At 41.4% G+C, this 57,671-nt stretch carries 51 protein-coding genes and 1 tRNA gene (1 of these 52 running past the window's edge); 25 read left to right on the plus strand and 27 right to left on the minus strand.

Annotated features, from left to right (window positions below; translation table 11 throughout):
- Window positions 1–235 precede the first annotated feature (235 nt).
- On the plus strand, window positions 236–2,953 hold the full coding sequence (locus tag BMX50_RS17630; protein ID WP_091211873.1) for a valine--tRNA ligase: 2,718 nt from the start codon (window positions 236–238) through the stop codon (window positions 2,951–2,953).
- A 98-nt stretch (window positions 2,954–3,051) separates the two neighbouring features.
- A complete protein-coding gene (locus BMX50_RS17635) occupies window positions 3,052–4,863 on the plus strand; it encodes an ATP-binding protein (RefSeq protein WP_091211874.1) in 1,812 nt (603 codons plus the stop codon).
- 193 nt (window positions 4,864–5,056) lie between these two features.
- Here BMX50_RS17635 and BMX50_RS17640 read toward each other — a convergent pair whose 3' ends face one another.
- Together BMX50_RS17640 and BMX50_RS17645 are read right to left on the minus strand one after the other, a co-directional pair.
- Window positions 5,057–6,868 carry a glycoside hydrolase family 2 protein gene (locus BMX50_RS17640; protein WP_091211875.1) on the minus strand — a complete coding sequence of 604 codons (1,812 nt, stop codon included), beginning with the start codon at window positions 6,866–6,868 and terminating at the stop codon, window positions 5,057–5,059.
- A 184-nt stretch (window positions 6,869–7,052) separates the two neighbouring features.
- On the minus strand, window positions 7,053–7,505 hold the full coding sequence (locus BMX50_RS17645; protein WP_091211876.1) for a type I restriction enzyme HsdR N-terminal domain-containing protein: 453 nt from the start codon (window positions 7,503–7,505) through the stop codon (window positions 7,053–7,055).
- Window positions 7,506–7,640: 135 nt separating this feature from the next.
- On the opposite strand from BMX50_RS17645, the gene holA reads away from it, so the two are divergent.
- Complete coding sequence (holA, locus tag BMX50_RS17650; RefSeq protein WP_091211877.1) at window positions 7,641–8,663, plus strand: DNA polymerase III subunit delta; 1,023 nt, start codon at window positions 7,641–7,643, stop codon at window positions 8,661–8,663.
- Window positions 8,664–8,685: 22 nt separating this feature from the next.
- Complete coding sequence (locus BMX50_RS17655) at window positions 8,686–9,060, plus strand: hypothetical protein (protein ID WP_091211878.1); 375 nt, start codon at window positions 8,686–8,688, stop codon at window positions 9,058–9,060.
- A gap of 10 nt (window positions 9,061–9,070) precedes the next feature.
- Here BMX50_RS17655 and BMX50_RS17660 read toward each other — a convergent pair whose 3' ends face one another.
- Window positions 9,071–9,715, minus strand: a complete 645-nt coding sequence (locus BMX50_RS17660) for a hypothetical protein (protein WP_091211879.1) — start codon at window positions 9,713–9,715, stop codon at window positions 9,071–9,073.
- A gap of 339 nt (window positions 9,716–10,054) precedes the next feature.
- On the opposite strand from BMX50_RS17660, the gene cysC reads away from it, so the two are divergent.
- The 6 genes from cysC to BMX50_RS17690 all read left to right on the plus strand — a co-directional run bounded on the left by cysC (window position 10,055) and on the right by BMX50_RS17690 (window position 15,025).
- Complete coding sequence (gene cysC / locus BMX50_RS17665) at window positions 10,055–10,615, plus strand: adenylyl-sulfate kinase (protein ID WP_091211880.1); 561 nt, start codon at window positions 10,055–10,057, stop codon at window positions 10,613–10,615.
- 24 nt (window positions 10,616–10,639) lie between these two features.
- Window positions 10,640–11,470 (plus strand): sulfotransferase, encoded by an 831-nt coding sequence (locus tag BMX50_RS17670; protein ID WP_091211881.1) that lies wholly within the window; start codon window positions 10,640–10,642, stop codon window positions 11,468–11,470.
- Between the two features lie 209 nt (window positions 11,471–11,679).
- Complete coding sequence (locus BMX50_RS17675; RefSeq protein ID WP_091211882.1) at window positions 11,680–12,267, plus strand: hypothetical protein; 588 nt, start codon at window positions 11,680–11,682, stop codon at window positions 12,265–12,267.
- A gap of 139 nt (window positions 12,268–12,406) precedes the next feature.
- Window positions 12,407–12,814, plus strand: a complete 408-nt coding sequence (locus tag BMX50_RS17680; RefSeq protein ID WP_090528071.1) for an EVE domain-containing protein — start codon at window positions 12,407–12,409, stop codon at window positions 12,812–12,814.
- Window positions 12,811–13,947, plus strand: coding sequence for a carbohydrate-binding family 9-like protein (locus BMX50_RS17685; RefSeq protein WP_091211883.1), 1,137 nt, complete (start codon window positions 12,811–12,813; stop codon window positions 13,945–13,947). The genes BMX50_RS17680 and BMX50_RS17685 overlap by 4 nt, the downstream gene beginning before the upstream one ends.
- A complete protein-coding gene (locus BMX50_RS17690) occupies window positions 13,940–15,025 on the plus strand; it encodes a family 10 glycosylhydrolase (RefSeq protein ID WP_091211884.1) in 1,086 nt (361 codons plus the stop codon). The genes BMX50_RS17685 and BMX50_RS17690 overlap by 8 nt, the downstream gene beginning before the upstream one ends.
- A 288-nt stretch (window positions 15,026–15,313) precedes the next feature.
- On the opposite strand, the gene BMX50_RS17695 is transcribed toward BMX50_RS17690, so the two are convergent.
- The 10 genes from BMX50_RS17695 to BMX50_RS17740 all read right to left on the minus strand — a co-directional run bounded on the left by BMX50_RS17695 (window position 15,314) and on the right by BMX50_RS17740 (window position 22,157).
- A complete protein-coding gene (locus tag BMX50_RS17695) occupies window positions 15,314–15,763 on the minus strand; it encodes a MarR family winged helix-turn-helix transcriptional regulator (RefSeq protein WP_090528061.1) in 450 nt (149 codons plus the stop codon).
- Between the two features lie 57 nt (window positions 15,764–15,820).
- Window positions 15,821–15,997, minus strand: a complete 177-nt coding sequence (locus BMX50_RS17700; RefSeq protein WP_208864741.1) for a C1orf53 family protein — start codon at window positions 15,995–15,997, stop codon at window positions 15,821–15,823.
- Window positions 15,997–16,935, minus strand: a complete 939-nt coding sequence (locus BMX50_RS17705) for an MBL fold metallo-hydrolase (protein WP_091211886.1) — start codon at window positions 16,933–16,935, stop codon at window positions 15,997–15,999. Before BMX50_RS17705 ends, BMX50_RS17700 begins: the two co-directional genes overlap by 1 nt.
- Window positions 16,935–17,531, minus strand: a complete 597-nt coding sequence (gene coaE / locus BMX50_RS17710; protein ID WP_091211887.1) for a dephospho-CoA kinase — start codon at window positions 17,529–17,531, stop codon at window positions 16,935–16,937. The genes BMX50_RS17705 and coaE overlap by 1 nt, the downstream gene beginning before the upstream one ends.
- Window positions 17,531–18,481 (minus strand): CdaR family protein, encoded by a 951-nt coding sequence (locus BMX50_RS17715; protein WP_091211888.1) that lies wholly within the window; start codon window positions 18,479–18,481, stop codon window positions 17,531–17,533. The genes coaE and BMX50_RS17715 overlap by 1 nt, the downstream gene beginning before the upstream one ends.
- Window positions 18,482–18,667: 186 nt before the next feature.
- A complete protein-coding gene (gene yajC / locus BMX50_RS17720) occupies window positions 18,668–19,009 on the minus strand; it encodes a preprotein translocase subunit YajC (RefSeq protein WP_091211889.1) in 342 nt (113 codons plus the stop codon).
- A gap of 16 nt (window positions 19,010–19,025) precedes the next feature.
- The gene (locus tag BMX50_RS17725) at window positions 19,026–19,457 is read right to left on the minus strand and encodes a DUF1573 domain-containing protein (protein ID WP_091211890.1); all 432 of its coding nucleotides are present in this window, start codon (window positions 19,455–19,457) and stop codon (window positions 19,026–19,028) included.
- 13 nt (window positions 19,458–19,470) lie between these two features.
- On the minus strand, window positions 19,471–20,418 hold the full coding sequence (locus tag BMX50_RS17730; RefSeq protein WP_091211891.1) for a transcription antitermination protein NusB: 948 nt from the start codon (window positions 20,416–20,418) through the stop codon (window positions 19,471–19,473).
- Window positions 20,419–20,475: 57 nt separating this feature from the next.
- Window positions 20,476–21,561 carry a Glu/Leu/Phe/Val family dehydrogenase gene (locus tag BMX50_RS17735; RefSeq protein WP_091211892.1) on the minus strand — a complete coding sequence of 362 codons (1,086 nt, stop codon included), beginning with the start codon at window positions 21,559–21,561 and terminating at the stop codon, window positions 20,476–20,478.
- Window positions 21,562–21,818: 257 nt separating this feature from the next.
- Window positions 21,819–22,157 (minus strand): NTF2 fold immunity protein, encoded by a 339-nt coding sequence (locus tag BMX50_RS17740; protein WP_091211893.1) that lies wholly within the window; start codon window positions 22,155–22,157, stop codon window positions 21,819–21,821.
- A 421-nt stretch (window positions 22,158–22,578) separates the two neighbouring features.
- Between BMX50_RS17740 and BMX50_RS17745 the strand changes: the two genes are divergently transcribed.
- Window positions 22,579–24,366, plus strand: coding sequence for an ABC transporter ATP-binding protein (locus BMX50_RS17745; protein ID WP_091211894.1), 1,788 nt, complete (start codon window positions 22,579–22,581; stop codon window positions 24,364–24,366).
- Window positions 24,367–24,733: 367 nt separating this feature from the next.
- Window positions 24,734–25,066 (plus strand): DUF3276 family protein, encoded by a 333-nt coding sequence (locus tag BMX50_RS17750; RefSeq protein ID WP_090528014.1) that lies wholly within the window; start codon window positions 24,734–24,736, stop codon window positions 25,064–25,066.
- A gap of 90 nt (window positions 25,067–25,156) precedes the next feature.
- Here the strand turns inward: BMX50_RS17750 and mgtE are convergent, their stop codons facing one another.
- Window positions 25,157–26,527, minus strand: coding sequence for a magnesium transporter (gene mgtE, locus BMX50_RS17755; RefSeq protein ID WP_091211895.1), 1,371 nt, complete (start codon window positions 26,525–26,527; stop codon window positions 25,157–25,159).
- Between the two features lie 230 nt (window positions 26,528–26,757).
- Between mgtE and ychF the strand changes: the two genes are divergently transcribed.
- Entirely contained in the window at window positions 26,758–27,861 is a 1,104-nt protein-coding gene (gene ychF, locus BMX50_RS17760) for a redox-regulated ATPase YchF (protein WP_091211896.1), read from the plus strand.
- Window positions 27,862–28,075: 214 nt separating this feature from the next.
- On the opposite strand, the gene BMX50_RS17765 is transcribed toward ychF, so the two are convergent.
- Both BMX50_RS17765 and BMX50_RS17770 read right to left on the minus strand, forming a co-directional pair.
- The gene (locus tag BMX50_RS17765) at window positions 28,076–28,882 is read right to left on the minus strand and encodes a helix-turn-helix domain-containing protein (protein WP_091211897.1); all 807 of its coding nucleotides are present in this window, start codon (window positions 28,880–28,882) and stop codon (window positions 28,076–28,078) included.
- 99 nt (window positions 28,883–28,981) lie between these two features.
- On the minus strand, window positions 28,982–29,866 hold the full coding sequence (locus BMX50_RS17770) for an oxidoreductase (protein ID WP_091211898.1): 885 nt from the start codon (window positions 29,864–29,866) through the stop codon (window positions 28,982–28,984).
- Between the two features lie 174 nt (window positions 29,867–30,040).
- Between BMX50_RS17770 and BMX50_RS17775 the strand changes: the two genes are divergently transcribed.
- On the plus strand, window positions 30,041–30,331 hold the full coding sequence (locus BMX50_RS17775) for a hypothetical protein (protein ID WP_091211899.1): 291 nt from the start codon (window positions 30,041–30,043) through the stop codon (window positions 30,329–30,331).
- Window positions 30,332–30,436: 105 nt separating this feature from the next.
- Here BMX50_RS17775 and BMX50_RS17780 read toward each other — a convergent pair whose 3' ends face one another.
- A complete protein-coding gene (locus tag BMX50_RS17780) occupies window positions 30,437–31,252 on the minus strand; it encodes an SDR family oxidoreductase (protein ID WP_091211900.1) in 816 nt (271 codons plus the stop codon).
- Window positions 31,253–31,328: 76 nt separating this feature from the next.
- Between BMX50_RS17780 and BMX50_RS17785 the strand changes: the two genes are divergently transcribed.
- Together BMX50_RS17785 and BMX50_RS17790 are read left to right on the plus strand one after the other, a co-directional pair.
- Window positions 31,329–31,691, plus strand: a complete 363-nt coding sequence (locus BMX50_RS17785; protein ID WP_091211901.1) for a winged helix-turn-helix transcriptional regulator — start codon at window positions 31,329–31,331, stop codon at window positions 31,689–31,691.
- A gap of 77 nt (window positions 31,692–31,768) precedes the next feature.
- Window positions 31,769–33,157, plus strand: a complete 1,389-nt coding sequence (locus tag BMX50_RS17790) for a sulfatase family protein (protein WP_091211902.1) — start codon at window positions 31,769–31,771, stop codon at window positions 33,155–33,157.
- 122 nt (window positions 33,158–33,279) lie between these two features.
- Here the strand turns inward: BMX50_RS17790 and BMX50_RS17795 are convergent, their stop codons facing one another.
- Together BMX50_RS17795 and BMX50_RS17800 are read right to left on the minus strand one after the other, a co-directional pair.
- On the minus strand, window positions 33,280–34,227 hold the full coding sequence (locus BMX50_RS17795) for a polysaccharide deacetylase family protein (RefSeq protein ID WP_091211903.1): 948 nt from the start codon (window positions 34,225–34,227) through the stop codon (window positions 33,280–33,282).
- A gap of 4 nt (window positions 34,228–34,231) precedes the next feature.
- Window positions 34,232–34,627 carry a DoxX family protein gene (locus BMX50_RS17800; RefSeq protein ID WP_091211904.1) on the minus strand — a complete coding sequence of 132 codons (396 nt, stop codon included), beginning with the start codon at window positions 34,625–34,627 and terminating at the stop codon, window positions 34,232–34,234.
- 87 nt (window positions 34,628–34,714) lie between these two features.
- Between BMX50_RS17800 and BMX50_RS17805 the strand changes: the two genes are divergently transcribed.
- Window positions 34,715–35,557, plus strand: coding sequence for a helix-turn-helix domain-containing protein (locus BMX50_RS17805; RefSeq protein WP_091211905.1), 843 nt, complete (start codon window positions 34,715–34,717; stop codon window positions 35,555–35,557).
- 14 nt (window positions 35,558–35,571) lie between these two features.
- Entirely contained in the window at window positions 35,572–36,159 is a 588-nt protein-coding gene (locus tag BMX50_RS17810; protein WP_091211906.1) for a hypothetical protein, read from the plus strand.
- A gap of 66 nt (window positions 36,160–36,225) precedes the next feature.
- Here the strand turns inward: BMX50_RS17810 and BMX50_RS17815 are convergent.
- The 7 genes from BMX50_RS17815 to BMX50_RS17845 form a co-directional block, all read right to left on the minus strand.
- Window positions 36,226–36,297: transfer RNA gene (locus tag BMX50_RS17815), tRNA-Arg, on the minus strand.
- Window positions 36,298–36,609: 312 nt separating this feature from the next.
- Window positions 36,610–37,317, minus strand: coding sequence for an aquaporin Z (gene aqpZ, locus BMX50_RS17820; protein WP_091211907.1), 708 nt, complete (start codon window positions 37,315–37,317; stop codon window positions 36,610–36,612).
- A gap of 142 nt (window positions 37,318–37,459) precedes the next feature.
- On the minus strand, window positions 37,460–38,197 hold the full coding sequence (locus BMX50_RS17825) for a sensor histidine kinase (RefSeq protein ID WP_091211908.1): 738 nt from the start codon (window positions 38,195–38,197) through the stop codon (window positions 37,460–37,462).
- Between the two features lie 177 nt (window positions 38,198–38,374).
- The gene (locus tag BMX50_RS17830; protein WP_091211909.1) at window positions 38,375–39,109 is read right to left on the minus strand and encodes a LytR/AlgR family response regulator transcription factor; all 735 of its coding nucleotides are present in this window, start codon (window positions 39,107–39,109) and stop codon (window positions 38,375–38,377) included.
- A 224-nt stretch (window positions 39,110–39,333) separates the two neighbouring features.
- Window positions 39,334–41,481, minus strand: coding sequence for an ATP-binding protein (locus BMX50_RS17835; RefSeq protein WP_091211910.1), 2,148 nt, complete (start codon window positions 41,479–41,481; stop codon window positions 39,334–39,336).
- Window positions 41,471–42,550, minus strand: coding sequence for a PAS domain-containing sensor histidine kinase (locus BMX50_RS17840; protein ID WP_091211911.1), 1,080 nt, complete (start codon window positions 42,548–42,550; stop codon window positions 41,471–41,473). The genes BMX50_RS17835 and BMX50_RS17840 overlap by 11 nt, the downstream gene beginning before the upstream one ends.
- A gap of 434 nt (window positions 42,551–42,984) precedes the next feature.
- On the minus strand, window positions 42,985–44,061 hold the full coding sequence (locus tag BMX50_RS17845; protein WP_091211912.1) for a sensor histidine kinase: 1,077 nt from the start codon (window positions 44,059–44,061) through the stop codon (window positions 42,985–42,987).
- Between the two features lie 641 nt (window positions 44,062–44,702).
- On the opposite strand from BMX50_RS17845, the gene BMX50_RS17850 reads away from it, so the two are divergent.
- The 6 genes from BMX50_RS17850 (at window position 44,703) to BMX50_RS17880 (ending at window position 55,040) form a co-directional block, all read left to right on the plus strand.
- Entirely contained in the window at window positions 44,703–46,232 is a 1,530-nt protein-coding gene (locus BMX50_RS17850) for a glycoside hydrolase family 28 protein (protein ID WP_091211913.1), read from the plus strand.
- A gap of 280 nt (window positions 46,233–46,512) precedes the next feature.
- Entirely contained in the window at window positions 46,513–47,382 is an 870-nt protein-coding gene (locus tag BMX50_RS17855) for an inositol oxygenase family protein (RefSeq protein ID WP_091211914.1), read from the plus strand.
- A 253-nt stretch (window positions 47,383–47,635) separates the two neighbouring features.
- Window positions 47,636–48,232, plus strand: a complete 597-nt coding sequence (locus tag BMX50_RS17860) for an RNA polymerase sigma factor (protein WP_091211915.1) — start codon at window positions 47,636–47,638, stop codon at window positions 48,230–48,232.
- Window positions 48,233–48,881: 649 nt separating this feature from the next.
- Window positions 48,882–49,889: a FecR family protein gene (locus tag BMX50_RS17870; protein ID WP_091211917.1), complete on the plus strand. Its 1,008-nt coding sequence runs from the start codon at window positions 48,882–48,884 to the stop codon at window positions 49,887–49,889.
- A gap of 325 nt (window positions 49,890–50,214) precedes the next feature.
- Entirely contained in the window at window positions 50,215–53,427 is a 3,213-nt protein-coding gene (locus tag BMX50_RS17875; protein ID WP_167667992.1) for a SusC/RagA family TonB-linked outer membrane protein, read from the plus strand.
- Window positions 53,428–53,447: 20 nt separating this feature from the next.
- A complete protein-coding gene (locus tag BMX50_RS17880; RefSeq protein WP_091211919.1) occupies window positions 53,448–55,040 on the plus strand; it encodes a RagB/SusD family nutrient uptake outer membrane protein in 1,593 nt (530 codons plus the stop codon).
- A gap of 75 nt (window positions 55,041–55,115) precedes the next feature.
- On the opposite strand, the gene BMX50_RS17885 is transcribed toward BMX50_RS17880, so the two are convergent.
- Window positions 55,116–56,003 (minus strand): AraC family transcriptional regulator, encoded by an 888-nt coding sequence (locus tag BMX50_RS17885; RefSeq protein WP_091211920.1) that lies wholly within the window; start codon window positions 56,001–56,003, stop codon window positions 55,116–55,118.
- A gap of 129 nt (window positions 56,004–56,132) precedes the next feature.
- Between BMX50_RS17885 and ppsA the strand changes: the two genes are divergently transcribed.
- Window positions 56,133–57,671: the 5' portion of a phosphoenolpyruvate synthase gene (gene ppsA / locus BMX50_RS17890; RefSeq protein WP_091211921.1), read on the plus strand. 915 nt of this gene lie beyond the right edge of the window; the window shows 1,539 of its 2,454 coding nt (coding positions 1–1,539); it begins with the start codon at window positions 56,133–56,135; its stop codon lies off the right edge, out of view.

Raw genomic sequence — 57,671 nt, forward strand, 5'->3', positions numbered from 1 at the left:
ACAGTTTTTTGATTCGTAACCATAAAGAACCGGATTTTATCCGGTTCTGAACTGTGGTGTTCCTTAACTTAATGACATTGGCCGGTATCCGCTACCATCCCTAATGCGGCCGGCGCTCAAAACCACCGTTTCAAGGCTAACCTCTAATCTCTAACCTCCGATCTCTATAAATCCCCCACAAAAAAATCCCTCAACCTTTGGCTATGAACCGCTAAGTATCGTATTTTTGCGCGTTATGAGTATTGCTAAAACATATATCCCAAAGGAAACCGAAGAAAAATGGTACAGTTACTGGTTGCAGCACGGCTTTTTTAAGTCGGTGCCTGATGAGCGCGAGCCTTATACTATAGTCATTCCGCCGCCAAACGTTACCGGGGTTTTGCACATGGGGCACATGCTTAACAATACCATACAGGATGTGCTGATTCGCCGTGCCCGTATGAAAGGCAAAAACGCCTGCTGGGTTCCCGGTACCGACCACGCCAGTATTGCTACCGAAGCCAAGGTTGTTGCTATGCTTAAGGAGCGCGGCATCAGCAAAAAAGACCTTACCCGCGAAGAGTTTTTAACCTACGCCTGGGAATGGAAAGAAAAATACGGCGGCATTATCCTGGAGCAACTAAAAAAATTAGGCGCTTCATGCGATTGGGACCGCACCAAATTTACCATGGATGAGAATTTATCCGAAGCGGTAATTGATACGTTTATCCATCTGTATAAAAAAGGCTTGATCTATCGCGGTATCCGCATGATCAACTGGGATCCGCAGGGCAAAACGGCGGTAAGCGACGAAGAAGTTATTCGTAAGGAAGTTAACCAGAAGCTTTATTATATTAAGTATAAAGTTGATGGTGATATAGATCCGCAAAATTACATTGTTGTTGCGACTACGCGCCCAGAAACTATAATGGCTGATTCTGCTATTTGTGTAAACCCTAATGATAGCCGATACACCCATTTACACGGAAAACGAGTTTATATCCCTCTCATCGGAAAGAAAATCTCAATCATAACAGATGACTATGTAACCATGGATTTTGGTACCGGCTGTTTGAAAGTCACACCTGCACATGATTTGAATGATTATGAACTTGGTTTGAAATATGGATTGCCCGTAATAGATATTTTAAATGAAGATGGTACATTAAATGAAAGAGCTGAAATCTTGATTGGAGAGGATCGTTTTGCCGCTCGTAAGAAAATAGCGGTTCTGCTTGAAGAAAGTGGTGCGTTAGAAAAGGTAGAAGATTACAAATCTCAGGTAGGCTTTTCGGAACGAACTAATGCTGTAATAGAGCCAAAACTATCAATGCAATGGTTTTGCAAAATGGCAGAAATGGCTAAACCTGCTTTGGATTACGTACTGAACGGCGAGATCAAACTAATTCCCGATAAATTTATCAATACCTACCGCCATTGGATGGAGAATGTAAGGGATTGGAACATCAGCCGCCAGTTATGGTGGGGACAGCAGATTCCTGCATGGTATGTAGATGGCGATTATGTAAAAGTAGACTCTGATGATGCCGTTGCATTGCAATTAGATGCAATTGAAAAATATCATGTTTGTAAAACTAAAGAAGAGGCGATTGAGCATTTTGCCAAATTGTTCCAAGAAAGAGGTTTTGATGAGAAAAGTTCATATAGAATAGCAAAAGAACAAATACGCCAGGACGAAGACGTGGTTGATACCTGGTTTTCATCATGGTTATGGCCAATTTCGGTATTTGATGGCTTTAAGGACCCTAACAATGCCGATATCAACTATTACTACCCAACTAACGACCTGGTTACTGCACCGGAGATCTTGTTTTTCTGGGTAGCGCGGATGATCATGGCCGGTCATGAGTTCAGGGGCGAAGTGCCGTTCAGGAACGTATATCTTACCGGTATCGTGAGGGACAAGCAAGGCCGCAAGATGTCGAAATCGTTGGGTAATTCGCCCGATCCGTTAGATTTGATCGAGAACTACGGTGCCGATGGTGTACGTGTAGGTATGTTACTATGCTCGCCTGCAGGTAACGATTTGATGTTTGACGAAAGTTATTGCAAACAAGGTGCTGGTTTTGCCAATAAAATATGGAATGCCTTTAAGCTGGTAAAAGGCTGGGAGGTTGATGAAAACCTTGATAACCCTAATGCCGTAGCCATTGAGTGGTTTGGCAACAAGTTTAACCAGGCACTAACCGAAATTGAAGCCAACTTTGCGCAATACCGCTTATCAGAGGCTTTAATGGATACTTATAAACTGGTATGGGACGATTTTTGCGCATGGTATCTTGAAATGATCAAGCCGGCTTATCAGCACCCTATTGATAAGGCTACTTATACTGCTACTATTCAATTCTTTGAAAATATTTTAAAGGTATTGCACCCTTTTATGCCTTTCCTTACCGAAGAATTATGGCATGATGAGCTATTTGGCGAACGTACTGAATCAGACTGCTGTATTGTAGCACAATTGCCCGCTATTGGGGAAATAAATTCACGCTTACTGGCTGAGATTGAGATTGTAAAAGACGTTGTTACTTCTATCAGGAATACCCGCAAAACAAAACAAATTTCAGACAAAGAGCCGCTGGAATTATTTGCCAAATCAAATTCGGGAATTAATTACGGAGAGTACGAAGCTATCATTGCGAGGCTTGCCAATATCAGTAAGTTTGAAACCGTGGCCGATAAAGTTGAGGGGGCTATAAATTTCTTAGCTTCAACCGACGAATTTTATATTCCTTTCAGCGAAGAAATTGACCCGGTTGCCGAGTGCGCCCGATTGAAAAAAGAGCAGGAATATTTGTTAGGTTTCCTGAAATCGGTTAATGCAAAATTGGGTAACGAAAGGTTTATGGCCAATGCAAAACCCGAAATTATTGAGGTTGAGCAAAAGAAAAAGGCCGATGCCGAAGCCAAATTAACCATCATTGACGAAAACTTAGCGGCTTTGGCTTGCTAATTGCAGAACTTACCGGCTTTGCGTAACAAGCTACCCTACAGTATTTTGATTGCTGTAAGGTAGCTTGTCAATTGCAGGACCAAAGTTAAGTTCTGAATATGAGTAAAAAAGTAAGTTTTTTTAACTTATCGATCTATAAGATTTTATCGAAGGAGCAATCGTTCCTTGATCAGGCCCGGATCCGTTTATTGTATTATGGGTTCTTCCTTATTTTTGTGGCCCTCGGTGCGCTTTATTTGAGCGTTTATTTCCAAAACCAAAAGATGCTTGCCTATACCGCCCTGTTTTTAATGGGGGCGGTAATTGTATTGTTTAAGTATTTAACCTGGCGGCCCGACTGGCGCGGTACGGCACATGCCCTACTTATTGTGGGTACCCTTGTTAATTCAAGCCTGGTTTATGTCTCTATGCAAACGGTAAACATCATTACCGTGCAGGTAATTATCATTGTTATTGCATTTAGTTATTATATGCTTGGGCAGCAATGGGGGCTTATCTACTCGTTGCTAAATACCATTCCGGTGCTGGTGTTTATGATTATTGAATATAACAGCGGGTACGTTATCGGTATCAAACCTAATAAAATTGACCAGTCTACCATTATCATTAGTCTGTTTGCCAATTTTATATTGCTCATTTTTATCCATAGCCACTTTTATACTGCTTTCTTAAAAAATATTAAACATTTAAAGGATAGCAGCAGGGAGCAGGCCCGGCTTTATAATCAAATGGAAACGGCTATTGAAAAGGCAGAAAAATCGGCCCGGATTAAATCCGAATTTTTGTCAACAATGTCGCATGAAATCCGTACGCCGCTAAATGCGGTTATAGGGATGAGTAATTTACTGATGATGAGCAGTCCGCGGCCCGATCAGCGGGAAAACCTCGAAGTACTTAAATTTTCGGCAAATAACCTGTTGGCCATTGTAAATGATGTGCTTGATTTCAGCAAAATAGAATCGGGAAAGGTGGTGTTTGAAAACATCCGCTTTAACCTTGTTGAGCTGATGAACAACATCTGCGGCGGGCAAATACTGAAGGCCGAAGAAAAAGGCCTGCTGTTTAAGCTGGATGTTGATAGCTCATTAAAAAATAAAGTGCTTTTTGGCGACCCGACCCGCATAACCCAAATCATTTTTAACCTGGTAAGTAATGCCATAAAATTTACCCCACAGGGAAATATATGGGTAAGGGTTACCTGCGTGGAAGACAGGCACAATACCGTTACCGTGAACTTTTCGGTAAGGGACACCGGGATCGGTATCGAAAAGGAAAACCTCGAAAATATATTTGAGCCATTTACGCAGGAGTCATTAGCCACCACCCGCGAATATGGTGGCACCGGGCTTGGTTTGGCCATAGTTAAGCGCTTGCTCGAACTGCAGGACCTGCAAATTACGGTTAACAGTACAATGGGCTATGGGTCTGAATTTTCATTTTATATGGAGTTTCCGGTATCAACAGAGGTTGTGACAGAAGTAGTTGCCGCTCCGGAGACTAAACAACCGGCAGAAAGTCCGCTGGCCTGTTTACGCGTGCTTATTGCAGAGGATAATATGGTTAACGTAATGTTGATGAAGAAGCTGCTGAGCAAGTGGAATATAAACCCAACCATAGCCGAAAATGGCGAGCGGGCAGTTGAGTTTATGCAATACGGCAATTTTGACATCATATTGATGGACCTTCAGATGCCGGTGATGAACGGCTTCGATGCATCTAAAGAGATTCGTAAAATGGCCGATCCTAAAAAATCAGGCATACCTATTATAGCGCTTACGGCTTCGGCTCTTTTTGATATCAAAGAACAGGTGTACGAGGCGGGTATGAACGATTATGTATCCAAACCATTTAAGCCGGATGACCTGCTTGAAAAGCTTAACAATTATGCTTTGAGGAAAAGGGTGGTATAGAATTAAAACGATGTCATTGCGAGGTACGAAGCAATCGCACGGAAGCACAGCCGCTCTGTATAGCATGCGATTGCCGCGTCGCGCCTGGGCTCTTCCCTACGTTTGGCTCCTCGCAATGACATGGTTTTAACCAATATTTCTAAACAATCTCATCCTTCAAAACACCAGTAACGGTGGTAGTTAAACACCGTGTTTACTTATTCAACTTATCCCCATCTTTAATCACCGCCTGGTTTACTTCCCTAACTCTTTCAATCTCCATTTTTTCAACGGCCCTATCGTAAGTTAAAACGCCGTTTACTTCATGTTCAACGTCGGTGGTTTGGGTGTATATGGCAACGCTTAATCCTTTGTATTTCATTAATTGCTCTACCTCATCAAGCAAAAAAACATAACGATCGGTAAGCCTGGCTTTAGTTGGTTCGTAATCATAAGCATTGTTTTGTACCGGCCACATATGGCCGCGCACAAACAGGCCTACGCCGCCAAACTCGCCCAGGGAGGCGGCCCGGCGGCCATCCGGAACAGATGCACCATACGGACCAACATAAATATGTGTGTCTACATAATCGCCATTGCCCGGGTCGCCGTAAGGTTTTTGATAGCTTGGGTTATTGTTAAAGCCCGAATTACCATTAACCAATCGCGATGGGTCATATTGTTTAACCCAGTTGGTGATGTTTTTTACATCAAAGGCACCCCAGTTTTCATTAAAAGGTACCCAGGTAATGATGGAGGGGGAATTATAATGATCGTCAATGATAGCTTTTAACTCCTGGCGGTAAACCTTTCTGTTTTTGGTGGTGTCTTCGTTTTGATACCATATGGCGGGCATATCCTGCCAAACGAGTAAGCCCATTTTATCGGCCCAGTAGTAAAAACGTTGCGGCTCGGTTTTCATGTGCTTGCGGATAAGGTTGTAACCCGCTTTTTTGGTGTATTCGATATCAAATTTAAGGGCTTCGTCGGTGGGGGCGGTTAAAACGCCGTCGGGCCAGTAACCCTGGTCGAGCAGGCCGAGTTGCATAACGAATTTGCCATTAATAAGCGGGCGGATAACGCCGTTAAGTTTCCCCAGTTTAATATCGCGCATGCCAAAATAACTTTTAACCTCGTCGGCCTCCGTGCCATCAGCATTGTATAAGTTAAATTTGAGATCATACAGAAACGGAAAATTCGGTGTCCATAAAACCGGGTTATCTATCGGCAGATAAAAATATGATCCTCCGGCTGCATCAACCTGCGAAATCACTTTGCCATTGTTTAAGGCAACGGCTTTAACCTTACCTGCACCTATAGTATTAACAAATATCTTTAAACGTTTACCTTCCACGTCTGGTAATAACCGGATATTTTTGATATAGGATTTGTTAACAGGCTCCAGCCAAACAGTTTGCCATATACCCGACGAAAAAGTGTAGTCGCCGCGCGGGCCGTTTTTACCCGATGGCGTTTTACCATCATTGGGGTCATGAGCGGCAACAATGATGGTATTGCTGCCTTTTGTGAGATATGGGGTAATATTAAAACTGAATGAATCGTAACCACCAGAATGCGAACCGGCTTTCTTCCCGTTTATAAAAATAGTAGCGTCATGATCAACCGCCCCAAAGTGAACAATTACCTGTTTATTTTGCCACTTTGCCGGAATTTCGAAACTACGGCGGTACCACATATTGATCTCCTGTTTGCGCTGTACGCCCGAAAGTACCGATTCGGGACAATAGGGTACCAGGATCTTATTGGCCTTGCCTTCAAATGATGCAGGCGCTTCGGGGTTTAGCGCATTAGGCGTGTTTTTACCACCCTGGTAATCCCATTTACCGTTTAAGCACAGCCAGTCATTACGCTGCAGTTGGGGACGGGGGTATTCAGACAAAGGTATCTCAGCCCGCATGGCGGCGTTGGTCCATTGAGTAGGGAGTTTGGCTTCCTGGGCAGATGCGATGAAGCTGCATACAATCAATGCTGAGATCAGGGCTATCGCTTTGTTGTAAATGTTCATATTGAGATGTTATAATTGATGAGGTTATGCTGCCCAAAATAGGGAATAGATAACTGTTATCATAACATTTTATTGGAAAGAGGATGTTGTCTGAACTTGAATTTATTGAATTTGAAGAATTTGTGGAATGTACATAGCATTTTCTGTTCACTCCCTCAATTCAATAAATTCGGGTTCAGACAAATTACCCCTTAACGTACGCAGGCAACTCTTCAATAAACTGGTAAGTACATTTTTCGTGGTCGATGGTACAATAATAATGCTGCAAACCGTTGCTTACCGCAAGCAGAGATACTTTATGCACCATATTATACCGGGCTATCTGATCAAATGTTTTTTGATCGATAGTTACCGATGGCGCTTTACATTCTACCATTAAAATGCGTTGTCCATCAGGGTTAAACACAACAATGTCAGTGCGTTTTTGCAGGGTATTAAGTTTAAGGCCGCCTTCCAGTTTAATTAATGAACGGGGATAATTTTTTTGTTTGATAAGGTATTGCACAAAATGCTGGCGTACCCACTCTTCGGGCGTAATGATGATGGTTTTCTTGCGGATCTCGTCAAAAAGGGTGAGGGTGCCGTTATCGTCGCTTATTTTGAAAGGGTGAGGGGGCAGATTAAGCGGTTGGAGCATTTGTGCGAAGTCTTAAGTCGAAAGTTATGAGTCTTGAGTCGGGCTTCAAAATTAATAAATATATCCTTGGGCATTTCCCTAAATAAAAATACATTCCACTTTTGACTTTCCACTTAGTACTTTTGACATCGAAATATGACTGCTGCCGAGATATTAAAGGACCTTAAGAACCGTAAGTTTAAACCGCTGTACCTGCTGCATGGTGAGGAGCCTTACTTTATTGATTTGGTAAGCAATTATGTTGAACACCAAGTGCTACCTGAACATGAACGCGGTTTTAACCAAACCGTGGCATACGGCAAGGATACCGACATCATGACTGTGCTCAACGCCGCCAAGCGTTACCCCATGATGGCCGATTACCAGGTGGTACTGGTAAAAGAGGCGCAGGACATGAAATGGGGTAAGGACGATGACAATAAAAAAAGCATCGACCCGGTATTGAGTTACCTCGAAAATCCGCTGCCCAGTACTATCCTTGTTTTTTGTTATAAATACGGCAAGTTTGACAAGCGTAAGAAAACGTACAAAGCCATTGAAAAGAATGGGCTTATTTTTGAATCGGCTACTTTGTATGATAATAAAGTACCTGCCTGGGTTGAAGGGTATGTAAGCGATAAAGGTTATAAAATGAACCAGCAGGGATCGGCCATGATTGCCGAGTACCTGGGTAACGACCTCTCCAAAATTGCCAACGAACTCGACAAACTGATGTTGAATGTGAGCGCCGGGCAGGAGATCACCCTGAAGCATATTCAGGATAACATTGGTATAAGCAAAGAGTATAATGTATTTGAGCTGCAAACGGCACTTACCAAAAAAGATGCTTACAAGGTAAACCAGATCATCAATTATTTTGAGGCCAACCCCAAATCAAACCCTATTGTGCTGGTTTTGGGCAACCTGAACAATTTTTTCAGCAAGGTGCTGGTATACCACTACGTGAAGGACAAAACGCCGCAAAATCTGGCTAAAGAGATGGGGGTTAACCCGTACTTTATTAAAGATTATGAGCAGGCTGCACGTAACTATCCGCTTGGTAAAATTTTCCAGGTGATCAGCTACCTGCGTGAGTATGATCTGAAAAGCAAAGGTGTTGAATCAAACGCACCGCACGGCGAGTTGATGAAAGAGCTGATGTTTAAAATATTGCATTGATACACCACTTAATTTTACCGCCGTGAACCTGTCAGCACAATCAAAAGCCAACGTAGCCTCCACACTTATCCGTGTTTCGGCGGTTTTATATTTGGTTTACTATTATTTGAGCGGGGCGAGGTCGGCTTCTTTTACTATTGCCATTGCTACGTGTATTGCCCTGGGGATTTTGCTTTTGCTTGCTCTTTTTATCAGAAAAGGGCATAAATGGGCTAAATGGGTGTTGCTGCTCTTATTAATCTTAACAATCACCCCCGATGCTGTAAACCTTCTGTCAACTTTTAAGGCAAATGTTTATGCGGGGTGCATCGCTGTAATCATTGATCTGTTACAAATAAGTGCGCTTGTTTTGCTTTTTTTGCCTGCTAAAGAAGAGCCGATTGCTGACAATGCTTAATAATTAATGGTTATTTATTAATTGGTACCTGGCTTACGATAGTAAACATGATGCCGCCAATGGTAACCATAACCCATAAGAGATATAAAGATTTTTTAAGGTCATTTATTTCCCTGTCCTCTTTCAAGACTAATGCTCTGAAATGTGGCGAAAAAAGTATCAGTGCGATCATCAGAAAAACAAAGGTGAATGATATGAGCGAATAATTTGCGGCGCGATAAACTCCTCCTTTTATAAAGCCGACAAGTAAAGGAATATTCCAGCCCGCTAAGAACGCTATTGTTGCAGTAATTTTAAATGGCAGTTTACCCTGTTCCTGCATCTTCTTAACTTGATAATATTGTGCCTGGTTGTGCGCACTTTTGTCAAAGAAACCAGTTGCTCTTATATTTTCAATGATGCTATGATAAGACATACTTGCTGTAAACACAACTTTTTTAGGGTATGAGGGGACATTATGGATGATCCTGATACCTTCACCACCAATTGAGGACACATATTCGATTTCAATAATGTCATCGGCGTTAAAAAATAACTGCCCTAACAAACCAATATTTATCTTGAGTACCGAAGCACCTACTTTTAAAGTTGCAAAAGGTTTAGAGGCCTTGGTATTGCCAATGTAGGCACCTCCGTTAAGAGAAAATTCGTTCATATGATTGTGACAGGTTTGTTAGTCTGGCAGTAAAGATAACCTAAAAGCGGCTACTCAAATGGTCTCCAAAATCATTTCTAATTAATTAAATATCGTAACATTTTTGTTAACTGTAGCGTTGGTTAGTGTTTGACCGTATACATGCATTTATTCATTAAAACTTCATTTTTGGCCGGTATTGGCTATATTTTCTCCTGACTTTCTGTTATTCCGGGTTGCGTGTAATTGATTATTTACAATGTAACAAAATTCATCAGCCAATTAATTTCCTAAGTTCACTTATCCTAAGCACTATGTTAAGCTGATCAATAAGGCATACTAACTTAAAAAAATTAAGGCATGATACTTTTATTTTGCGGATTATCAGGCGCGGGAAAAACTACTTTGGCAAGAAGTGTAGCCGCCGAATTAACAAGCCTGGGTATTAAAATTGAAATCATTGATGGCGACGAGTATCGTGCAGCGCTTTGTCGCGATCTGGGTTTTAGTAAAGAAGACCGGAACGAGAATATCCGCCGCCTGGGCTTTGTAGCCAGTCGCTTTAGCGCTCAGGGCATAGTTACCATTGTTAGCGCTATAAATCCATACGACGATATCAGGCAGGAACTTGCCGAAAAATATGATCATGTAAGCATTGTCCATGTTGATTGCCCTGTGAACCAGCTGATAAGCCGCGATACCAAAGGCTTGTATAAAAGGGCTTTGCTGCCCGACGGGCATCCTGATAAACTGACTAATCTGACGGGTATTAACGATAGGTTTGAAATACCTGTTAATCCCGACCTTTACATTGATACCTGCAATTATACCATACAACAAAGTACCTCTTCACTGCTTTATTATATTATAAATAATCTGCATCCTGTTAAGCAGACTAATAAAATACCAAGCTACTCCTGATAAAAGGACGCTCATAACAGATTTATGCAAAAAAGAGTACTGATTATTACCGGAATGCACCGTTCCGGAACCTCGCTTATTACCCAATGGTTGAGTAGGTGCGGCCTGCAAACAGGCGAAAGGCTTGTGCCCGGCGGACACGGCAATGTTGAGGGGCATTTTGAAGATATCGAATTTTTAAAAATGCACGAAGAGATCCTGGCCGATCATAATCTGCCTAAAACAGGGCTTACGGTTGATCATGTGGCGCAGTTTACTATTTACGAAAAAGAGAAGCTTAAAAGTGTTATTAAGGTTAAACAACAGTTGTATGATCAATGGGGCTGGAAAGACCCGCGCACCTGCCTGTTTCTGGATGTTTATAAGGAACTATTGCCCGATGCCTGTTACCTGGTTATTCTGCGCGATTATCAGTCGGTAGTGAGCTCGCTTTTGCGGCGGGAGTTTAAGTGGATGGAAAATAAATACCTGGCGCGTAAATATTTTTCAAGATTGATATGGAAGAAATTTAGGCGGGCGCGCCGCATGGTGAAGTTTTACAACGACCATGCTACCGAATATTTAAAAGTTTGGATCACTTATAACCAGGATATCCTGAAATGTATCGAAACATTGCCCCGCGATGCTTTTGTGGTGGTAAATTATTCGATGCTGAAGGATGAGGATGAACAGGTTTTTGAATACATGAAAAGCAAGTGGAATTTGGCTTTAAAATATTCAAGGTTTAAGGACATTTTTAAAGAAAACCTTATCGGCCCCGATGTTGCTTTTGAGCAATATGTTGAAGATAAATCACTCATAACCGAGGCTATGGCATTACAGGAAAAACTTAAGGCATATATGGTAACCGATTAGGGGTAAAAATATTTTGCATTTAGTTATACATTCCTGCGAAAAAAGTAAACAAATATTTGTGCAATAAAGTGTAAAAGCAGTTCAATTTGTTATACAATCGTTGTTTGGGTTTGATAATCAGCTGATTATTTATTCAAATTCGTTTTACGAAATATTTTAAACGCCAATTATAGTAAGGCTTTAAATATTGCAAAACGAAGGAGGAGGATATGAAAGCTAAGCTTTTTTGCTACTTGCCCTACAGAGTAGTTACGGGGCTTTTGATTATCATGTGTTTGCATTCGCCGGGTTTTTCGCAGGCTGGAAAAGTTGGGTCGCTTGCTTATTTAAAGGCTCGAAACGGTATTGGTGGGTTTAGCCTGGGCGGATTCTTAACAAGCGAACAGGAACAGGCTTTAACTTACCTCGATGGCGAGGGCAGCAAGCCCGATGCCGATAGCTGCATTACTTATGAATATCATCCCGATAAGCTGCCCGAGCTGGAAGGCGGGTTAACGGCAAGCCATATTTGTATCCGCACCTGGCAAAATAAGATCGTGAACATCTATGTTTTCTTTAACCGCGACCAGGGATATAAAATGCTCAGTAAGTTTTTGCACTGGTACGGTACGTTCACCGCAAAGCCAAATGATTACCAGGACGTTTATCTGTGGGATTCGCGCACAGTAAAATTAATGCTCAGCTTTCATCCCGATGATGAGCAGGGAATAGCTGTGTATACCTCTGTAGCTATAACCAATGCTATAAATGCACAGAATGCTAAAAGGTTAACACAGTTGTTAACCAGTAATGATTGATAGGTTTCATTTTTCACCCCTACATTACCACTCCAACCCGTAATCTCCGTGTAACAATACCCTGTATAGCTTGTTGCACATTTCAGTTTCTGCTGCCTTTTTTACATTTTTACGCTACAAAAAAATTTATACCGTACAAATGCAACATTGGTTAGTAAAAAGTGAGCCCTTTAAATATAGCTGGGAAAAATTTAATAAGGATGGCCGTACCTTTTGGGATGGCGTGCGCAATTATCAGGCACGTAACAATCTGAGGGAAATGAAAGAGGGCGACCTGGTTTTGTTTTATCACAGCAACGAGGGTAAAGAGATTGTAGGCATAGCCAAAGTTGTTAAGGAAGCTTACCAGGACCCTACAACCGATGATACCAATTGGGTAGTGGTTGACCTGGCCCCGGTTGAAGCCTTGAAAACCCCCGTAACCCTTGAGCAAATCAAAGCCGACCCTAAATTACAGGATATAGGTTTGGTAAGGCAGGGACGCTTATCTGTTATGGGAGTAAAGCGCGAGGAGTTTGATTACATCTTAGCGCTGGGCAGTAAATGAAATTGAGGAGCATCTTTGACTGTTGTTTTAAGCCAGGCCTTACGGCCGCTTTATTTGTACTGCCTGGATTTGTAAAAGCGCAGGATGCATTTAAGGAGTTTCCTGATTTGTTTACTACGCCTTACAGCTATGTGGCAAAACATGTAAAACAGGCGCCTGTAATTGATGGTAATGTAGAAGATGCTGTATGGCAGCAGGCAAAGTGGAGCCAGGATTTCCAGGACATTGAAGGCAACCTTAAACCACAACCTCCGCTGCAAACCAACGTTAAAATGCTTTGGGACGATAACTACCTGTATGTGGCAGCCCGGATCAAAGATCCGCATGTTTGGGCTACGCTTACCCATCATGATGATATTGTTTACAAAGACAATGATTTTGAGCTGTTTATCGACCCCAATAGCAGCACGCATAACTACTTTGAAATTGAGGTGAATGCGCTCAACACTATTTTCGATTTGTTTTTGACCAAACCTTACCGTAACAACGGTGCTGCGGTAACAGGTTGGGATGCGCATGGTCTACGTTCGGCGGTAAAAGTTCAGGGTACGCTGAATAATCCGTCAGATACCGATAAAGGCTGGACGGTTGAAATGGCTATCCCCTTCAAAGCCATAGCCGGTGGTTTTAACCGGGCTGTGATAAAGGATGGTACGGTTTGGCGCATCAATTTTTCGCGCGTGGAGTATGACACAAAGGTGCAAAATGGTAAATATGTAAAACTGCAGGATAAAAGCGGCCGTGATTTGCCCGAACATAATTGGGTGTGGAGCAATCAGGGGCTTATTAATATGCATTATCCCGAGCGCTGGGGGTACCTGCTTTTTAGCAATAATGAGGCTAATGACCTAAAGTTTGAAATGCCTTATGCCGAACAGCAAAAGAAATACCTTTGGCTGGTTTACTACAAGCAAAAGCAATGGTTTAAAGATCATCATGAGTACCTGACATCCTTAAAAGACTTAGGTATTGAAAATAAGGTTACTGTAAGCGGCAATGATAATGAGCTGAAGCTGGAAGCTACCACTCACCAGTTTATGGCACACATTACCGATAGCAAAACCAATGCAACCTATACAATTGACCAGGATGGCCTGGTGCAGCAACAGCTAATCCCTAAACTCCATGAATAAGCGCGAATTTTTGAAGGCCGGTTTACTGGCCGGTGTGGCCGCCCAGTTGCCTTTAGTAAGCAATGCCGCTGTTGAAGCTGCCAAAAGCAGTAAGAAAAAGGCCATGAAAAACTGGGTGTGGATAAACCCAAACCAGAAAGATACTGACGATGAGCTGGCCACCCGCTACGCATCGTACAAGGCATCGGGGATAACGGGTATATTTTTCGAGAATGACAGCGAGCGCCATTTCCGTGCCGCCAAAGCCAAAGGCCTGGAAGCCCATCGCTGGATGTGGACTTTTAACCGCGCCGAACTGGTGAATGAAAAGCCCGAATGGTACAGCAAAAACCGCAAAGGCGAATCATGTGCCGATCATCCGCCTTATGTGCAGTATTATCGCTGGTTGTGCCCGTCGCGCCCCGAAGTGCAGGAGTATTTAACCAAAACTGTTGATGATATTTTAGCTAAAGATTATATTGATGGCATCCACCTGGATTATGTGCGTTATTGTGATGTGATACTGCCTGTAAACCTTTGGGACCATTACAAGATAGATCAAACCAAGGAGCTGCCCGAATATGACTTTTGCTACTGCGATGTTTGCAAAGCCAAATTCAAGGAAGAATATAACCAGGACCTTGATCAGATCCAATATCCGGAAGCCAGCCTTTCGTGGCGATTGTTCAGGTACAACAATATTACCCGCGTAGTAAACGGTATTTCTACTGTAGCCCATCAGCATAAAAAGCAAATAACAGCAGCTGTATTCCCAACACCCGAAGTGGCCCGCCGTAACGTAAGGCAGGACTGGACAAACTGGAATATGGATGGTATCTGCCCCATGATATACCATGGCTTTTACAAAGAAGGCGTAAGCTGGATAGGTAACGCAGTAGCCGAAGGAGTACATTTCCTGGCCGGCAGGTTCCCGCTTTATGCAGGCCTGTATTTATCTGATTTTAAGAGCGATGATGAAATTCGCACCGGCATCCAGGTAGCATTGAAAAACGGGGCGATGGGAGTGTCCTTTTTCGGTAATGTGAGGCCGGAAGTTTTGGCTATATTGAAGGATGAAGTTGCGGCTTTTAAGGCATAATAATATTACATGTCATTGCGAGCGTAGCGCGGCAATCGCATACTATACAGAGCGCATCCGCATACGTGCGATTGCCACGCTACGCTCGCAATGACATGTTTTTGATTAATATAATCAGGGCAGCAAACCTTTCGCCTTTAACCTTTTTAATATGGTTTGGCGATTGTATCGCCAGTGTTTACGTTACAAACGTAAACCCACGTTAAGCACTCGTTACAAACGAGCGCAAGAAAATATAATTGGCAATTAACCTTTCGCCTTTATCCTTTTTCCTTTAGCCTTAAAAACTTATCCCCGCATTTTGTCCAATAAATCGCTTAGGGTTGCGGCTTCATCTTCGGTTAGGTTATTGCTCAGTATTTCTTTGGTTTTAAATTCGGCATCCATTTTTGAAAGGGTTGCAAGTCCCTCATCGCTGATGCGGATATCTACGGCGCGCCTGTCTTTATTGTTGGTGCAACGTGATACCAGCCCTTTTTGAACAAGGCGGTCAACAATGCGTGACGCGTCCGACATCTTGTCGATCATCCGCTCTTTCAGCAAATTTATTGTAGCCGGTTTGGGGTACTGACCGCGCAGGATCCTCAAAATATTGAACTGCTGTTGAGTGATATTATGTTTTTCAAAGTGACAACGAAAATAATTAGCCAACCAGCCTTGCGTGTATGCCACGTTAATGGCCACTTTGTGGTAGTTGTCTTCAAAATTGGTACTTTGTATTTCGTCTTCTATCCGCATAATAGTAGTAATGAATGGGATACAAATATGTTTAATTATTTTTAATTTACCGTTGATTTATTTATTGCTATCGTCTGATTCTGTGTTATTTCCGGACAATTTTACATTGCCGTAACCCCACGGACAGTGGAGGCATTTGTTTTTACAGCAATAGCCCCGCTTTAAATGGTAGGCTTCAGTAAAAACAAAATTGCCATCGTCATTAATGTAATAATCAACACCTTCCTGCAACATTAGTTGAGAATTTTTACAAATATATCATCTTTAAAATAAGCTTTCAGATGATCGCCCTTACCGTGAAGTGTCCACACCTGTTTGGGCTTGGTATTGGTGATGGTTTGCAGGATATCGTTCCAATCTACATGATCTGATATAAAAAGAGTATCCTGGTTATTTACCTGCAAATTTTTCCATCCTGAGGCAAAAAGGCGTTTAACGCCCGTGGCACGGATATAACTATCGAAAGTAAACGGCGGCACTATGTACACAAATTCATCCTGCACCTTCATCAGCTTGCGGCCGTAAATCTGATACTTGCCGGGAGGGAAGCCCATCTTTTCATAAATGGCGTTGATGGGCATTATTTTGTGATGCACAAGGATCTTTTTTTGTGGAGCATGTTCGGTAATGAGGTTAATTAACCGCTGACTTTTGCCAAGGGCATAAGCACCAAGCAAAATATTACTCTTAATGTCATTGATCTTACGGATCTCGGCAACAGGATCGGGATGGATAATGTCGGGGTTGGCAAAAGTACTTTCAGTGATCAGTACATCGGTAGTAACCCATTCAATAGGCTCGCATGTGGCATCCGGTTGCAGTTTGTAGTCGCCGGTGTATAAATACCTCGCACCTTCGTATTCCATCAATATTTGGGCCGAACCGAGCATATGCCCCGCAGGGATCAGCGTTACGGTAACCCTGCCAACCTCAAAAGGCTGGTTAAAGGCCGCTATATTAAAAACTTTAGCGGCAGTACGATCGTATCTCAACTGCATGATGCTTGCAGTGGCTCGGGTACAATAAACATTGGTATTGCCGCTTATGGCATGATCGGCGTGGGCATGGGATATTACGGCCGTTTTTACCGGCAGCTGAGGGTCGATATAAAAGTCGCCGTATTTGCAGTACAGCCCTTTTTCGTCAAAAGAAACAAAATCGTCAAGTATCATTAATGGTGTGCGAGCGATAAGTACAGTTCATGCAGGGCTATTACCTGGGGTATAACCAGCTGTTTACCATCGTTAATAATTACATCATTGGCCAGCTTCAGTTTTTCATCCTGAGATAGCTGGCGGGCTTCCCGGCTTTCAACATCTGCGCGACTGATGCCGTCGCGCTCCATAACGCGGACAATGCGGGTTTCAAGTGGTGCGGTAATCATAATTGCCCTGTCGCACATTTTGTACGAACCGCTTTCAAATAAAATAGCCGCCTCGCGGATCACGTAAGGTGCTTCTTTGTGCAGTTGGTCAAAGCTGTCAAAAGCCCTGAACACCGCAGGGTGCACCAGCGCGTTGAGCTTTTCAAGCTCAGCTTTATTGTTAAAAACTATTCCTGATATGTATTTGCGGTTAAGGCTGCCGTCATTAAAATAAGCTTCTTCTCCAAAAGTTTGTTTAATGCCTTCTATAAGTACCTGGTCGGTAACCATAACTTTTTTAGCCTCATCATCGGCATAAAAAACAGGGATGCCAAGCAATTCAAATACCTGGGCTACGGTTGTTTTGCCGCTGCCTATATTACCGGTTAAACCTATTTTAAGCATTATTTTTTTATGTAGAAATCAATATTGGCAGGGGAAATCCTTACCACTTTACAAAAGGGCGGCATGTGAATAAGCTTTACAGGCAGTGCTGTATAATCTTTGTCGCGCCAAAGGTTAAGATCGGCAACGGCTTCAAACAGATCTTCATCGATATCGGCATACCGGCTTAGTGATGTAGTAAAGGTTACCTTTATTTTTTGCGGAAATACCTTTACGTTGTAGTAGTTGTTGTTATTGATCAGCTTCACAGGAATCTCCAGCGTTTTTTCGGTAAATTCATCAACCGGGATAATGGCTTGCACCGAGCGTGGGTAAACATTCAGGTTTCCCTCGTTACTGGGCTTTAGGCTAATCCTTGTATTGATGGTTTCGTTAACATTACTGAATTTAAGCGAATCCGTTTTCCACGATGTAATCTCTTTCAAGCGTTCAATGGGGCCGCTCACAGTTACATAAGCGGGGCGCACTATAATGTTACCAGATACAGCAAACTGTTTCTGATAACTAACGCCCATCGTAAGCTGAACAGGAACCTTTTTGATAAGGCGGTTGCTGAAATCAAAATAAAGCGTATCCGGATCAATGGACGAAACGCGGTTGGCCGGGTCTTTCCCCATATTCATCAGCTTAAGCTGCGTGCTGTCGATAACCACATAATTACGGGTTTCGAGCGAGCGGAGGTCAACAACCAATGGTTTATTATCACTGTTAAACCGGGAGAACAACATTTGCCATCCGTTGCCCTGTATGGTAGCATCAACAGTATCGGGTTGCAGCGAATGGAAAGCGCGTTTTTGCGGCGCATTTTTAAAGGTTAAAACCTTTTTTACTTTATATGGAAGAGGATCGGACAGGGTAGTAAAAATCCAGGCAATAATAGCCAGCGACAAACAGGTAAAAAATACCGAAAGCCGCCTGCGTTCTGTTGCCGATAATTTTACTATTGCCATATTTAAGGTTAAAGACTGTTTTAAGGTTAAAGGCGAAAGGTTAAAGGTGAAAGGTCAAACACCATTTGTGTATTCCTTTACCTTTAACCTTTCATCCTTTCTTATTTTATGTGAGGTTATCTGATTTTAGCAAAAGGCAGTTTCTACCTTTCGCCTTTAACCTTTAACCTTTCGCCTTAAAATAAATTAAGCTTTCTTCTCAACTACCGGGGTAGCCGGGGTATTCAATGCTTTTGAGGCGTCAAGCGATATGGCCGATTTGTCAAAACGAATCTTTCCGTTCTCAACTTCAACCAAAAAGGTGGTATCGTTTAAATCAACGATGCGGCCGTGGATACCGGCTGTGGTTATAACCCTGTCACCTTTTTTCAACTCTTCAACGTATTTTTTTTGATCTTTTTGCTTTTTAACCTGCGGACGGATCATAAAGAAATAAAACACCACGATAATCAGTACCATTGGTACTAATGAACCGTAGCTGCCTAAGCCGCCGCCTGCTGAGGCTTGTAATAAAATAGTAGCTATCATTTGTTTAAATTAATTGTTATTTTTTTAAAACCTCGCCAATTAAATGCACCATAGTTTCGGCAGGCTGAGTGTTTGCTGTAACGGTTATTTGTTTATCCTGTAAACCGCTTTTACCGGCACTGTTAAAAGTAACGCTGATTACACCGCTTTCGCCCGGTTTAACCGGTGCTTTTGGCCAGGTAGGAGTGGTACAACCGCAGGTAGCACGGGCATTGGTAATAATCAATGGCGATTTACCGGTGTTGGTAAACTTAAAATCATATGATACCTTATCGCCTTCTTTAATCTTGCCGAAATCGTGACTTTCTTTTTCAAATTTGGCTACCGGTGCATTGGCTGCAGTTGCAGCACTATCGGCGGTAGTTGTTGATGCATTACCGGCTGTGCTGCTGTTGCAGGCTGATAATAACATGCCTGCTGCTACTAAGCTTAAAAATAGTTTTTTCATTTTTTAATAAATATTATTCTATTAAGCCGCGGCCTATCTTTTTGATCTTGTTTTCAGCCTTAAGCTCTATTAAAATCTTGTCCAAGATACCGTTTATAAATGAATTACTCTTAGGCGTACTAAACTCTTTTGATATTTCAAGATACTCGTTTATTGTAACCTTAACCGGGATAGAATTAAAGTTAATAAACTCGGTTATAGCCATTTTCATTAGCAGCGTATCCATCATGGCAATACGCTCCGGCTCCCAGTTTTGGGTTTTGGCAGCTATAAGCTCATGGTAGGCACCATCATACCTGATGCTTTGCTGAAACAGGTTTACTACAAACTCACGGTCTTCAACCCAGTTACCGGTAATTTCGGCAAGCTGGTTGAGCTTGTAATCATCATGCGAAAAGTTTTTGAACGTTTTGGCAATAAGCGCCTGCAGCACATCTTTATCAACAGGCCAAAAAATAAACCTGTCTTCAAAAACCTGCTCGGCTAATGATGATTTCAGGATAACCTTTTTGAAAATGAATTTGATAATATCCTTGTCTGTTTGCAGGGTATCGCCTGTTTTAGCAAGATACTCGGCATACTCAGGCGAGTTTTTAAGGATAATAAAAAGTGATTTTGCAAGTTCGGGCTCAAAGGTCCAGTCAACTTTGTACTTTTTCCAGGCTGTAATGTATTCCTTATTATCATTCAGGCTCAGGATAAATCTGTTGGTGAGGATCTTAAGGTTTGCATTTAAGTCTTCGGCGGTGGGCAGGTGTTTGTTGGCGCGTTCCTGTGCGTCATTAGCGGCAAAACTTACCACTTCATTAATTAATGATAGCATCCAGATATACATTTCGTAAACCTGGTCTATACTGTTCAGCATATTTTTTTCAAATAGCTTAACGTCTTTGGTATCTGACTGATGATACGCATACAGTGCCTGTAATACCTTTACCCGGAGGTGCCTTCTGTTTAACATTTTTGTAAGAACGATTTGGTTTGCTTATGCAAACGGTTTATATAAAATTTAATTGTTTTAATAGGATGATTTTACTTTCCTGATATCCTCAATACGTTTTTCGGCAATTTTATTAGCCGCATTTATGGTTGGAATATTTTCGGCTTTTGACAGCTTTAATACATTGCGTGTAGCTTCGTAAATGTTTTCGGTTAGCTGTAAGGTACGCTTTTTATTAAAATTCATCAACTCCGAATAGCCGGTGATGATACCGCCTGCGTTGATCACATAATCGGGAGCAAAAAGCACGCCTTTATCAAGCAGCATTTTACCGTGCACATTTTCATCAAGCAGTTGGTTATTAGCCGAACCTGCTATAATACCGCATTTTAATTTAGCAATGGTTTGCGTATTCACAGTACCACCCATAGCACAGGGAGCATAAATATCGGCATCAATATCAAAAATATTATTGTTTGATACCGGCTGCGCGCCATACTTCTTGGAGATCTGGCTTACGCGTTCCTCGTTAATATCGCTGGCGTAAACTTTTACATTTTCGTCCCTTAAAAGCCGCACCAGGTTTTCGCCCACATGACCGATACCCTGTACAATAACCGATTTACCTGTTAAACTGTCACTGCCGTACATTTCCCTTACACAGGCTTTAATACCCATCAAAACGCCCAGCGCAGTTATTGGCGATGGGTCGCCGCTGCCGCCGATGTTTTCGGGGGCACCTGTAACATGGCTGGTTTCCATTTTAATGTACTCCATATCGCGCGGATTGGTACCTACGTCTTCGGCAGCAATAAATTCGCCGTTAAGGTTTTTGATGAACCGGCCAAATTTACGCAGTAAAGCTTCGTTCTTATCCTGGCGCGAATCGCCTATGATCACCGAATAGCCGCCACCAAGGTTAAGGCCTGCAATGGCTGCCTTGTAGGTCATGCTTTTGGCTAACCTCAATACATCATTTAGTGCATCGCCTTCAGTTTTGTATGCCCACATACGCACGCCGCCAAATGCAGGGCCAAGCGTTGTATTGTGGATAGCAATAATAGCTTTGAGATTGGTATCTGGGTCGGTACAAAAAACAACTTTTTTATGCCCGAAAGCATCAAGCTGGCTAAATATAGATTCCGGTGGATGTTGTTCAGGCATTAGTACTGCAAGTAAATGTCTTTAAGCGCACAAAAGTAGAGGTTTTTTTTAATACTGGCAAAGATATTAAGCCGCTAACAAGTATGAAATTACTATTAAATAAGTATGGGCAGTTATCGGTCAAATATATTTCAGATAGCTTAAGTAATATTTAATGTTTTATTTCTGCTTAATGAACAAGTTAACAAGAATGGCCCGCGCTGCCGCAAGGCTGCGCCTTGTGGCTCTCACGCAAGGTCTAAGCCATGCTCAACAGTTTATTTTCCGGGGTCTCGTCCTGCAAAAATGATTTTACCATCTTTGGGTTGTAAAATGGCCATTAGTTCACCGCCGCCATGCCTGCCATAACCTAAAGAACCTAAAATCATCCAGTTTCCATCATTGGTCAAACTTGCGTTGAAGGGTTCTTCGTCGTAAATTTTTTTTCCGCAGATCGGCAACCAAATTGCTTCTGCTATTTTAATAGCTGTTTCTTCGTCAGGTACAAACCCATCTACTTTAATCTTTGGTCTATTTTTATTTTTACAACTTAGATGGAGATTTAACAAGCATACTGTAATAAGTATTAGTCCTGATGCTTTTAAACTTTTAACCATGGTTAAACAGATTTAGTCTGCCTAATTTACGGATACTATCCTCAAATACTATCTAAAAGGGTGACAATCCTGACATGATCTTGTCAGTGTTCAGTTTTTAAAAAACGGGTGTTCAGCTTTTTATTTTGTGATTTCATAACTAATTGATTATTAATGATTATGCGTTCATGTTGGGTTTTAACTTACTTTGGATTATTTGTAATGTATTGATTATCAATAGTGTTTATTTTGGAGAAAATTGCAAGTGTTCATACTTTTAAAATTGAACACTAACAAGATTATGACAGATGTATTAACGTAACAATCTTACATCCTCCCGACTTTTCCATTCAAACACTCTCCCCAAATTTTAATACTTTTGATCATTATGTCAGGTCTTTCCGACTTTCGGACATGCCCGACTTCCGGACTATAATAATAAATGAAAGACCTCGCATACCTCAATAAATTTTTTTACAAATACCGCTGGCGACTCATTCCGGGTGTGCTGTTTGTAATCATATCCAATGTTTTTGGTGTGCTGCCTGCACAGGTTATTCGCGTAGCTTTTGATCTGGTTACCGAAAATATTGGTGCCTACCAGCTTTTTTCTGGTTTCGACAGGCAAAGCTTTATTTATGATATTTTCGGTACCAGCTTATTCCTGTTTGGTACACTGGTGCTTGTACTGGCGTTGCTGCGGGGCTTGTTCCTGTTTTTTATGAGGCAAACCATCATCCTCATGTCGCGCCATATTGAGTATGATTTAAAAAACGAGATCTATAACCATTACCAGGAGCTGTCATTGGCTTTTTATCGCCGCCACAACACCGGCGACCTTATGAACCGGGTAACCGAGGATGTAAGCCGTGTGCGTATGTACCTTGGGCCTGGTATCATGTACTCTATTAATACCGTGGTATTGTTTGTTATGGTGATATACGCCATGCTTACGGTTAATGTACAGCTGGCTGTTTTTTCGGTATTGCCGTTGCCAATTTTAGCGGGTGTTATTTATTATGTAAACAATGTGATCAATCACCGCAGTGAAATGATCCAGGAGCGGCTTTCGGGTTTATCCAGCTTTGTACAGGAAAATTTTTCGGGCATCAGGGTGATCAAATCATACGTGCGGGAAAGCTTTGTACGCGAAAATTTTGCAAAGGAGAGTGAAGATTACAAAGTACACTCCATGGAACTGGCTAAAGTACAGGCCCTGTTTTTCCCGATCATGTTATTGCTTGTTGGTTTGGCCAATGTGATAACCATGTACGTTGGTGGGGTAGAAGTAATAAAAGGCAATATCACTCCCGGCAATATTGCCGAGTTTATTGTGTACCTCAATATGCTTTCGTTCCCGGTTATTTCATTGGGCTGGGTAACCTCGCTGGTGCAGCGTGCGGCGGCTTCGCAAAAGCGTATCAATGAGTTTTTACACGAAAAACCGGAGATCATTTCGCCGGTTGCAGAAAAGCATCATGTTGAGGGGCTGATTAAGTTTGATGATGTATCGTTCATTTATCCCGATACCGGAATCCAGGCTTTGAAAAATGTTTCGTTTACGGTTGAACCGGGGCAGATGTTGGCTATTATTGGTCGTACAGGTTCGGGTAAATCAACCATTGCCAACCTGGTGATGCGCATGTACGATACTACAGGCGGAGAAATTACAATTGATAATAAATCGATAAAATCGCTTGGCCTTGAAAACTACCGTTCGCAGATAGGTTTTGTACCTCAGGAGGTTTTCCTGTTTTCGGATACCATTGCCAATAATATTGCTTTTAGTGCCGATGTGCTGGATATGCCTGTTGTTGAGCAGGCAGCTAAAGATGCCGCGGTATACAGTAATATTATTGAGCTGGAAGATGGTTTTTCAACGCTTATCGGCGAACGAGGTGTTACCTTGTCGGGTGGTCAAAAGCAGCGTGTATCTATTGCGCGCGCCATATTTAAGCATCCGCAGGTATTGATCTTTGATGATTGCCTTTCGGCAGTTGACACCCGTACGGAAGAAGAAATCCTGAACAACCTTGGTCGGGTAATGCAGGATAAAACAAGTATCATTATAGCCCATCGGATCTCTACTATAAAAAATGCCGATAAGATCCTGGTAATGGATAACGGCGAAATAGTTGAGCAGGGTAACCACGAATACCTGATGCAGCTTAAAGGAACCTACTTTGAGCTTTACGAAAAACAACTGCTGGAAGAAGAACAGGGTGCGTAACGTAACAAATAGGCACAAGTGATCATGCCCGCAACCTCCGCACAACACTTGCGCCAGTGGGGGGAGGAGTGAGGAGAAATCTTATACGCCCTGCATACTTTGCAGGCATGATGTATAAGATTTCTCTTTCGCCCCAATACACATTCCTTCCCCTCGCTCTATCGAAATGACATGGTTTTTTAAAAGGTGTTCTGTGAAATGCTCTTCAATAACCATTCTCTTTTTACAACCCTGTCCTTAAAATGATCATGCACACAAAAAAATGACACTTTTGTTTCAAAAAAATCAATAATAGCGAATAAAATAGTTGCACTTTGAAAATTTATTTATATTTATGCCAACCAAAACTAATTACAGGTAAATATATATGGGAGATTTTGACAATAGAGAGCGTGAAGAGGTTTATTCAAAGAAGGTGAGAGCCGGGAAGCGGACCTATTTTTTTGATGTAAAAGCAACCCGTTCAAACGATTATTATGTTACTATTACTGAAAGCAAAAAGCGTTTGGAAGATGGGGTGTTTGTGAAACACAAGATCTTTTTATATAAAGAAGACTTCGAAAAGTTTGCCGAAGGTTTGAAAGATACCATCGACTACATCAAATCAAACCAGGAAGTAGTTGAAAAACGCTACGAGTATAGCGAAAACCCTGAAATTGCAAGGGCATCTGCCGACGAGGATTTTTCGTTCGAAATCTAATACACCAGAGAACAATACTAAACTAAAATAATTAAGCCCTGCATCTTATTAAGAGGCAGGGCTTTTTGCGTATGTTGTATTGAAAGCAGGTTATAATAATATCCCCCGCATAAATATCACTGCTATGGTAAAATAAATGATCAGGCCGGTTACATCCACAAGGGTAGCTACAAATGGAGCTGATGAAGTAGCGGGGTCGGCACCAAGCTTTTTCAATAGGAGCGGTAGCATCGAACCCGATAATGATCCCCATAAAACAATACCAATAAGGGATGCACCTACTGTTAAGCCTACCAGCATCCAGTGCGGGCCGTAAATATTGCTGAACATGCTCCATGCTGCTATGCGTAAAAAGCCAATTAAACCCAGGCAAATACCAAGCATCAGCCCCGACAGGATTTCCCGGCGCATAACTCTCCACCAATCGGCAACGGTTACTTCGCCAAGGGCCATCGCCTGGATAATGAGGGTTGACGCCTGCGAACCGCTGTTGCCCCCGCTCGAAATAATTAGCGGAATAAAATACGCCAGCACTACTACTTTGGATATTTCATCGCCAAAATAGCCCATGGCGGTGGCAGTAAGCATCTCACCCAAAAATAAAATGATAAGCCAGCCTACACGTTTTTTTACCAGTTTAAAAAGGTTGATATCCAGATAGGGTTCATCCAATGCTTCGGTACCACCTATTTTCTGAATATCTTCGGTATACTCTTCGTTGGCTATCCAAAGGATATCGTCAACGGTTACGATGCCAAGCAGTACGTCGTTATTGTCAACAACCGGCAGGGCAGTCCGGTTATTCATCCTGAAAACGTTGATTGCTTCTTCCTGCGGATCACTGGCACTAAGAGAAATCAGTCGGCCATCCATTAATTCGCTCACCTTGGTTTCGGGCTTTACCAACAGTATCTCGCGTATCCGGATATCGTCAAGTAAAACACCGTGCTCATCAATTACATAGATAACATCAATGGTTTCGGAGTTTTTACCATAACGGCGAATATGCGAAAGCACGCGGCTTACATCCCAGGTGCGTTTTACAGCAATGTAATCCGGAGTCATCAAGCGGCCAACGCTTTCTTCTTCATAGCCTAACAAAACCAGGGCTTCTTTCCGGTTTTCGGGCGAAAGTTTCTGAATAAGTTTTTGAACAGCATCGCCATGCAGCTCGCTGAAAAGTGCGGTACGGTCATCCGGTGGAAGCTCGTTGATCAGATCTTCAACCTTTTGACCCGAAAGTTTTTTGATGATACGTTCCTGTACCGGGAACTCGAGGATGCGGAATACATTGATCGCCCGGTTAAGCGAAAGAATTTCGATGAATTTAGGGCCGTGTTCAGGAAGTTCGCCAATCAGTTCTTCAACATCCGATATGTTGAGGTTGTTCAAATATTCCTGTAATTGGGTGTCGTCTTGTTTTTCCAGTAACAATTCTACTTGCTCAACCATTTCTTCCATATATAGGCCCTCCTTTTTTACATCGGTGTTTTAATATTTTAGCTTCTTTTTTCCGAGCGCAAAAGTCGTTTATTTTTTCAAATTATAAGGCAAAATTTTCTGTTATCTTTGCAGCCGAATTTTGAGGTGAGTGGTTGACTGAGAGAGTGCTTGATTAAGTTGGTTTTATACCTGCTTTTCGGCCTTCAAACTTATCAACCTAATCAACTTAATCAACTAAATAAACAAAAATGGGTTTACAATGTGGTATAGTAGGTTTGCCGAATGTGGGTAAATCAACACTTTTTAATTGCTTATCAAACGCTAAGGCACAGGCGGCTAACTTTCCGTTTTGTACCATTGAACCAAACGTGGGTGTAATTACGGTGCCGGATGAGCGCTTAACCAAGCTTACCGAAATAGTTAACCCTAAAAGTATAGTACCAAACACTATCGAGATAGTTGATATTGCCGGGCTTGTTAAAGGTGCCAGCAAAGGCGAGGGCCTGGGTAACCAGTTTTTGGCAAACATCCGTGCCACCAACGCTATCATCCATGTGTTACGTTGCTTTGATAATGATAACGTGATCCACGTTGATGGTTCGGTTGATCCTATCCGCGATAAGGAAATTATTGATACCGAGTTACAGCTGAAAGATCTTGAATCTATCGAGAAAAAGATCCAGAAGGTTGAAAAGATGGCCAAAACCGGTGGCGACAAAGAGGCCAAAAAAACCTTTGATGTTTTAACAGTTTATAAAAATCACCTGCTCGAAGGTAAATCGGCCCGTACCGCAGCTGTTGAAGAAGAAGATAAAGAATACGTAGCCGATTTGTGGCTGCTTACCGCTAAACCGGTGTTATATGTTTGTAACGTTGACGAAGGTTCGGTAAGTACCGGTAATGCTTACGTTGAAAAGGTAAAAGCTGCTGTTAAAGATGAAAACGCCGAAGTGCTGATTATCTCGGCTCAGATAGAATCAGAAATTTCACAACTGGAAACTTACGAAGAGCGCCAGATGTTTTTGGACGATCTTGGTCTTACCGAGTCAGGTGTTAACAAATTAATCAAAGCGGCCTACAGGTTATTGAACCTGGCTACCTACTTTACCGCAGGTGTGCAGGAAGTACGCGCCTGGACTATTACCCAGGGTTTCACTGCGCCGCAGGCTGCAGGTGTGATCCACACAGATTTTGAAAAAGGCTTTATCCGTGCCGAGGTAATTAAATACGACGATTTTGTAAAATTCAATGGCGTTGAGGCTACTATAAAAGAAAACGGTAAACTTGGCGTTGAAGGTAAAACCTACATTGTGCAGGATGGCGACATTATGCATTTTAGGTTTAACGTTTAAGGAAAGAATCAGGAAGTCAAGAATCAAGAGACAAGAATAGAGATTCAAGGCAACAAAACTCAAGAGCCAGGAAACAAGATTGGAATTTTTTTATCTTTTTCCTGGCTCTTTTATGTCTTGACTTGCTGGTTCTTTTCTTGTTTCTTGAATCTTGATTTCCTGACTCTTCTTTCTACTCTTGCCTCCTGACTCTTGATTTCTTGCTTCTTGGTGCCTATAGTGCTGATGGCGCTACTCCATAAGCCTTTTTAAAGGCGAATGAAAAATGGGAGAGGTCTTTAAAACCTACATCCATATAAACATCTGATACCTTGTGTTTTTTTTCCTTGATCAGGAAATAGGCATCTTTTAGCCTTTGGTTCTGGATCCAGCGGTTTGGAGAGGTGTTAAAGATCCGTTCAAAATCGCGCTTAAATGTTGCCAGGCTGCGACCGGTTAAATACGCAAAGCGGTTAAGGTCGACATTGAAACGGTAGTTTTGGTTCATGAAAGCCTGAAGGTCAATTTTTCCTGGTTCGCTAAAATCAAACAGGATGTTTTTTAGCTCTGGGTTGGTTTCAAGCAGGATCATTATAGCTTCCTTAACCTTATGCAAAGTAAGTGCAGGGCTAATCTCATCGCCGGTTTTATCCATATACGGGCTTAGCGACCTGATGTAATTGTTGAAAAGCTCATTAGGGTTCAAAAACAATGCGCTTTCGCCTGTATAAGGAGTATCTACATGTAAATCAAATTCGGCGCTCATACTTTGCAGGGTGGCCTGATCCATGCCAATGGTTATGGTTTTAAACTCGCCGCCCGCTGGAGGGTGTTTTACAAATTTGGCCAGCTCGTTTCGTTTCAGAAAACGGTAATCGCCTTCCTTGAAATAGTAGTTTTTACCGTTAACGTAAAGCTCCGAATCGCCGGAGAGGATATAGCCGAATATATGGTCGGCAATAAATTGTTCGCCAGCCCTGCTTACGTGCGAGTAGCAGGAGTAAAGTATGCGTGGCGATGTTTTTGGATTTGACACAGGCATGTTGCTCAAATTTAATAATAAACGAAGACTTACGAAGTTTTTAAAACTTCGTAAGTCTGGTATACCCACAGGGAGCATGTCCCCGCAACCGGAATTATATTATGCTTTTTGAGCTGCTATTGCCTTGCCATAAGCTGTATTCATAAAATCACCCGCTTCATCATGATCTGTTGATTTAGTAACCGGTAACCATTTTTCAAACTCAGCTTTACGTGCTTCATCGGCCAGGGTTAGCAAAGCGGCCGCTTCACTGCCCAATACCAGGTGCATAGGCGGCTCTGGATTTTCAACCAGGTCGATCATTACTTTGGCTGCTTTTTCCGGATCGCCAACCGGAACAAAATTACCGCTCGACATAAAATCTGCACGGGAATCAACAGTTTGTTCATAGCCTTCAACCTTTGGTGCATAGCTCATTGAATCGCCGGCCCAATCGGTGCGGAAACCTCCAGGTTCAACACTCGTAACCAATATGCCAAGTGGTTTTACCTCTTTAGATAAAGCTTCAGTAAACCCACTCAAACCAAATTTAGCGGCCTGGTACATAGTTAAGCCGGCATTACCAATACGGCCACCAACCGAACTAATTTGCAGTATACGCCCCGAACGCTGTTTGCGCATATATGGCAGCACTGCGCGGGTTATTTCGATAGGTGCATATAAATTGGTTTCCAACTGACTGCGTACCTGGTCGTCGGTAAACGCTTCGGCTGCGCCAATGATACCGAAACCGGCGTTGTTTACCAGCACATCAATTTTACCAAAATGGGCTACCGTATCGGCAACGGCTTTATAAACGGCTGGGTAATCGGTAACATCTAATTTTATGGGATAAATCTGGCCGGGATATTTATCTGCCAGGTCTTTTAATTGTTCGGGGTTACGTGCTGTTGCGGCAACATTATCGCCGGCTGCTAAAACTGCTTCTGTAAGGCTGCGACCTAATCCGCGGGCGCTGCCTGTTATAAACCAAACTTTTTTCATAGTTTTTATTTTCTTTTTGATAACACAAAGTTAGGTTGATATGCAGCGCAGTGTTTTGTTGAAAAGCTCAAGTTGCTTTGTTGAAAAGCTCGTTCAAGGCGGGGGACTACGCTCGTTCGTTAAAAGTGATTAAATTAGTGACTTGGAAAACAAATAGTTAATAGAAATGGTATCATGGGAGCCAAATACTTAAAATATATAAATAACGGTAAGGAAGGCCATGTTATTTATGGAGATGGCGATATTGAATTGAAATTTTTATACGAATTAGCTATAGGTAGATGTATTGCAATAATATATATACCAACCGTTGACAGTTGGCACAACAAAACAGGAATAGCAACAGGCGAAAGACAAGATATAATAGAATTTATAGCTAAACAAGCAGCAAAAGATCAAGCTCCAAATGCAACTTATGAATTATATGATGATTGCATAAGTCTGTTACAAGAAACCGATCAGTAAACTATAGGCCCATAATGCTGATAATAGTAATTGCCCCAATATGCGAGCAGGTTCATTAGGCTCGTTTTATCAGGGCAATCCTAAAATCCCACAAATCAAGGTTCCTTAAAAAAATGCTGCCATTTTTTCCATATATTCCTCAATAGGCATAGTGTTGCGCATGTTCATCAACATGTTGCCCATATTTCCAATCACCGTGCGGAACTTGTTGCTTTTGCCGGTTGCCAGATCATCTATGGCATTGACAATCTCCATTGGATCATCCAGTTGTGATTCATCGCGGGAGCCCATCAGGTTTTGTAGTTTGCTGGTAAGTTCATCATAATCGGTTATATCCGGGTTTTGGTTCCAAACCACACTTTCAACAAAATTATTGCCTTTTGAACCACCTTGCTCTATCAGTCTTAAATGAATATTTAGCGGCTTTAACTCGTAATAAAGTCCTTCGGTAAGGCCTTCAAGTGCAAATTTTGACATGTTGTAAAGCGAGCCAAGCGGTACAGCGGTAGTAATGCCCATAAACGAGCTGATGTTGATGAACATGCCCCCATTGTTTTGCCTGAAATGTGGCAGGAGCGCACGGATCACGTTGATGGGGCCGCGGGTATTTACCGCAAACTGCCAGTCGATATCCTCTTCTTTGGCAAGCTCCAATGCGCCGTACGTACCCATACCCGCATTATTTACTACAACATCAATTTTGCCGAAAGCTGCAATAGCCTGTTCGGTTGCAGTTTTTACCTGCTCAAGATTGGTTACATCCAGCTTAAATATTTTAATATTAGGATATTGTGTTAGTTCGGTTTCCTTTTCGGGTGTACGCATGGTGGCAGCTACATTCCAGCCTTGTTGTGCAAAATGTTTAGCGGTTAATTTGCCCAGTCCGCTGCTGGTTCCGGTTATAAAAACTGTTTTTGACATGGTATTTTACTTTTTTTATGCAAAAGTATAGTGAAAATGGTATAATTTTGTAACCAGTTACACAGAGTATACCAGTATGGAAGCAGGAATAACGTCACACCAACGTAATCATGCCGATGAGCGGCAGGCTTTACAAGACACCATGTATGTTATCGGCGGTAAATGGACGCTGCCAATCATCAATTCCATTTGTAATGGAAACAGACGTTTCCGGGAAATTGAGCGGAGTATCCCCGGCATTACTACGCGCATGTTATCGCGTGAGCTAAAAACAATGGAAATGAATAAGCTTGTTAAACGAACAGTAACGCCAACGTCGCCGGTTTTGATCGAGTATGAATCGACGGAGTATTGCCGGAGTTTCGGCGGTATCATTTTGGAAATGATAAAATGGGGCAAGGAGCACCGGGAGATGTTGCGCAACGCTGATAAGCAGTAATTGTTGATTAGGGCCTATTGTAAAAGTTAAGTTATCTTTAATGGTCATCCGTTATAAAAAACTATTTTCACCGGGCAATGAAACATCTAACCAATTTAACCTGTAAAGGCCTTTTCCTTTTGGCTTTCTTATTTTTGATTGTACCTGCTTCGGCACAAAAAAAGCAATTGCCCAATATCATTTTTGTATTGGCCGATGATATGGGGTACTCCGATTTAAGTTGCTATGGCAACCCGGTAATCCGTACACCATTTTTAGATAAAATGGCGCAAAAAGGCGTAAGGGCAACCAATTATGTAGTAAGCAGCCCTACGTGTACGCCGTCAAGGGCCTCATTACTAACAGGGCGTTATGCTTCAAGGATGAATTTGCCTGCGCCTATCGGTCCCGGCTCATCATTGGGTATCCCCGATCAGGAAGTTACCATTGCCGAAATGCTGAAACAGATAGGTTATAAAACCGCTATGATAGGCAAATGGCACCTTGGTGATCATGCGGCTTATAACCATCCAATGGCGCAGGGTTTTGATTCGTACTATGGTTTACTATATAGCCATGATTACCGCTCGCCTTATGTGAAAACAGATACCACCATTAAAGTATTCCGAAACCATAAGCCCGAGATCTTAAAACCTGCCGACTCATCACTGATTGAGCTGTACCAACGCGAAGCCATCCGCTTTATCAAGGAGCAGAAAAAGGGTGATAAGCCGTTTTTCTTATATCTTGCCCACAACATGCCGCATTTACCGGTAGCCTTTGCATCATCCGCAAAAAATAAAAACCGCAGTGATGGCGGTCACCTGGGTGATGTGGTTGAGCAATTGGATGAAAGCCTTGGCCAGGTTTGGAGCGAACTGGAAAAACAGGGGCTGGCTGATAATACGATATTTATGTTTTCGAGCGATAATGGCCCGTGGATAGAGTTTCCAGACCGGATGCTGGGCGATAGTGCTACCAAACACTGGGATGCCGGAACAGCAGGAGTCTTCCGGGGAAGCAAGGGGCAATCGTATGAAGGCGGAGTACGTGAACCATTCATTGTTTATTGGAAAAATCATACCGCGGTTGGCGCAAGCATTACCAGCATGATGAGTAATTTGGATGTGCTGCCTACGCTTGCTAACTGGACAGGCGCTCAGTTGCCGAAAGGCCGCACATTGGATGGGCAGTCGATTGCTGATGTGCTAACTGGGAAAGCACCTAAACACCCGGAGCATAGACCTATTTATTATTATAATAACAGTGTTTGTGAAGCTGTACGCCTGGGTGATTGGAAATATCGCGAAGTAAAAGCCAATAACAATGTGGGCGGCGTGGCTGGTTTACCGCTGCCTGCAAAAACCGAACTGTTTAACCTGGCTTATGACCCCAGCGAGCGCACTAACGTAATAAAAGAATACCCGGAGATGGCCCAGAAGCTAAAAGCTCTTTTTGACCAATATCCGGGTATGAAGGAAAATTAGGAAAAAATAAAAGCAAATAAAATTATGTCATTGCGAGGAACGACGAAGCAATCGCATGGTATACAGAGCGGCTGTGCTTCCGTGCGATTGCCGCGCCGCGCAATGACATTTTTATTTCTTTATCAACTTTCTCTTACCGTAGTTTTATCCGCCAAAGCCATCTTAGCAATTTCATCCTTACGTTTAAAACTTACGCCTTTGTGTTGTTGCATGTATTTGATCAGCTCGTTTGCGGCTTTAACCATTTGAGGGGTACCGCCAATACGGTCGTGAAAACTGATGGACATTTGGCGGCGTTTAAACTCGGCTTCGGCATATAGTTGGTCGAACTCCATTTTTACCTGAGTAAGAAATTGATCGACAGAGAAGTTTTTGCCTTCAATCAGTACAATATCATTGTTACGTATAGTGTAAGGTACTATTACAAAATCTTTTTGGTTTACAGGAATGATGAAAGGCTCGTCACGGCTCAAATCATCAATATGATAAACGAAACCAAGTTCCTGTAATATTTTTAGCGTGTTTTCGCCGCGGCGGAGCCAGTTGGCATTGTAGCCCACCGGAGTAAAACCGGTTACTTTTTTAATGGCATCGGCGCCGTCTTTTATAAATTGCTTTTCCTGATCATAGGGCATGGTGTATTGCGTTGCCCAATTCAAGCCATGGGCTGCTGCCTCATGCCCGCGGTCGACAATTTCTTTTGCCAGTGCCGGGTTTTTAAGTACGGCCGAACCCACCATATGCGATGTTACTTTTACGCCCAGCTTGTCCCAGTTATCCAGCATGCGGGGGATTCCTTCTTTATAACCATATTGAAACCAGGTTGCGCCGGGCAAATCGATATAGCCTTTTTGCATGTTTTGTGGAAATGGGCTCTCGGCATTATCCGGCTGGCCGCCCGCTTCAAACTGCATGGATACGGAAACTACCAGTCTTGAGCCATCGGCCCATTTTGAAGTGTTAACGTTATTGGTTGTTGTGTTTTCTTTGGCTGATGTTATATTGCTGCCCACAAGACCGGCCAAACCTAAAAGTCCGCCTTGTTTTACAAATTCTCTTCTTGAGCTCATGATATTATTTATTGAAGAAAAGGTTATCTAATGAATAAGTATTATTTGCCGCAAACTGAAGCAGTATGGCAAAGAAAGCGGTATGGATCAGTTGTGAAGGAAGGATCTCCCAGTTTTCTATCAAACAGCTACCCAATATTAATATGATCATTACCAGGCCGCCGCCAATTAAGGCTGGTTTGGTAAACAGTCCTGATAAAAGCAATAAGCCTATTGTGAATTCGGCAATCGGTAATAGGTAACTAAAAGGAGTTACCATTGCCTTCGGTAGCATTGATTTTTCAAATGTGCCAACCATCCAGTTGCTGAAACCATTAAGTTTAGGTAAGCGAACCAATCCGTGACCAAACATGCTTGCTCCGATGGCGAGCCTTAAAAGTAAAAAAGATGTAGTGTTCATTTTCGTTTTGTTTTGATATGTCAAAGTTCCGCATTATCAATGCCCTGCCGTTGTACATTTCAGGGTATCATATGTAACTTTACAGGTATGGAGATCAAAAACCTTTACCGTCCGTACGAGCTGGAGCTGCTTGAAACAAACCAGTACACAGCCAAGCCGCACCGCAATACCTTTTTTGAAATGGTTTTTACGCTGGAAGGCAAGGGGATCCAGATCATTAACGGGCATGAGCTGCCCTATGCTTCGGATAAGTTCTTTCTGATTTTTCCTGAAGATCAGCATGGCTTTGAAGTGCATGAGCTTACGCGGTTTTACTTTATCCGCTTTACTGATAGCTACCTGAAAACACAAAGCGAAAAGTGGGTTAAAAAAATGGAATACATTTTTCATAACCATAACCATTTGCCGGGTTGTATCCTTAAAACAGTTACCGATAAGCCGTTGGTAAGGGCTATGATAGAGGCTTTGCAGCGCGAAACCTCAAACGAGTTTCCTCAACACAACGAGGTAGTGGAACAATTGATGAATACCATTATCACTATTGCTGCCCGCAATATCACGCTGCAGCAGCACGCCAATATTATTAAACAACCATCAACAACCACGCTGCCGCTGCTTAATTACATCCACGAATATATTTATCAGCCAGAACGCCTAAAGGCCGAGTGTATGGCCTCATCATTTAACTTTTCGCCCAACTATATCAGCGAATACTTTAAGAAAACTACGGGCGAAAGCTTACAGCAATATATTACCAACTATAAACTCAAGCTGATAGAAACCCGCCTGCAATACACTGATAAACGCATGAGCGAAATTGCCTATGAGTTTGGTTTTACTGATGAGAGCCATCTGAACCGGATCTTTAAAAAATACAAAGGGGAGAACCCCACGGCGTTTAGGAAGAGATATGCGGAGGTGAATAATTAAATTTATAACATACGATGAGCCTTAGACAATTCTTAAGCTATTTTAAATCTCACAAGGCTGATAATGCCGAATATATACCTATTATTTGGGAAGATGACTATTGCCAGGTAGAATTAATACCCGAGGCAAATCTGTCGTTCGTACTTCGACAAATTAAGGAGGCAAATCTATTTGCGGAAAAACATAGAACAGAGTTGGGCTATACTGCTGTATTTATGCGTAAAGACAATCCAATGAAGACAATCTCGGAGGAAATTCGCGGGGATTATTTAAGAAAAGCGATGATTTCATTTAGGTTGCCGGAATTAACCAAAATGCGTTATCAAGGCGGAAGTGTAAAATCTTTTAATGGATCAAATACAAATGCATTTGGTTTTCCATGTTTTACGCTGTTTTTTGATACTGAAGGCGAATTTGTGAAAAATATCTGGGTGAAATTTGCTCAGGTACCATCAGGAAATGACGTTGATATCATAATATCTTCACTTTATAATTTGGGGGAAGAAAATGATTTAATATTAGTAGATTGGAATAGCGATGACATCGTTGATCTCAAAAACAAGAATCAGATAAGAAATTATTTAGCCGAATGGCGGAGATAAGTCCGATGGGATTATCTCTTTATAATTAAACAAAAAGGGACTTACAATTTGTAAATCCCTTTTTAGTGCTCCCGACGAGATTCGAACTCATATCGATGGTACCGGAAACCATAATTCTATCCATTGAACTACGGAAGCAGATTGTATGGCAAATATAGACTATTTTGGAAAGTTTAAAACTTCTACTTTTCTTTTCTTGAGCTGGTTCCTAACAAATATCGAAATACCGGAAATAGAATAATATTTAAACAACGGCTTCGATGACTATACTGAGGCAAATAATCACTAAGTATTAGGAAATAATAGTTTTCGTCGGGTTGCCTCCTGATCGGGCTGCCTGACTAATCCTTTAATGGGGAGATGTGTTGATAATTAATATATTAACTAAATTTTATCCCGCTATTGAAGTATAAAGTATAGTTAAGTGTATTGATACTGAAGTATAAAAGATCACTCTTTTTCAAGAATGTAACGCCAGGTTACCGCACTCAAAATACTGCCTAAAACAGGAGCTGAGATAAACAGCCAAAGCTGAGATATTGCTGCTGCGCCGGCAAAAAGGGCTGGTCCAATGCTCCTGGCTGGGTTTACCGATACGCCGGTTACAGGTATGCCCACAATATGAATAAGAACCAGGCTTAAACCTATTGATAAGCCGGCAAAGCCGCCATGTATGTTTTTGGTAGATGTAGCGCCGAATATCACCAGCAGAAATATAAAAGTAAATATCGTTTCGGCTATAAAACCGGCCAATAAACTATAATGGGCAGGTGAGGCTTCAGCATAGCCATTTTGCCCCAGCCCGTTGGTTATAACGTTGTAATCTTGCTTCCCCGACGCGATCAGCAACAAAATGGCTGCCCCGGCAATTGCGCCCAAAACCTGGGCTATAATATAAGAAATTGCTTCCTTACCAGTCATTCTGCCGGCCACAACCATGCCTATAGTAATTGCCGGGTTAATATGACAGCCCGATATATGGCCAATAGCATAAGCCATGGCCACTACCGACAGGCCAAAGGCAAAAGCTATTCCCAATAAACCAACTCCGGTTGTGCCGTTGGATCCTGCAATTACCGCGCTGCCGCAACCCATTAATACAAGTACCATGGTTCCCAGAAATTCGGCAAAAAACTTTGATTGTAAATTAGGTTTCATTTGTAACAGTTTATGATCGTGATACTTCGTAAGGGATTACAGGTGCAAATAAAATTAAATTGCAGATGCCTGTTTAATCGGTTCGATAGAGGGCCGATTTTGGCCGACAGAAAGTATCTAACAGAAGATGACTTTAATTATTTCAGGAAACAGGAATGGTTGTGGCTGTACCCGGTGTTTTAGGCAAGGCATAGTAAAAAGTAGTTCCCTCGCCAATTGTCGATTCGGCCCATATCCTGCCATTCATTTGCGTTATCATATCATGGCAAATGCTCATTGCCATTCCTGCCCCTTTTAAAAGTCCGCTTGTGGCGGGATCGGAATTGTTTAAATGAAACAGTTCCTGGATTTGGGAGGCAGACATGCCGTTACCCTGATCGGTAAAGGCAACTGTGATCCAGTTTTCATCTTCGCTGCATGTTACCCCAATTATGCCTCCTTCGGGCGAATATTTGGTGGCATTGCTCAATATATTCCTGTTGATAAACTGGATCATTTCTTTATGCGCGCAGATCACCTGGCTCTCCGGAACTATATTATACAAAATAATATGCTTATTGAGCTGATCGTATAGATATAAGGCATTGGCTTCATGAATAAGATCATGAAGTAATAACGGTTCTGTTTTAATTACAAAATCCTTGCTGGCAGATTTTGCCCAGTAAAGTAAGCCATTGAGCAGGTCCATACTTTTGGACGCAGTGTTGCGGAGATCTTCAAACAACAGGTGGATTTCGCCCTCCGATAAAGCTTTATTGGTGTGCTTGATCATATCTGCCGTCATAACAAGCGTGGCAAAAGGCTGCCGTAGATCATGGGCCAAAATGGCGATCATTGTTTGGTTGAAATTATCCTTTAATTCTGCTTCCTTAGTCCTCATATTTACGCTGATAGTAACATGCCTGATCTGTCAATAACGATCAATTCGTCAGCAAAGAAAAATATGTTAAAACAGCAAAAGAAAACTTTCGACAGACTGGTTATTATGGCAGACGGAATAGTTATTACATCAGACCAATAGTACGGTGCAATTTAGACTATATAACGACGGGGACGTTTACAACCATTGATGTGCAAATTTCCTAAACTCTTCCTTAAACTGTTCTGTTATTGGAATAGTGATTTTGCGTATTTTAATGGTGTTTTTGGTAAGCGAATCTATTTTATCAATAGAAATGATAAACGAACGGTGCACCCTTATAAAGCCATTGGCCGGCAGTTTTTCTTCTACAGCCTTCATGGTAGCAAGTGCTTTTACATATCCTAAATCGCCTGTTAAATAAACTTTTACGTAATCTTTAAAGCCTTCTACATACAATATGTCTTTCAAATAAATCCGCACCATTTCGTACTCCACTTTCAAGAATATAAACTCATTTGGGAGGTAATTTTCAGTATGAGCAGCCGGTTTCTCTTTTTCGGTAAAATATGTTTTTGCTTTATAAGCCGATTTCAAAAACTCCTCATATACAACCGGTTTAAGCAGATAATCAAGTGCATTCACTTTATATCCTTCTAATGCGAACCTTTCATAGCCGCTAATAAAAATTATCCGTGGTGCGTCGGCCCCGTGAGTGGCCTGCAGCATCCTTGCAAATTCCATTCCGCTCATTTCGGGCATGTCGATATCCATAAATATAAGCTGGATATCCTGCGTTGCCATTGCTGAAAGCGCTTGCGCTGCCGACTGGTAGTAGGTGAGTAAATTTAAAAATGGAATCTGGCTTATTAATACTCTCAGGTGAGTAATTGCAAATTCGTCGTCGTCTACAATGATACAATTTATTGACATCGGTAAACTTTTAAACAATAATGGGGCGGCAAAATAAAAACCAATCTTCCGTCAGGAACATATTAAACATGTTTCGGGCGAAAGGCACTATCAGACAATTAAACGGCAAAAAATCCTGTTAATTTGCGATGGCGTTGGCGATGTCAAATATAGCTATATATTGAAAAGAAATCAAAAATACGCGTTTTATACTATGGCCAAGCTAATTTCTGCTATCTGAAATACTATCCATTTATTTCAATTGCCGAAACAACTTTTTTGAGGAGCTCTGCCTCTGTGAAAGGTTTTTCAATCGCACTTGTAAAATTTTGCTTCAACTTTTGTTCATACGCGGAGGTTAACTCATCCGAGCAGATGGCAATAACAGGTGGTTTATTTAGCAGTTCCTTTGATTCTTTTAAATTAACTGCAAATTTCACTGCTTCTGCCTCGGATGCAGCCAAATCAACCAATACTATATTTATTGGTTGTTCAGCCAGTATTTTTAAAGCCGCTCTCGCATCCAGCGCCTGGTAAAAATTAATATTCCATTTGCTTGTAAGCATTTTAAGAAAAGTTAAGCTGAGCTCGTTATGATCAACGGCCAATATATTCAAGCCATTTAATTTCGATGTCAAATTATCACCGGTGTTTTCTTCCGTTTCGGTCACAATCTTTTTGTAAGGTATAAAGAAGCTGAAAGTACTTCCGGCATTTTCCTTACTTTCTACGGTTATCTCTCCTTCCTGCAATTCAACAAGTTGTTTGCAGATATAGAGCCCCAGGCCGGTACCGGTTTGTCCTTTTGCTGAGTTTGTTTGGTAGTATTTTGAAAAAAGCCGCCCTTGCTGCTGTATACTAATGCCCTGGCCCGAATCTTTAATACTTATCTGCAGCCTGCTGGTGTTGTTTACCTCCCTGAGATTTGCATTGATGCTGACACCTCCAACCTTTGTATATTTTATGGCGTTACTTAATAAATTGATCATGATCTGTTTAAGCCTGAAGCTATCACCGAGTATCATGGATGCTTTATCGCCCTCAAAATTATAATTTAAAAATAAGTTCTTTTTAGTGGCGCTAAACTCCATGTTTTCAACTAATTGGCTCAGTATGAGATCGGGATTAAAGGGTTCTGAAATGATCTTAAATTCGCTTGTTTCCATTTTAGCAGCATCAAGTGTATCATTTAGGGTGTGTAACAACATATCAGATGAAAGCCTGATGGAATTAAGCATCTCTATTTGCTTTGTTGAGAGGTTTGAGCGGCTGAAAATATATAAAAAACCATTGATGGCAGTGAGCGGATTACGCACCTCATGGCTCATCTGCAATAAAAGGTTCATCTTTTGCTGAGCCATACCAACAGATCGTTCATTTTCATGAACTAAATAGGTTTCTGCTCTGTTGAGGTTAATAATAAACATTATAAGCAGTGCGGCAAATACCAATACGAAGAAGAGTGACGCAAGATAAAATTTATTAAATAATGAAGTAGTGTCGCGATAACTCTTAAGCGCGTTTTCTTTAAGTTCGTTTACCAGGCTTGTGTTAATATTAGTTATTTCGGTAACGATTCTTTCCAGTTCGCTATTAATGTGCATGTTAAGCACAATCATTTGCTTTTGGGTAGTAAATAATTTAGAGTTACGTTGTTGTAATTGCTGTAGCTTTTTACTGTAGATATCTTTTTCCCGGCTGGATATCCGCCTGTTTACCGAGTCTATTATCCTGGCTGTTCTGTTAGAGTTTATTACCGTTACATTAGCAACGCCGGCGTTAGAATTTTTATTGGCAATTGCATCCTTTATCCTTGCAAAAAAGCCTTTTTTATTTACCTGTCCATCGGTTTTTATTGTGTCGCTGGTTTTAAGTTTTTTGCCCTTCCTGCTGGATGTCGTGGTGTATACATTATCATCGTTAACCGGATTTATACCTGATGAGGCTGTTAAAAGCGAATCGAAGCTATGCTTCAACACATACAAATTAGCAGAGAGTTTTAATTTCTTTACATACAGGTTTCTAACTTTTGCACGTTGCGACTCTGTTAGCTTTGCTGTATCTATATTGTCTTTAAGCAAGCTGTCGATAAGGGTGAACGATTGGGCAAGCTTGGTCTTGTATTCAGTATTTTTTATGCTATCGGATGTTAAAAGCGAAGCCTGAAAATCATCTTCGGCCTCGTGAAGTAACAGTAATGCTCTTTGCGATTTAGCCTGATCATATTCGAGGTTCAGGGTTAACCCGGATAATGTGTTTAACCGGTTAGAAACAGAGCCATTTACAAACAGGGCTATAATGGCAAGGATTATAATTAGTGCTATAAATGCAAGCAATATTTTCCGCGAAATGCTTTTAATATTACCGGAACTCAATTCATTTTTATAAAACATTGTATTTATTTATTCTAATTTCCCAGGCGATTGCGCCGTAGCGTTTTTTGTGAGTTAATAATTTGCCGCTATGTTCTGCAAGCATTTTTTCGGCATTAATTAAGCCATCATACCCGGCGGGGAATGGGTTTGTGTTACTATAAGTTTGCAGTTTCCTGTTTCCGAGGGTCGGCAATCGTTCGTCGGTGATGATCAAACTTGAAAAATAATTTCCTTCAACGCCCGAAATAACAATGTCGCCATCATGCTTTCCTGCCCCGATAATATAGTTTATAATGTTTACAAACGCTGTCTCCAATATAAAACGATCGTAAAATATAAGTTTAGGAAAATCCGGTTTAAAATACAACCGGATATTTTTTTGAGCAAGACGAGGTTTTAAATTTTGGTAGTACGTTGTTAAAAAGGGTTCAAGATCAATCAAAACCGGTCGAAATGTAAAAGTGCCTCTTTCAATTTCAGTGCGATGCAGTACTGTATTAAGCAGGTGTGTGGCATAGTCAACATGCCGCCCCAGGTCATAAATTATTCTTTCAAATTGTTCTCTTTCTATATCGGTATGTTGAGTGGATAAATTATCCAGCAATATTTTTATGTGAGACAGCGGGTCCCGCACATCATGTTTTACCATTGAAAGCAGCAGGTTTTTTTGCTGAACAGTTTTGCTTAGCTTATTATTTTGCCTTTCCAGTTCGTCTATATTTAAAAAAGTGAATACAGTTAAATGATCTATTTGAGTTTCATAGATATCGTACCAATAATAGGATCCATCTGCACAACAAACTTTAGTTTCCAGATGAAAGAATGATCGGCCATACTTCGCTGCAATATTCCGTCTTTTATCGCGGCAGTTCATGATCTCATTTTGATAGTCAGGATCTGGATATGCTTTCTGAAACCAATCCTGCAGATCGTGAAGTTCATCGTTTTTATAACCTATCCCGGCAACAAAGGCACCGTTGCAGTATAAATTTTGATTCTCAAGTGCTGAATTATTAATGATTATAACAGGGGTAATCATAATATCCGCAATTTTAAAGAAACTGTCTGCAGTAGTGATCTTTTCCAAGGATAGAAGGTTTAAGTAAATATTTTATTGTTGCAAAAGCAAACAGTAATAAACTTATACTCTGAAATTTCGCTCTTGTGCCGATGTTAAAATACGGTAACGGGATTTGAGGCATTTGGCGCAGAAATATCTTTTAATCGGAAGGAAAAATAACAGATTGCGCCCAAACCAATTTCGTGGCATTTTATAATGGAAGGGTTGTGAACACCTTCTGCAGTGCATAAAGGGCTTATCATTGTAACTCATAAATTCAAATAATGCCTTTTCAGGCTGTGTATCAAATGCAAAAAAGACTAATTGTAAAACTTTGGGAGAATGCCTCATTACGCGTCATCGACTATAATTATCATTGACGCTTTTGGTTATCGGGTGAATTTTAGTCCTGGTTTTTCTTTTTGCTTAATGTCATTCTGTACAATTGCTAAATAGTTCAACTAATTGTATATCATTATCTCGCAGGAGGCGCCGGTTGCCAGTGAGTTTGATACACTCAGTTTACCTCTATACTGTTCTAAAATCTGTTTTGCGCTAATAAGCCCAAGACTGAAACCCTCTGCAATGTCCTGGCCTGCACTTTGATGATGATTTTGGTTTTCCATAGCATCCATTTGTTCTGCGGTCATCCTGTTTCCCGGATTTGTTATGATTAAACTGGAATGCTTTTCATAATGTCTCAATGAAATCTTAATTACACCGTTTTTAGGTGTGTGCATTATAGCATGATCAATTACATTTCTAAAAATTATATCAAGGGCAAACTGGTCGTAATAGATGATGCCGGGCCCCGGAATTTCAAAAACCAGATTGATTTGCAGGTCGTTTAATATCCTGTTAAATACGTGCCTGCAATTGTTTAAAAAATCCTTCAGTTTAATTTCTTCAGGCTTAAATATGAATACTTCTCTTTGGCTTTCCATACGTAACCGGGCAGGAGCTACCGTATTTAACAGATAACTCAACTGATCAGTTAATGCCAAAGCTATTTCGCAGATCCTGCTTTTGTTTAAATAGTTCATTTGGTAACCATCCAGAATTGCTTTAAGGTTACTTAATGGCGATCGTACCTCATGCGTAAGTACAGAAAGTAACAGCGTTTTTTGCTGTATTACATTAACCAGTTTATCATTTTTCTCTTTTATCCTGCTGATATTAAGCAACGTGATCATTTTTAATGACCCCACAGCAACGCTATGAAACTCGTACCATTTATATGAATTATCGGCACAATATATCCTTGCTGCCAAGCTAAAATGATGATTGCCGTTTGCTTTTGCTGTTGTTTTTTTATTGTTCCAGGCGGTCTGTATTTCCTCCCGGTAAGCCGGGTCAGGATATACTGTTCGCCACCATGTTGTGTGATTGGGAATGTCATCTATATTATACCCAACCTCGTTGTAAAAAGCGATGTTAAAGTGAAGCCTGCTGATATCAACGCTTTCGTCATCTATGATAACAGGGGTAATGACGTGATCTACAGCTCTGAGAAAGGTATTTCTATTAATATTATTCATAAAAGGCTATGTAAAACCACCCCGGGGGTTAAGTCTATATTTCATATTTAAATAAATCTTATCTCGGTATTTAATCTACCCGAAATAAGGAAATACTTCAATTACATTCAGCAAAAACGACAGACAGGGAAAAACAGGCGATGAAATAAAAGAAACATCAGACAAAAAAACAGTTGTGTTTATAGTTTATTTAGTATAATCTATTTTAAACTATTCGTTGTTTTCAAGCATCATACAAGTAAGAAAAGCTTTCGCCTGTATTGACACAAGTGAGGTGCTTTTTGAAAACAGGTATTAACCGATGTGTTTGCCTGTTTAACGGCTCAATGTTTAAAGCTCCTCTCAGGAGATTTTATTTTAGTCTAATCAAATTTTAACAGGAAATAATTGAGCTATAAATTCGGAATGGGTATAATTTTAGATTAGAAATTAACGTATTGTAATAACCTCAATTTAATAACGGTTATTATCATTGTTATTGGCCCTATGTAAACGTTTACGTAAATAAAAGTTTACCGCCGCCGTCAATTAAATTGAAAGTTTAATAGTTTAGGTGTTTAATGTACAATTAAACGCTTCATTGTTCGTAAATTCAATAAGCGATAAACCTGCTTAAATTTTTCTTTTAATAATAACTGATAATGAAAATTCTTCATTTTTTAACGTTGCTTATAACGCCATTTGCCGGTTATGCTCAGCAAAAAGTATTTAACATTACCGATTATGGCGCCAAAGCCGATGGTATTACCAATAACACAATCAGTATTCAAAAGGCTATTGATAATGCAAGCGCACAGGGGGGCGGTACAGTATACGTGCCTGCCGGTAAATTTTTGACGGCTTGTATCAGCATGAAATCAAATGTTACCCTGAACCTTGCCGAAAATGCTGTATTGTTGGGTAGCGCAAAAAGAATTGATTACGGAGAAGGGCACGCAGCTCCATTAATAGCCGCCAATAATTTGCAACATATCGCAATAACAGGTAAAGGGATCATTGACGGAAACGGCGAAGAATTGCTGAAAGACGTTTTTGCTATGCTTAAAGCGGGTAAATTAAGGGATTCATTATGGCAAAGGCAAAATCCATGGGGGCAAACCCAGCCCGAAGAACCTAACCGGCCCAAATTGATCCATTTTTCTAACTGTACCGATGTGCTGATAAAAGGTGTGACAATGAAAAACGGCCTGGTATGGGTACAGGACTATACTAAATGCCGCGACCTGGTTATTGACAGCATAAAGGTAGAAAGCAATACTTATTGGAATAACGATGGTATTGATTTGGTTGATTGCCAAAACGTAAAGCTTACCAATAGTTTTTTTAATGCCGATGATGATGGCATCTGCCTAAAATCGAGCGACAGGAATAGCAGCTGTGAAAATATTTATGTGGCAAACTGTACCACCAGGTCAAGTGCAAGCGGCATCAAATTTGGAACAGCCTCGCGCGGAGGTTTTAAAAAGATAACCATAAAAGATGTAAAAATTTACGATACCTACCGGTCGGCCATCGCGCTGGAGTGTGTTGACGGTGGAGTGATGGAAGATATTGATATCAGTAACATTAGCGCAGTAAATACGGGCAACGCCATCTTTATTCGCCTCGGTCACCGTAATAAAGATGCTGTAGTGAGCAGCATTAACGGCATCCATATCAGTAATGTAACGGTGGACGTGCCTAAAGGTAAACCCGATAAAGGTTACCCGATGGAGGGGCCTTTAGTTAAAGGGAACCATAATATCTTTCCTTCGTCAATTGCGGGTTTGCCCGGCCATCCCGTTAAAAATGTAACGCTTGAAAATATTAAGATAGTGTATCATGGCGACGCCAGTAAAGCCGTCGCCAGTGTCAGCCTCGATTCGTTAACAAAGATCCCCGAAAATCCACATGACTATCCCGAATTTTCGATGTTTGGCGAACTACCTGCCTGGGGCTTTTACACCCGCCACGCCGAAGGTGTAACGTTTAAAAATGTAACCCTTAGCTGCCCGGGGAAGGATTTCAGAGCGGCTGGTGTATTTAATGATGTGGATGGGTTAACCATTAATGGCCTTAAAATACCGCAGGTTAAATCGCTGCCGGTGCTTGTGTTTGATGGTGTGACTAAATCTTCGGTTAAGGGCATTCAGATTCCCGGAACAAGTAAAAATAAGATACTTAAGAGGTGATTTGATCACACATCAGGAAATCACTTTGCTAAATCAATTTAAGGGCTTTTAGCTTTGTGGATTCAGCTTTTTATCTTAGTGAAACTTAAACGTTTACGTAAATAAATATCGCGTTTCATATAAAAGCACCGTTTTTTTTATCAAAATTTAATCATTATAAAACTAAAACGGTGCACGTAAGTGCAGTTCCAATTTTAAATTATAGCCTTCATACTTAATTATTATTTTCTGGTATGAGGCGAAATATAAAGTGCTTACTATTTAATAAAAGGTTTACGATATGGAAAAGTTAACTGAAAAAGAGATATCGCCATTGCCGAGTCTTGATGTATGGGAAGATGATGTATTGAGCAGGTACCCCGAGCCGGGAACCGAGAAGGCCAAAGATGAGTTTAGGGTTTATAACGACGATGAAAATAACCCGGTGAGGGAGTTTTACAGGCTTAACCATACTTATCAAACCTATGGCAACGTGCTGGCCAAAAAGGCAAACTTTTTACAGTTTGATAAAAAGGAAATGCCGTGGTGGTCGGCAATGGAATATCTGAATACGCTGGTTGATGAATCGGACCCGGATATTTCGCTTGATCAGTTACAGCATTTACTGCAAACATCTGAGGCTATCCGTGCCGATGGCCATCCGGATTGGTTTGTATTAACCGGTTTTATACATGATTTGGGTAAAGTACTTTGCCTTTTTGGCGAACCGCAATGGAATGTGGTGGGCGATTCGTTCCCGGTAGGCTGCAAGTTTTCGGATAAGATAGTTTACCCTGAGTTTTTTGCTGCAAACCCTGATAACGACGATGAGCGCTACAATACAAAATACGGCGTTTATACCCATCAGTGCGGGCTTGATAATGTGCATATGTCATGGGGCCATGACGAATACCTGTACCACATCACCAAAGATTATTTGCCGGAAGAGGCTTTGTACATGATCCGTTACCACTCTTTTTACTCGCAGCATCGTGAAAAGGCGTATGATCATTTGTTGAACGCCCACGACCAGGAGATGTTTAAATGGGTTGATAAATTTAATCCGTACGATTTGTACTCTAAAAGCCCGAAACCGCCGGTAGTATCGGAGTTGAAACCTTATTACGAGGATTTGATTGCCAAATATTTGCCTGCAACCGTAAAATTATAATTTGTGGACTGTAATTTCAGTCGATTTCTATATTGACCGTTAAGTTAATTTGTTTAGCCCGGTTTGTAAAAAAAGTTAATTTGCAAACCGGCGCTAAACTTTTAAAAAGTCGATAAACCACCTTTAGCCGATTACTGAATAAATTATTAACGATATAGTCGTAAGGTATATTTGTCGATAATAAAATAGTTGTATTTTTCACAATAATTCCTGCCTACTGATTAATGAATAAATAAATAATTATCAGGTTTTTATGAATACAGATGGAGATAAAGATTTAGTGTTTCGCTTACACGATGATGACATCGGTGCATTTGATATGCTTTATCAAAAGTATCACCAGGCTATTTATCGTAATATCTTCAAACTCACTAAAGATGATGATATTGCCCGGGATATTTTGCAGGACGTTTTTGTTGCCTTATGGGAAAAGCGGGTTGATATTAATCCCGATCAGTCTGTAAGTGGTTGGTTGTTTGTGTTAAGCTTTAACAAATCCGTCTCTTATCTCCGCAAAAAAGTACGCGAAACCACGGTTGTTAATACCATGCCTTTTTCTGAAATGGAAGCCGACGGCAGTGATGTACAGTTATTGGATGAGCAATATTATTTGTTACAGCAGGCCATTAACCAACTATCGCCGCAACGTAGAAAAGTATTTACCCTTTGTAAGCTGGAAGGAAAGACCTATGAAGAGGCCGCCGAAAAATTAAACCTGTCTAAACACACCGTTAAAGAATATCTTGGCCATGCGGTTGTAGCTGTTAAAAACCACATAAAGGAAAACCACGCAGAGTGGAAAACCGCAGGGGTTATGTTGGTTTGTTACTGGGTAGGAATGAATCAGTGAAAGGGGTATTTGCTTTCAAATTTTTAAGCGATAAATGGCTGTTTATCGCTTTTATTGTTTAAGATAGTCCGCGGTTTGCTTTTGTTGGGTGTTATCGCAGGAGATGATAGGAGACAAAACAAGCTTGAATATTAAAAATCATGTCATTGCGAGGAGCAGCAAGGGGTAAAGTAAAGGGCGCGACGCGGCAATCTCGTAGCTAATGCATGGCGGCTTTGCATATCTGATAGGGTAACATGAGACTGCGGGCAACAGCCAGGGGAACCCCGGAAAGAACCATGATGACATGCAAAATATATTTAGATATAGCGTGCTGGGTTGCGTTAGGGATGGGAGCGGATACCAGCCTGGGGCTAAGGCCGGTGCAGTATGAGTGTACAGCCCGGCCGCAGGCAACGCCCATGTTATAAAATCGATCAAAAGAAGATGTCTAATAATCAATAATTTACAATTGCGTCATTATATATAAGCGTAGCGCGGCAATCGCACGAAGACACAGCCGCTCTGTATAGTATGCGATTGCCGCGTCGCGTCCAGGCTGATCCCTACGCCGCTCCTCGCAATGACATATTTTATAAATTTTCTTTAAAAAATCACAAATCCATCCCCCCGTTTTAAGGCTCCCGGCGTATTTATATAAAAACAGCTTGTGGAAACCATAGTCAAACGCTTAGAAAGGCTTTATAATACTGAGAACTTAACTCCTGAAGACAGGCGCTGGCTTGCTGAATACCTGAAGGGTGATGTTTCGGAATTATACCTTGTTGCGCTTGAAGGTTTCAGTAAAGATGCGCTGGAAAAAAAGTTATCTCTGAGCCAGCAGGAATCGGATCAAATACTTAACAATATCCATCAGCGCATAATAAAGCCTCCGCCTGCACGTAAGGTATTCCCAATTTGGCGGTTACTGGTGAAAATAGCTGTAGCCGCATCTGTAACAGCCATTTTTAGTGCTGGATATATATTCAGAAAGCAATTGGACAACTGGTTAAACCCGGTTCATTACCAGGAAACGGTAGCGCTAAATGGCGAAATTAAATTGATCACGTTACCCGATGGTACAAGTATTTGCCTCAATGCAGGCAGCAGTTTAAAGTATCCGGACAAGTTTAAAGAGAAAACGAGGGAGGTTACACTTACAGGCGAGGCTTTCTTTAAAGTAGCTCATGATAGCAGTAAGCCGTTTATCATTCATTCGGGTAAAATTAAAACTACCGTTTTAGGTACCAGCTTTAATGTTAAAGCTTATACCGAAGATAAATCGGTTAAAATTACGGTGGTAAGCGGAAAAATTGGAGTTGCGCCAACAACCTCAAAACATCCGGCTGTATTGCTTACGTCAAATATGCAAATGGTGTATAACAAAACCAGCCAAACACTGCTTACCGAAAAAATTGTTGATGCTTCATCGGTGATCAGCTGGCAGCAGGGTAAGCTGCAATTCCATAATACGCCGTTGTTTGATGTTTTGGCTGATGTTCAGCGAAAATATAACGTAGAGATCAAGGCTGATAAGAATTTACTGAACTGCACATTATACGCCGACTTTAACAATATGCCATTAGAAAAAGTGTTGAAGCTGACTGAAGCCCTTATAAATGCCCATTTTAAAAAAGACGGCAACGCCTATACGTTAAAGGGCAAAGGCTGTAATTAATGTGCCCGATATACCAATTATACAAGTGCAAATAAATTGTTTGACAACCTAAAAATGGAATTGCTATGAGTTAAACCCAGGAAAAAGAGAAATGATCCTCCAAAATGGCCGGGCCAGTTTTGGAGGAATAAAATGTAAAGATTTTTTAATGGACCATGCACAAGGCCTCTCACAACCACAGCACGTTCCAGCTTGACCTATAACACTTTAATATAGCAAAAATATGAAAATAAACATACCCGAAAGAGTCTTTCGAGCCATAACATTTGTTATGAAAATTAATGCGATCATTTTATTAGTAGTCTGTTCCCTGTCAACCATTGCCATGGCTGATAATTCATACGGACAAAGCGTACTGGAAAAGCCAGTTACCCTTAAGTTGAAAAACACGCCCCTTTCTGATGCGCTGGAGCGGATCTCGGCAAATACCGGCGTACGGATCATGTACACCGGAAACAACATCGAATCTGATGTTAAGGTGACCCTTACAGCCCATAACGAAAAGCTGCAGGCGGTTTTGAAAAAAGTTTTATTAGATAACCAATTTACTTATACCGAAGTTGAGGGGAGTTTACTGGTTAAGCCGGCCCCTAAGCCACCGGTAGAGAAAAAAGTGGAAATCCCGGCCATTATTGTTACTGGATCTGTTGTTGATGATAAGGGGCTGCCTTTAATAGGTGTTTCTGTTAAAATAGAGGGCCTTTCAACAGGTGCTGTAACCGATATTGATGGTAAGTTCAGGGTTCAGGTTGCTAATGAAAAAGCTGTACTGGTTTTTTCTTATATCGGCTTTGAAACCCAAAAAATAGTTGTAGGTAAGCAAACGTCAATAAAGGTTGTTTTGCAACCTTCGGCTAATTCACTATCTACCGTTGTGGTAATTGGTTACGGTACTACCACCAAAAAGGAGTTGACAAGTGCTGTTGCCACAGTTAAGGCCGAGCAATTTAATGCCGGTGTTGTTGCAACCCCTGCCGATTTATTGGAAGGTAAAGTTGCCGGTTTAAATATCACCAACGATGGTAACCCTAACGGCAAAGCTTCGGTAACGTTGCGCGGCCCATCTTCAATAAGGGCTGGTGCAGCATCTGTGCCTTTTTATGTAATTGACGGTGTACCCGGCGCCGACTTTAACTTGCTGGCACCCTCAGATATTGCTTCGATAGATGTATTGAAAGATGCTTCGGCAGCAGCAATTTACGGAACCAGGGCTACCAATGGTGTAATCATCGTTACCACCAAAAAGGCAAAAGCAGGCCAGTTAAGGATGACCTATAACGGATACGGTTCATTCGAAAAAATATCTAACCAGTTTAAAGTAGCATCTGCCGATCAGCTGAGGGCTTATGTGAAAGCTAACGGACAAAGTTTTACCCCCGCAAATGATAACGGTGGTAATACCGACTGGCAAAAAGCCGTTGAACGCGGTACCGGGTTCTCGCAAAATCATAACCTTTCTTTCGGAGGAGGTACCGATAAAACTACTTATAACGGAAGCATAAACTACCTCGAAAATCAGGGTATTGTTAAAAGTAGTGATATGAAGCGTGTTATAGGCAGGCTTAACATCACTCAAAAAGCGCTGAATGATAAACTGAAACTGGACTTTTCGTTGAGCAATTCGGTAACCAATTCTAACCTTTTGGTAAACGATATTCCGCTATCAACAGCAAACGGACAAAGCCCGGGCTTGTTTAAGTCGATAGTTCAATATTTGCCTACCCGCACTATTTACAATGCCGATGGTACTTTTTACAACGATCCTACATTAAAACTGGGCTATAACCCGGTAGGGCTTATCACCAATGATAGCTACAAACAAAAAATTAATTTATTACTGGGTAATGTACGCGGTGAGTTGATCTTGCCAGCAGGCCTGCTTTACAACTTTAATTTAGCTTACCAGGAAACAAATACAGATAATAATACCTATTACAACTCGGCTTCAGAACTTGCGCCGGGCCTTGGGGGCAAAGCTATCCGTTCAACTTATGAGGATAACAAAAAGTTATTTGAAAACTATTTAACTTATGCTCATAAATGGGGCGATAAACACGATTTTAAAGCATTGTTTGGTTATTCGATAGATCAAACCACAACAGGTAACGGTTTCCAGTCAACCAATCAGGGCTTTATTTCAGATGCTACCGGCTCCAATAACCTGGCCCTGGGCACGCCTGCTGCAGGTTACCGCGTTGATTATGGAAGTGTTAATGTTGAAACCTTACGGTTGATATCTTTTTACTCGCGCCTTAATTACAGCTATGAGGGTAAATACCTTTTACAGGCATCTTTACGCCGCGATGGTTCAAACGCCTTTGGCCCTAATAAGCGCTGGGGTTATTTCCCGGCTGCTTCGGCTGCATGGCGTGTTATCGACGAAGGCTTTATGAAATCTCAAACCCTGTTTGATGATTTGAAACTGCGTGTTGGTTATGGTAAAACAGGTAACTCGTTGGGCTTCTCGCCATATACACCTTTAACAATTTATGGTACTACCGGTAGCTTTTATTACAACGGTGCTTATATCGGTGCAGTTGGTGTAACCCAAAACCCTAACCCTAATTTGAAATGGGAAAGTACAGCCACGCTGAACGGCGGTGTTGATTTCTCGTTATTTAAAGGACGTTTGGGCGGTTCGGTTGATATCTACAATAAAAAAACAACCGATATGATCACCACCGTGCCTGTATCGCTTATCAACAACTTTGTTGGTACAACGGTTGAAAACGTTGGTAGCATGACCAATAAAGGGGTGGAGATAGCGCTGAACGGAACGCCAATAAAAACAAAGGATTTCACCTGGAGCAGCTACGGCAATATCTCATTTAATAAAAATAAGATCACTGCACTGGCGCCAAATCTTTCAAAGATCTATGCAGGTGATCCTGAAGGCCCCGGACAAAGCGGTATCAAAGTATCAATCATTGAAGCCGGTTATCCGCTGGGCGAGTTTTATACTTTGAAGTACCTGGGCCGTACTAATGGCGTATCTACCTTCATGGGTGCCAATGGTCAGCCAACAACAACACCTCAAAGTTCTGATCAAACTTATGCAGGCAATGCACAGCCAACCTATACATTCGGTTTCGGCAACGATTTTAGCTACAAAAACTTTAGCCTTAATTTCTTTTTCAGAGGCCAGGGCGGTAATAAGATCATGAATGCATCACTGGCAAGCTTTAACCAGCCTACCCAGGCTTCGGCGCATGGCGTTCCTGCTTTAACATTAAGCGAGCCGGGTACCGATGTTAATGCTAATTTATATTCAACACGTTACCTTGAAAGCGGTGCATTTATCAGGTTAAGTAATGCAACGCTGGCTTATAAAATAAATGTTCCGGGTAATTATGTACATGGCATCCGGTTGTATGTTACCGGTACCAATTTATTTATCATCACCAAATACAAAGGTGTCGACCCTGAATTGAACCTGAACATCGATAACCAGGCAAGCGGCAACTTTATCGGGGTAGACAGCAATAATTTCTATCCAAAAACAAGGACTTTCCTTGCCGGTGTACAAGTTGATTTATAATAAATTTTAACCTAACTGACATGAATAATTTAAAAAGATATATAAAACCTGGCCTAATTGCCATGTTTATAGGAGCAATTTACCTTTCGGGTTGTACAAAGTTGGATATTACTCCAAAATCGGCGCTTACAACTGCTAACTTCCCAACCACACCGGCGCAATACGTCGCTGCTACAGGGCCTATCTATACCTCGTTTCGCGGGGCACCGGGCAGGCAATACTGGTTGCTGCAAAACTTAAGCACCGATGAATGCGTACTTGTTGCGCGTGGCGGCAACTGGCTTGATGGAGGCACTTATTCAACCGTAAACCTGCACACTGTTACGCCTGATAACAGTATGACCGAAACTTGCTGGTCTGGAGGGTACGGAACTATCAGCTTGTGTAACCAGGTGCTGTCTTTATTAGCACCTACACCCGAAAGCGATTCAAAAAAACAAACCATTGCCGAAATTAAAACCATGCGCGCCCTGTCATACTTTTACCTGATGGACCTGTTTGGTAACGTGCCTATCAGCAAAACTTTTGGCGATACCACCAATCTGGGCACCCAGTCAAGGGCTACTGTATTTGCATTTATTGAGAGTGAATTACTTGCGCAAATTCCAGATTTGAGCGGTACCGCAGGGGTAACTACTTACGGCAGGCCAACCAAAGGTTTAGCTTATGCCATACTTGCAAAAATGTACCTGAACGCGCAATATTACATTGGTACATCAAGGTACCAGGATGCAGTTACCATGTGCGATAATGTTATAAAAAGCGCCCAATATGGTTTAGATGCAGATTATTTAGGCATGTTTAAGCCTAATAACGGCCCGGGTATTAAGGATTTTATTTTTGCCATACCTTATGATGGTGTGCAGGCACAGGGGCAATATTACGCCCGCTGGACATTGAACCCTAATTTGAAGGATAAGTATAAAATGCCATACACACCTGATGGGCCTGTGTACACTTACAAAGAATATTACGCTTTGTTTAACGATGCTAATGATATCCGTAAAAAGCAATTTTTAGTTGGTAAACAGTACAATAATGACGGTACGCCGATAAATATTACCACAACAAACATCGGGCTGGATGCAAGTTATTCAGGGCCAAACCCAAATGCTACGGTAGTACACCAGTTAGAGTTTACACCTGATATTGTGTGGAAAAACCCGGCAACATTTGATATCGGTAACGATGAGCTTGCCAACGAAGAAGGTTACAGGAATAACAAGTTTTATCCGGATAGCCTTAATACAGACCGTAATCAGGGTAATGACGTGCCTATGTTCAGGTATGCCGACATTTTGCTCGAAAAAGCAGAAGCTATTTTACGCGGTGCATCAGCAACCAATGGCGATTCGCCTTTATCATTGGTTAACCAGGTTAGGGCACGTGCAAAAGCTTCGCCTTTAACTGCTGTAACGCTGTCTGATATATTAGACGAACGTGGCCGCGAGTTCTCTATGGAAATGTGGCGTCGTAATGACCTGATCCGTTTTGGTCAGTTTGAGAAAAAGTGGGGTATAAAAACAGATGCCGATCCTAATAAACGTATTTTCCCGATCCCAAGACCGGAAATGCAGTTGAACCCTAAACTGGTACAAAATCCGGGTTATTAATTTATTACTATTATTTATTTAACAAATGCAGGCCCTAAAAAGCCTGCATTTGTTTTTTATATGGTTTTAATGATCTTAAAACTCCCTGAATTTCCGCCGGTACTCCATTGGGGTATTGCCGGTAGCCAACTTAAAATACCTGTTAAAATTTGAAAGGTTATTAAACCCCGAATCGCGGCTGATTGAATTTATATTTTCATTGGTTTCCCTGATCAGTTTGCATGAGTTTTCTATTCTTACCGTCAACAAAAAATCAAAGTAGGTTTGGCCGGTACGCAATTTAAAATAGTGGCAAAATGCTTTCGGCACCATGTGTATGATGTTCGCTATGTCTTTAAGCTTAATGTCTTTATAAAAATTGTCCATGGTATACAGGTAGATCTTAGTTAACCTTACTTCATCTATTCTGTTGAAGATCTTTTTTTCAGTTTGATCGATCAGGTTTGAGATCTGTTCAGCCTCAGCAATTTTATTTAGCAGTTGCAGCAGTAACGGAAGCTGCTCATGTCTGGCCGAATTTTCTATCTGGCGGATAAAGTCAACCGCAACAGCTTTAGAATTTTCATTGATCAGTAGTCCATTTTTGGCACTATTTAAAAGGTTGTTTAACAGGCTGTTTTCTGGTAGCGTCATGAACGTATTTCCCAATTTATTAGGATCAAAATGAAGGGTAAGCAGCTGCAGCGGTTTAGGTATTTTACCGCTTTTCATGGAGTAGTCATAGTAGCGGTTGGTTTCAAACTTGAACATATGGGGTACGTTGCAGCCTATGATGATCATGGTATCCCCCGAAACCCTTTTTGAAGTGTTTCCTATCGAAAAAGTTCCTTCACCGCTTATAATATAAATAAGTTCCAGCTCGGGATGATTGTGGAAATTATTAATGGCATGGTAAGTTTTTGCTTCGGCTATTGTAAAAGCTGAATTGTCGACTTTTAAGACCTGCTCGAAGAAATCTTTCATTTTTATACTATAGTGATATAAAAAAATAAAAATAGATAATATGTTATGAATATAGTATTACTTGTTGTGAATATTTAGGCATTGAGCGGTTTGTTAAGCGGCTAACTTCGTTTTTATAAAATAATAGCCATGAAGGAAAAGAAATTTACTATGAAACTTATTGACGCTTCAATAAGTGACATTGAGTTAGTAGGGGGCAAGAATGCATCACTTGGAGAAATGATGCAGAACATCTCTCAATTTGGAATTGATATTCCTGACGGGTTTATCATAACAAGTAAAGCTTATTACCAGTTCATTGCAGACAATCAGCTTGATAGGCAGATCAGGGACATTATTGAAGATAAAGATGTTACCGATCTGGAGGTTCTGTTATCCTGCGGCAGTAAAATCAGAACGCTTATCCAAAATGGCCGCTTTTCCGCCACTATGGAAAATGAAATTGCCGAAGCTTATAAAGAACTATCAATTCAGTATAAAGATCATTTTGCCGATGTTGCAGTTCGGTCATCGGCCACTGCAGAGGACCTGCCCGATGCCTCATTTGCGGGGCAGCAGGACACTTACTTGAACATAAGAGGAGAAGAAAACGTATTAACAGCGATAAAAAATTGCTTCGCCTCATTATTTACCGACAGGGCAATCAGCTACCGGCAATCATTTAACTATGATCATTTTAATGTCGGGCTTTCTGTTTGTGTTCAAAAAATGGTGCGCTCAGACAAAGGCGTTTCCGGAGTTGCGTTTTCGTTAGATACTGAAAGTGGTTTTAAAGATGCCGTAATCATTAACGGATCATACGGCTTAGGCGAAATGGTGGTACAGGGATCTGTTAATCCCGACGAATTTATTGTTTACAAGCCTTTGCTTAAAAGCGGTTTCAGGCCCATCCTTGAAAAAAAACTGGGCAAAAAGCACAAAAAAATGATTTACGGAAATCCAGGGGATGCGGCTGTAAAAATCATTGATACCCCGGTTGATGAAAGCTCAAGGTTTTGCCTGTCGGATGATCAGGTTATTCAGTTGAGCAACTGGGTAATCATTATTGAATCCTATTACACCAAATTGAAAGGCAAATGGTGCCCAATGGATATTGAATGGGCTGTAGATGGCGTCAGCGGCAGATTATTTATAGTACAGGCAAGGCCAGAAACTATCCACTCCCGCAAACAAGTAAACCTGCTTACCGAATTTCGTATCAATGATCCCGACAGAGCAGGCAGGATCTTGCTGAAAGGTATTGCTGTTGGCGATAAAATAGCGACAGGTAAAGTGCATAACCTCTCCGGTATCGGAAAACAAAATATCCACGAAATAAACTTTTTACCCGGCGATATTATGGTTACCGATATGACCGACCCGGATTGGGAACCGGTAATGAAAAAAGCATCGGCTATCATCACCAATAAAGGTGGCCGGACCTGTCATGCCGCCATTGTTGCCCGCGAGTTAGGCGTTCCGGCAATAGTTGGCTGCGAATGTGCCACTACCATTCTGAAAACCGGCGATGAAATAACCGCCTCGTGTGCAGAAGGAGATGCCGGAATTGTATATAGCGGCATAGTGGCATTTACTAAGCGGGAGCATGATTTGAATGATCTTCCTGAAATTGAAACCCCGCTAATGATGAATATCGGATCGCCCGAAATAGCATTTAGTTATGCACAT

The organism is Mucilaginibacter gossypiicola (assembly GCF_900110105.1).
In the GTDB taxonomy this organism is placed as follows: Bacteria; Bacteroidota; Bacteroidia; order Sphingobacteriales; family Sphingobacteriaceae; genus Mucilaginibacter; species Mucilaginibacter gossypiicola.

Coding starts and splice junctions, on each gene's coding strand:
- ychF (WP_091211896.1), top strand. CDS start 26,758: ATGGGTTTACAATGTGGTATAGTAGGTTTGCCGAATGTGGGTAAATCA.
- BMX50_RS17845 (WP_091211912.1), bottom strand. CDS start 44,061: ATGAATAATATTAATAGAAATACCTTTCTCAGAGCTGTAGATCACGTC.
- BMX50_RS17645 (WP_091211876.1), bottom strand. CDS start 7,505: ATGCTCCAACCGCTTAATCTGCCCCCTCACCCTTTCAAAATAAGCGAC.
- BMX50_RS17630 (WP_091211873.1), top strand. CDS start 236: ATGAGTATTGCTAAAACATATATCCCAAAGGAAACCGAAGAAAAATGG.
- BMX50_RS17805 (WP_091211905.1), top strand. CDS start 34,715: ATGGAGATCAAAAACCTTTACCGTCCGTACGAGCTGGAGCTGCTTGAA.
- BMX50_RS17785 (WP_091211901.1), top strand. CDS start 31,329: ATGGAAGCAGGAATAACGTCACACCAACGTAATCATGCCGATGAGCGG.
- mgtE (WP_091211895.1), bottom strand. CDS start 26,527: ATGGAAGAAATGGTTGAGCAAGTAGAATTGTTACTGGAAAAACAAGAC.
- BMX50_RS17660 (WP_091211879.1), bottom strand. CDS start 9,715: ATGAACGAATTTTCTCTTAACGGAGGTGCCTACATTGGCAATACCAAG.
- BMX50_RS17860 (WP_091211915.1), top strand. CDS start 47,636: ATGAATACAGATGGAGATAAAGATTTAGTGTTTCGCTTACACGATGAT.
- BMX50_RS17850 (WP_091211913.1), top strand. CDS start 44,703: ATGAAAATTCTTCATTTTTTAACGTTGCTTATAACGCCATTTGCCGGT.
- yajC (WP_091211889.1), bottom strand. CDS start 19,009: ATGATAGCTACTATTTTATTACAAGCCTCAGCAGGCGGCGGCTTAGGC.
- BMX50_RS17810 (WP_091211906.1), top strand. CDS start 35,572: ATGAGCCTTAGACAATTCTTAAGCTATTTTAAATCTCACAAGGCTGAT.
- BMX50_RS17885 (WP_091211920.1), bottom strand. CDS start 56,003: ATGAAAGATTTCTTCGAGCAGGTCTTAAAAGTCGACAATTCAGCTTTT.
- coaE (WP_091211887.1), bottom strand. CDS start 17,531: ATGCTTAAAATAGGTTTAACCGGTAATATAGGCAGCGGCAAAACAACC.
- BMX50_RS17800 (WP_091211904.1), bottom strand. CDS start 34,627: ATGAACACTACATCTTTTTTACTTTTAAGGCTCGCCATCGGAGCAAGC.
- BMX50_RS17780 (WP_091211900.1), bottom strand. CDS start 31,252: ATGTCAAAAACAGTTTTTATAACCGGAACCAGCAGCGGACTGGGCAAA.
- aqpZ (WP_091211907.1), bottom strand. CDS start 37,317: ATGAAACCTAATTTACAATCAAAGTTTTTTGCCGAATTTCTGGGAACC.
- BMX50_RS17765 (WP_091211897.1), bottom strand. CDS start 28,882: ATGCCTGTGTCAAATCCAAAAACATCGCCACGCATACTTTACTCCTGC.
- BMX50_RS17670 (WP_091211881.1), top strand. CDS start 10,640: ATGCAAAAAAGAGTACTGATTATTACCGGAATGCACCGTTCCGGAACC.
- BMX50_RS17635 (WP_091211874.1), top strand. CDS start 3,052: ATGAGTAAAAAAGTAAGTTTTTTTAACTTATCGATCTATAAGATTTTA.
- BMX50_RS17690 (WP_091211884.1), top strand. CDS start 13,940: ATGAATAAGCGCGAATTTTTGAAGGCCGGTTTACTGGCCGGTGTGGCC.
- BMX50_RS17855 (WP_091211914.1), top strand. CDS start 46,513: ATGGAAAAGTTAACTGAAAAAGAGATATCGCCATTGCCGAGTCTTGAT.
- BMX50_RS17725 (WP_091211890.1), bottom strand. CDS start 19,457: ATGAAAAAACTATTTTTAAGCTTAGTAGCAGCAGGCATGTTATTATCA.
- BMX50_RS17695 (WP_090528061.1), bottom strand. CDS start 15,763: ATGCGGATAGAAGACGAAATACAAAGTACCAATTTTGAAGACAACTAC.
- BMX50_RS17640 (WP_091211875.1), bottom strand. CDS start 6,868: ATGAACATTTACAACAAAGCGATAGCCCTGATCTCAGCATTGATTGTA.
- BMX50_RS17730 (WP_091211891.1), bottom strand. CDS start 20,418: ATGTTAAACAGAAGGCACCTCCGGGTAAAGGTATTACAGGCACTGTAT.
- holA (WP_091211877.1), top strand. CDS start 7,641: ATGACTGCTGCCGAGATATTAAAGGACCTTAAGAACCGTAAGTTTAAA.
- BMX50_RS17675 (WP_091211882.1), top strand. CDS start 11,680: ATGAAAGCTAAGCTTTTTTGCTACTTGCCCTACAGAGTAGTTACGGGG.
- BMX50_RS17705 (WP_091211886.1), bottom strand. CDS start 16,935: ATGATACTTGACGATTTTGTTTCTTTTGACGAAAAAGGGCTGTACTGC.
- BMX50_RS17680 (WP_090528071.1), top strand. CDS start 12,407: ATGCAACATTGGTTAGTAAAAAGTGAGCCCTTTAAATATAGCTGGGAA.
- BMX50_RS17735 (WP_091211892.1), bottom strand. CDS start 21,561: ATGCCTGAACAACATCCACCGGAATCTATATTTAGCCAGCTTGATGCT.
- BMX50_RS17700 (WP_208864741.1), bottom strand. CDS start 15,997: ATGTTGCAGGAAGGTGTTGATTATTACATTAATGACGATGGCAATTTT.
- BMX50_RS17825 (WP_091211908.1), bottom strand. CDS start 38,197: ATGAGGACTAAGGAAGCAGAATTAAAGGATAATTTCAACCAAACAATG.
- BMX50_RS17750 (WP_090528014.1), top strand. CDS start 24,734: ATGGGAGATTTTGACAATAGAGAGCGTGAAGAGGTTTATTCAAAGAAG.
- BMX50_RS17685 (WP_091211883.1), top strand. CDS start 12,811: ATGAAATTGAGGAGCATCTTTGACTGTTGTTTTAAGCCAGGCCTTACG.
- cysC (WP_091211880.1), top strand. CDS start 10,055: ATGATACTTTTATTTTGCGGATTATCAGGCGCGGGAAAAACTACTTTG.
- BMX50_RS17770 (WP_091211898.1), bottom strand. CDS start 29,866: ATGAAAAAAGTTTGGTTTATAACAGGCAGCGCCCGCGGATTAGGTCGC.
- BMX50_RS17875 (WP_167667992.1), top strand. CDS start 50,215: ATGGCTGATAATTCATACGGACAAAGCGTACTGGAAAAGCCAGTTACC.
- BMX50_RS17775 (WP_091211899.1), top strand. CDS start 30,041: ATGGGAGCCAAATACTTAAAATATATAAATAACGGTAAGGAAGGCCAT.
- BMX50_RS17880 (WP_091211919.1), top strand. CDS start 53,448: ATGAATAATTTAAAAAGATATATAAAACCTGGCCTAATTGCCATGTTT.
- BMX50_RS17740 (WP_091211893.1), bottom strand. CDS start 22,157: ATGGTTAAAAGTTTAAAAGCATCAGGACTAATACTTATTACAGTATGC.
- BMX50_RS17830 (WP_091211909.1), bottom strand. CDS start 39,109: ATGTCAATAAATTGTATCATTGTAGACGACGACGAATTTGCAATTACT.
- BMX50_RS17790 (WP_091211902.1), top strand. CDS start 31,769: ATGAAACATCTAACCAATTTAACCTGTAAAGGCCTTTTCCTTTTGGCT.
- BMX50_RS17745 (WP_091211894.1), top strand. CDS start 22,579: ATGAAAGACCTCGCATACCTCAATAAATTTTTTTACAAATACCGCTGG.
- BMX50_RS17795 (WP_091211903.1), bottom strand. CDS start 34,227: ATGAGCTCAAGAAGAGAATTTGTAAAACAAGGCGGACTTTTAGGTTTG.
- BMX50_RS17715 (WP_091211888.1), bottom strand. CDS start 18,481: ATGGCAATAGTAAAATTATCGGCAACAGAACGCAGGCGGCTTTCGGTA.
- BMX50_RS17835 (WP_091211910.1), bottom strand. CDS start 41,481: ATGTTTTATAAAAATGAATTGAGTTCCGGTAATATTAAAAGCATTTCG.